The organism is Scandinavium lactucae (genome assembly GCF_033843265.1).
GTDB classification, from domain to species: Bacteria; Pseudomonadota; Gammaproteobacteria; order Enterobacterales; family Enterobacteriaceae; genus Scandinavium; species Scandinavium lactucae.
This window is the reverse complement of record NZ_JAWXRD010000002.1, coordinates 1-56,455: the sequence shown is the minus strand read 5'-3', so window position 1 is coordinate 56,455 and position 56,455 is coordinate 1. Positions and strand designations below refer to the sequence as shown.

56 protein-coding genes and 5 tRNA genes (1 of these 61 cut by a window edge) are annotated in these 56,455 nt (G+C 55.1%); 13 read left to right on the top strand and 48 right to left on the bottom strand.

The annotated features are described in order from the left end of the window. Positions 1-93: the start of a helix-turn-helix domain-containing protein gene (locus SIK69_RS02345; RefSeq protein ID WP_319626979.1), read on the bottom strand. Its footprint begins 180 nt before the window's first position; 93 of the gene's 273 nt are visible here — the first part of the coding sequence; the start codon lies at positions 91-93; its stop codon lies off the left edge, out of view. Positions 94-199: 106 nt separating this feature from the next. Here SIK69_RS02345 and SIK69_RS02340 point away from each other — a divergent pair, with 106 nt between their 5' ends. Further along, positions 200-445 carry a helix-turn-helix domain-containing protein gene (locus SIK69_RS02340; protein WP_319626915.1) on the top strand — a complete coding sequence of 82 codons (246 nt, stop codon included), beginning with the start codon at positions 200-202 and terminating at the stop codon, positions 443-445. 41 nt (positions 446-486) lie between these two features. Here the strand turns inward: SIK69_RS02340 and SIK69_RS02335 are convergent, their stop codons facing one another. The 3 genes from SIK69_RS02335 to SIK69_RS02325 are packed head-to-tail and all read right to left on the bottom strand — an operon-like array spanning position 487 to position 2,326. Next, positions 487-1,029, bottom strand: a complete 543-nt coding sequence (locus tag SIK69_RS02335) for a 1,2-dihydroxy-3-keto-5-methylthiopentene dioxygenase (RefSeq protein WP_319626916.1) — start codon at positions 1,027-1,029, stop codon at positions 487-489. Then, entirely contained in the window at positions 1,026-1,715 is a 690-nt protein-coding gene (mtnC, locus tag SIK69_RS02330; protein WP_319626917.1) for an acireductone synthase, read from the bottom strand. Before mtnC ends, SIK69_RS02335 begins: the two co-directional genes overlap by 4 nt. Beyond that, on the bottom strand, positions 1,712-2,326 hold the full coding sequence (locus SIK69_RS02325; RefSeq protein WP_319785308.1) for a methylthioribulose 1-phosphate dehydratase: 615 nt from the start codon (positions 2,324-2,326) through the stop codon (positions 1,712-1,714). The genes mtnC and SIK69_RS02325 overlap by 4 nt, the downstream gene beginning before the upstream one ends. 118 nt (positions 2,327-2,444) lie before the next feature. Between SIK69_RS02325 and SIK69_RS02320 the strand changes: the two genes are divergently transcribed. Further along, entirely contained in the window at positions 2,445-3,605 is a 1,161-nt protein-coding gene (locus tag SIK69_RS02320) for a pyridoxal phosphate-dependent aminotransferase (RefSeq protein ID WP_319626919.1), read from the top strand. On the opposite strand, the gene SIK69_RS02315 is transcribed toward SIK69_RS02320, so the two are convergent. The 3 genes from SIK69_RS02315 to dsbG form a co-directional block, all read right to left on the bottom strand. Further along, positions 3,606-4,232 carry an IbrB-like domain-containing protein gene (locus SIK69_RS02315; protein WP_319626920.1) on the bottom strand — a complete coding sequence of 209 codons (627 nt, stop codon included), beginning with the start codon at positions 4,230-4,232 and terminating at the stop codon, positions 3,606-3,608. It lies immediately after the preceding gene. Beyond that, complete coding sequence (locus tag SIK69_RS02310; RefSeq protein WP_319626921.1) at positions 4,217-5,440, bottom strand: phosphoadenosine phosphosulfate reductase; 1,224 nt, start codon at positions 5,438-5,440, stop codon at positions 4,217-4,219. The genes SIK69_RS02315 and SIK69_RS02310 overlap by 16 nt, the downstream gene beginning before the upstream one ends. A 219-nt stretch (positions 5,441-5,659) precedes the next feature. Next, complete coding sequence (gene dsbG / locus SIK69_RS02305; protein ID WP_319785307.1) at positions 5,660-6,406, bottom strand: thiol:disulfide interchange protein DsbG; 747 nt, start codon at positions 6,404-6,406, stop codon at positions 5,660-5,662. Between the two features lie 360 nt (positions 6,407-6,766). Here dsbG and ahpC point away from each other — a divergent pair, with 360 nt between their 5' ends. Next, positions 6,767-7,330: an alkyl hydroperoxide reductase subunit C gene (gene ahpC / locus SIK69_RS02300; RefSeq protein ID WP_319626923.1), complete on the top strand. Its 564-nt coding sequence runs from the start codon at positions 6,767-6,769 to the stop codon at positions 7,328-7,330. 236 nt (positions 7,331-7,566) lie between these two features. Further along, on the top strand, positions 7,567-9,132 hold the full coding sequence (ahpF, locus tag SIK69_RS02295) for an alkyl hydroperoxide reductase subunit F (RefSeq protein WP_319785306.1): 1,566 nt from the start codon (positions 7,567-7,569) through the stop codon (positions 9,130-9,132). Positions 9,133-9,194: 62 nt separating this feature from the next. Here the strand turns inward: ahpF and uspG are convergent, their stop codons facing one another. From uspG to SIK69_RS02280, 3 genes are all read right to left on the bottom strand, one after another. Further along, positions 9,195-9,623, bottom strand: a complete 429-nt coding sequence (gene uspG / locus SIK69_RS02290) for a universal stress protein UspG (protein WP_319626925.1) — start codon at positions 9,621-9,623, stop codon at positions 9,195-9,197. Positions 9,624-9,795: 172 nt separating this feature from the next. Continuing rightward, positions 9,796-10,206 (bottom strand): nucleoside diphosphate kinase regulator, encoded by a 411-nt coding sequence (gene rnk, locus SIK69_RS02285; protein WP_319626926.1) that lies wholly within the window; start codon positions 10,204-10,206, stop codon positions 9,796-9,798. A 134-nt stretch (positions 10,207-10,340) separates the two neighbouring features. Beyond that, positions 10,341-11,717 (bottom strand): GntP family permease, encoded by a 1,377-nt coding sequence (locus SIK69_RS02280; protein ID WP_319626927.1) that lies wholly within the window; start codon positions 11,715-11,717, stop codon positions 10,341-10,343. Positions 11,718-12,000: 283 nt separating this feature from the next. Between SIK69_RS02280 and SIK69_RS02275 the strand changes: the two genes are divergently transcribed. Both SIK69_RS02275 and SIK69_RS02270 read left to right on the top strand, forming a co-directional pair. Next, entirely contained in the window at positions 12,001-12,831 is an 831-nt protein-coding gene (locus SIK69_RS02275) for an alpha/beta fold hydrolase (RefSeq protein ID WP_319626928.1), read from the top strand. 87 nt (positions 12,832-12,918) lie between these two features. Beyond that, positions 12,919-13,773 (top strand): helix-turn-helix domain-containing protein, encoded by an 855-nt coding sequence (locus SIK69_RS02270; protein ID WP_319626929.1) that lies wholly within the window; start codon positions 12,919-12,921, stop codon positions 13,771-13,773. A gap of 2 nt (positions 13,774-13,775) precedes the next feature. On the opposite strand, the gene ptsP is transcribed toward SIK69_RS02270, so the two are convergent. The 7 genes from ptsP to dcuC form a co-directional block, all read right to left on the bottom strand. Next, positions 13,776-16,271 (bottom strand): phosphoenolpyruvate--protein phosphotransferase, encoded by a 2,496-nt coding sequence (ptsP, locus tag SIK69_RS02265; RefSeq protein WP_319785305.1) that lies wholly within the window; start codon positions 16,269-16,271, stop codon positions 13,776-13,778. Positions 16,272-16,293: 22 nt separating this feature from the next. Beyond that, positions 16,294-17,334, bottom strand: a complete 1,041-nt coding sequence (gene ypdE, locus SIK69_RS02260) for an aminopeptidase (protein WP_319626931.1) — start codon at positions 17,332-17,334, stop codon at positions 16,294-16,296. Further along, positions 17,334-18,419: an aminopeptidase gene (ypdF, locus tag SIK69_RS02255; RefSeq protein WP_319785304.1), complete on the bottom strand. Its 1,086-nt coding sequence runs from the start codon at positions 18,417-18,419 to the stop codon at positions 17,334-17,336. Before ypdF ends, ypdE begins: the two co-directional genes overlap by 1 nt. A 13-nt stretch (positions 18,420-18,432) precedes the next feature. After that, positions 18,433-19,683, bottom strand: coding sequence for a PTS fructose transporter subunit IIC (locus SIK69_RS02250; RefSeq protein WP_319785303.1), 1,251 nt, complete (start codon positions 19,681-19,683; stop codon positions 18,433-18,435). Positions 19,684-19,707: 24 nt separating this feature from the next. Next, positions 19,708-20,034, bottom strand: coding sequence for a PTS fructose transporter subunit IIB (locus SIK69_RS02245; protein ID WP_319785302.1), 327 nt, complete (start codon positions 20,032-20,034; stop codon positions 19,708-19,710). A gap of 231 nt (positions 20,035-20,265) precedes the next feature. Next, entirely contained in the window at positions 20,266-21,072 is an 807-nt protein-coding gene (gene rna / locus SIK69_RS02240) for a ribonuclease I (protein WP_319785300.1), read from the bottom strand. Between the two features lie 88 nt (positions 21,073-21,160). Beyond that, complete coding sequence (dcuC, locus tag SIK69_RS02235; RefSeq protein ID WP_319785299.1) at positions 21,161-22,534, bottom strand: anaerobic C4-dicarboxylate transporter DcuC; 1,374 nt, start codon at positions 22,532-22,534, stop codon at positions 21,161-21,163. Positions 22,535-22,966: 432 nt separating this feature from the next. Here dcuC and SIK69_RS02230 point away from each other — a divergent pair, with 432 nt between their 5' ends. From SIK69_RS02230 to cspE, 3 genes are all read left to right on the top strand, one after another. Then, positions 22,967-23,113: a hypothetical protein gene (locus SIK69_RS02230; RefSeq protein ID WP_319785298.1), complete on the top strand. Its 147-nt coding sequence runs from the start codon at positions 22,967-22,969 to the stop codon at positions 23,111-23,113. Between the two features lie 547 nt (positions 23,114-23,660). Continuing rightward, on the top strand, positions 23,661-24,185 hold the full coding sequence (gene pagP / locus SIK69_RS02225) for a lipid IV(A) palmitoyltransferase PagP (RefSeq protein WP_374941361.1): 525 nt from the start codon (positions 23,661-23,663) through the stop codon (positions 24,183-24,185). 191 nt (positions 24,186-24,376) lie between these two features. Beyond that, complete coding sequence (cspE, locus tag SIK69_RS02220) at positions 24,377-24,586, top strand: transcription antiterminator/RNA stability regulator CspE (RefSeq protein WP_004100146.1); 210 nt, start codon at positions 24,377-24,379, stop codon at positions 24,584-24,586. Positions 24,587-24,664: 78 nt separating this feature from the next. Here the strand turns inward: cspE and crcB are convergent, their stop codons facing one another. After that, positions 24,665-25,042: a fluoride efflux transporter CrcB gene (crcB, locus tag SIK69_RS02215; protein ID WP_319626937.1), complete on the bottom strand. Its 378-nt coding sequence runs from the start codon at positions 25,040-25,042 to the stop codon at positions 24,665-24,667. Positions 25,043-25,130: 88 nt separating this feature from the next. On the opposite strand from crcB, the gene SIK69_RS02210 reads away from it, so the two are divergent. Next, on the top strand, positions 25,131-25,919 hold the full coding sequence (locus SIK69_RS02210; RefSeq protein WP_319785297.1) for a deaminated glutathione amidase: 789 nt from the start codon (positions 25,131-25,133) through the stop codon (positions 25,917-25,919). A gap of 127 nt (positions 25,920-26,046) precedes the next feature. After that, entirely contained in the window at positions 26,047-26,250 is a 204-nt protein-coding gene (gene tatE / locus SIK69_RS02205; RefSeq protein ID WP_319626939.1) for a twin-arginine translocase subunit TatE, read from the top strand. Positions 26,251-26,378: 128 nt separating this feature from the next. Here tatE and SIK69_RS02200 read toward each other — a convergent pair whose 3' ends face one another. The 16 genes from SIK69_RS02200 to leuS form a co-directional block, all read right to left on the bottom strand. Then, positions 26,379-27,737 carry an 8-oxoguanine deaminase gene (locus tag SIK69_RS02200; protein WP_319785296.1) on the bottom strand — a complete coding sequence of 453 codons (1,359 nt, stop codon included), beginning with the start codon at positions 27,735-27,737 and terminating at the stop codon, positions 26,379-26,381. Between the two features lie 80 nt (positions 27,738-27,817). Beyond that, complete coding sequence (locus SIK69_RS02195; protein WP_319785295.1) at positions 27,818-29,206, bottom strand: uracil-xanthine permease family protein; 1,389 nt, start codon at positions 29,204-29,206, stop codon at positions 27,818-27,820. 248 nt (positions 29,207-29,454) lie between these two features. After that, positions 29,455-30,420: a lipoyl synthase gene (gene lipA / locus SIK69_RS02190; protein ID WP_319626942.1), complete on the bottom strand. Its 966-nt coding sequence runs from the start codon at positions 30,418-30,420 to the stop codon at positions 29,455-29,457. A gap of 211 nt (positions 30,421-30,631) precedes the next feature. Continuing rightward, on the bottom strand, positions 30,632-31,585 hold the full coding sequence (locus SIK69_RS02185) for a YbeF family transcriptional regulator (RefSeq protein ID WP_319626943.1): 954 nt from the start codon (positions 31,583-31,585) through the stop codon (positions 30,632-30,634). Between the two features lie 300 nt (positions 31,586-31,885). Beyond that, complete coding sequence (gene lipB / locus SIK69_RS02180; RefSeq protein WP_319785294.1) at positions 31,886-32,527, bottom strand: lipoyl(octanoyl) transferase LipB; 642 nt, start codon at positions 32,525-32,527, stop codon at positions 31,886-31,888. Between the two features lie 90 nt (positions 32,528-32,617). Beyond that, the gene (gene ybeD, locus SIK69_RS02175) at positions 32,618-32,881 is read right to left on the bottom strand and encodes a DUF493 family protein YbeD (RefSeq protein WP_097164602.1); all 264 of its coding nucleotides are present in this window, start codon (positions 32,879-32,881) and stop codon (positions 32,618-32,620) included. A gap of 107 nt (positions 32,882-32,988) precedes the next feature. After that, positions 32,989-34,188 carry a D-alanyl-D-alanine carboxypeptidase DacA gene (dacA, locus tag SIK69_RS02170; RefSeq protein ID WP_319626945.1) on the bottom strand — a complete coding sequence of 400 codons (1,200 nt, stop codon included), beginning with the start codon at positions 34,186-34,188 and terminating at the stop codon, positions 32,989-32,991. A gap of 137 nt (positions 34,189-34,325) precedes the next feature. Then, on the bottom strand, positions 34,326-35,498 hold the full coding sequence (rlpA, locus tag SIK69_RS02165) for an endolytic peptidoglycan transglycosylase RlpA (RefSeq protein WP_319785293.1): 1,173 nt from the start codon (positions 35,496-35,498) through the stop codon (positions 34,326-34,328). A 13-nt stretch (positions 35,499-35,511) separates the two neighbouring features. Next, the gene (gene mrdB / locus SIK69_RS02160) at positions 35,512-36,624 is read right to left on the bottom strand and encodes a peptidoglycan glycosyltransferase MrdB (protein WP_319626981.1); all 1,113 of its coding nucleotides are present in this window, start codon (positions 36,622-36,624) and stop codon (positions 35,512-35,514) included. Between the two features lie 2 nt (positions 36,625-36,626). Then, entirely contained in the window at positions 36,627-38,528 is a 1,902-nt protein-coding gene (gene mrdA / locus SIK69_RS02155; RefSeq protein ID WP_319626947.1) for a peptidoglycan DD-transpeptidase MrdA, read from the bottom strand. A gap of 27 nt (positions 38,529-38,555) precedes the next feature. Next, positions 38,556-39,023 (bottom strand): 23S rRNA (pseudouridine(1915)-N(3))-methyltransferase RlmH, encoded by a 468-nt coding sequence (gene rlmH / locus SIK69_RS02150; RefSeq protein WP_319626948.1) that lies wholly within the window; start codon positions 39,021-39,023, stop codon positions 38,556-38,558. 3 nt (positions 39,024-39,026) lie between these two features. Next, complete coding sequence (gene rsfS / locus SIK69_RS02145) at positions 39,027-39,344, bottom strand: ribosome silencing factor (RefSeq protein ID WP_319626949.1); 318 nt, start codon at positions 39,342-39,344, stop codon at positions 39,027-39,029. A gap of 291 nt (positions 39,345-39,635) precedes the next feature. Then, positions 39,636-40,337: a nicotinate-nucleotide adenylyltransferase gene (nadD, locus tag SIK69_RS02140; RefSeq protein WP_319785292.1), complete on the bottom strand. Its 702-nt coding sequence runs from the start codon at positions 40,335-40,337 to the stop codon at positions 39,636-39,638. Further along, the gene (gene holA / locus SIK69_RS02135; RefSeq protein WP_319626951.1) at positions 40,279-41,310 is read right to left on the bottom strand and encodes a DNA polymerase III subunit delta; all 1,032 of its coding nucleotides are present in this window, start codon (positions 41,308-41,310) and stop codon (positions 40,279-40,281) included. The genes nadD and holA overlap by 59 nt, the downstream gene beginning before the upstream one ends. Next, positions 41,310-41,897 (bottom strand): LPS assembly lipoprotein LptE, encoded by a 588-nt coding sequence (lptE, locus tag SIK69_RS02130; RefSeq protein ID WP_319626952.1) that lies wholly within the window; start codon positions 41,895-41,897, stop codon positions 41,310-41,312. Before lptE ends, holA begins: the two co-directional genes overlap by 1 nt. Positions 41,898-41,911: 14 nt before the next feature. Then, positions 41,912-44,494 carry a leucine--tRNA ligase gene (gene leuS / locus SIK69_RS02125; RefSeq protein ID WP_319626953.1) on the bottom strand — a complete coding sequence of 861 codons (2,583 nt, stop codon included), beginning with the start codon at positions 44,492-44,494 and terminating at the stop codon, positions 41,912-41,914. Between the two features lie 214 nt (positions 44,495-44,708). Here leuS and SIK69_RS02120 point away from each other — a divergent pair, with 214 nt between their 5' ends. Further along, complete coding sequence (locus SIK69_RS02120) at positions 44,709-45,191, top strand: zinc ribbon-containing protein (protein ID WP_319626954.1); 483 nt, start codon at positions 44,709-44,711, stop codon at positions 45,189-45,191. Between the two features lie 62 nt (positions 45,192-45,253). Here SIK69_RS02120 and SIK69_RS02115 read toward each other — a convergent pair whose 3' ends face one another. From SIK69_RS02115 to miaB, 9 genes are all read right to left on the bottom strand, one after another. Continuing rightward, positions 45,254-45,979, bottom strand: a complete 726-nt coding sequence (locus SIK69_RS02115) for an amino acid ABC transporter ATP-binding protein (protein ID WP_319626955.1) — start codon at positions 45,977-45,979, stop codon at positions 45,254-45,256. Next, positions 45,979-46,653: a glutamate/aspartate ABC transporter permease GltK gene (gene gltK, locus SIK69_RS02110; protein ID WP_319626956.1), complete on the bottom strand. Its 675-nt coding sequence runs from the start codon at positions 46,651-46,653 to the stop codon at positions 45,979-45,981. The genes SIK69_RS02115 and gltK overlap by 1 nt, the downstream gene beginning before the upstream one ends. Further along, positions 46,653-47,393 carry an amino acid ABC transporter permease gene (locus SIK69_RS02105; protein WP_319626957.1) on the bottom strand — a complete coding sequence of 247 codons (741 nt, stop codon included), beginning with the start codon at positions 47,391-47,393 and terminating at the stop codon, positions 46,653-46,655. The genes gltK and SIK69_RS02105 overlap by 1 nt, the downstream gene beginning before the upstream one ends. A gap of 154 nt (positions 47,394-47,547) precedes the next feature. Beyond that, positions 47,548-48,459, bottom strand: coding sequence for an amino acid ABC transporter substrate-binding protein (locus tag SIK69_RS02100; protein WP_319785291.1), 912 nt, complete (start codon positions 48,457-48,459; stop codon positions 47,548-47,550). Between the two features lie 351 nt (positions 48,460-48,810). Then, complete coding sequence (gene lnt, locus SIK69_RS02095) at positions 48,811-50,349, bottom strand: apolipoprotein N-acyltransferase (RefSeq protein WP_319785290.1); 1,539 nt, start codon at positions 50,347-50,349, stop codon at positions 48,811-48,813. Between the two features lie 22 nt (positions 50,350-50,371). Further along, on the bottom strand, positions 50,372-51,250 hold the full coding sequence (gene corC / locus SIK69_RS02090; RefSeq protein ID WP_319785289.1) for a CNNM family magnesium/cobalt transport protein CorC: 879 nt from the start codon (positions 51,248-51,250) through the stop codon (positions 50,372-50,374). Between the two features lie 101 nt (positions 51,251-51,351). Further along, positions 51,352-51,819, bottom strand: a complete 468-nt coding sequence (ybeY, locus tag SIK69_RS02085; RefSeq protein ID WP_319626961.1) for an rRNA maturation RNase YbeY — start codon at positions 51,817-51,819, stop codon at positions 51,352-51,354. Then, the gene (locus SIK69_RS02080; RefSeq protein ID WP_319626962.1) at positions 51,816-52,871 is read right to left on the bottom strand and encodes a PhoH family protein; all 1,056 of its coding nucleotides are present in this window, start codon (positions 52,869-52,871) and stop codon (positions 51,816-51,818) included. The genes ybeY and SIK69_RS02080 overlap by 4 nt, the downstream gene beginning before the upstream one ends. Positions 52,872-53,024: 153 nt before the next feature. Continuing rightward, positions 53,025-54,458 carry a tRNA (N6-isopentenyl adenosine(37)-C2)-methylthiotransferase MiaB gene (gene miaB, locus SIK69_RS02075; protein ID WP_319626963.1) on the bottom strand — a complete coding sequence of 478 codons (1,434 nt, stop codon included), beginning with the start codon at positions 54,456-54,458 and terminating at the stop codon, positions 53,025-53,027. Positions 54,459-54,600: 142 nt separating this feature from the next. On the opposite strand from miaB, the gene ubiF reads away from it, so the two are divergent. Then, positions 54,601-55,776 (top strand): 3-demethoxyubiquinol 3-hydroxylase, encoded by a 1,176-nt coding sequence (ubiF, locus tag SIK69_RS02070; protein WP_319785288.1) that lies wholly within the window; start codon positions 54,601-54,603, stop codon positions 55,774-55,776. A gap of 101 nt (positions 55,777-55,877) precedes the next feature. Here the strand turns inward: ubiF and SIK69_RS02065 are convergent. From SIK69_RS02065 to SIK69_RS02045, 5 genes are all read right to left on the bottom strand, one after another. Further along, positions 55,878-55,952, bottom strand: a tRNA-Gln gene (locus SIK69_RS02065). Between the two features lie 36 nt (positions 55,953-55,988). Then, positions 55,989-56,063 (bottom strand) — tRNA-Gln (locus SIK69_RS02060). Positions 56,064-56,103: 40 nt separating this feature from the next. After that, a tRNA-Gln gene (locus SIK69_RS02055) sits at positions 56,104-56,178 on the bottom strand. A gap of 6 nt (positions 56,179-56,184) precedes the next feature. Continuing rightward, positions 56,185-56,261, bottom strand: a tRNA-Met gene (locus SIK69_RS02050). A 26-nt stretch (positions 56,262-56,287) separates the two neighbouring features. Further along, positions 56,288-56,362, bottom strand: a tRNA-Gln gene (locus SIK69_RS02045). Positions 56,363-56,455 lie beyond the last annotated feature (93 nt).

Sequence of the window (56,455 nt, the reverse complement as noted above, 5' to 3'; positions counted from 1 at the left end):
TAGCCCAACCTCGCGAGACAAGGCGGCCAGGCTGGTTCCACGCTTCTTCAGTGCGGCGATGATATCGGCATTGTGCCAGTTCTGATGGGGCATCATGTTCTCCTTAATTGGGGTTGTTATGTATTCAATTATCCCGTTTTGGGATAAAAACACAACGAGAGGATATTCGATTTCAGGATAATTGAACGGAATCGAACTTATGGCCTCGGTCTACTCAGATGAATATCAGCGTGTCATCAATGCGCTCAAGAAAGCGCGAAAGGAAAACGGGATCACGCAGGCACAGGTCGCCGAAGCGTTGGGCAAGCCGCAGTCATTTATCGCCAAAGTCGAAAGCGGCGAACGTCGGCTGGACGTGGTCGAGTTTGTGCATTTGGCGCGGTTGGTTGGGATGGAGCCAGCGGCTGTGGTGCGTTCGTTAGCGTTGGGGAAACGTATTGTATGATGCCCTCTCCCGAGAGAGAGGGTTAGCCTGAAAGGCAGACCTTAAGCCAGCTTCGGATATCCCGCCGCAATCTCACTCCCGGTAAACTGCGCAATCCAGCCCTCGGGATTATCGAAGATGCGGATGGCAGTGAAGTTCGGTTCCGAGCCCATATCAAACCAGTGTGGCGTACCGGCGGGCACCGAAATCAGATCGTTTTTCTCGCACAGCACCTGATACACCTCATTGCCGATATGCAGGCAAAATAACCCCGCACCTTCCACGAAGAAACGCACTTCATCTTCACCGTGAGTATGCTCGTTAAGGAATTTCTCGCGCAGAGCGTCCTTCTGCGGGTTGTCGGCGCGCAGGCTGATCACATCCCAGCTCTGATAGCCTTTTTCCTGCACCAGTTTGTCGATCGCGTGCTGATAGGCGTTAATCACCGTTTCCGCGGTGGGATTGACGCCCAGATCCCGGTCGGCCTGCCAGCGTTCGAAGCGCACCCCTTTGCCGTTCAGCTGTCGCTGAATTTCGTGGCCGTCGGTGCTGTGCCAGGTCGGTTCGCTGGCGTGGGTATCAGAGAAAATAGTCAGGGCGCTCATGAGGGGATCTGCTCCGGATGAATTTTATCGAAACGAGGAACCTGATGATGGTGACTGGCCGTATCGCCGTCGCCACGAATTAACTGCACGGTACGAAACCCGGCCTGCTCGGCGGCGTCCAGCTCCTGATGAATATCGGAGAGGAACAGGATATGTCCGGCAGAGTGGCCAATCTGTTTAGCGATGGTCTGGTACGACGGCACCTCGCGCTTGGCACCCACGTGGGTGTCAAAGTATCCGCTGAACAGATGAGTAATATCACCTTCGTCGCTGTAGCCAAATAACAGTTTTTGCGCCGCAACCGAGCCGGAGGAATATACATACAGATCAATGCCTTCTGACTTCCACTTTTCGAGTGCTGGCAATACATCCGGGTAGAGATGGCCGGTGAAATCCCCATTGACGTAGCCGTCGCGCCAGATTAACCCCTGCAGCGCTTTCAGGGCGGTAGATTTGCGGTCCTCATCCATAAAGGTGAACAGCGTTTGAGTGAGCTCGGCGGGGCTGGCGTTCGGCTGGGCAATTTCCTCCCGCAGATTATCCAGAATTGATTTGACCGGGTCGGCAAACTGTTGGGCGGTGATAAACGCCGCCAGACGCTCACGCGCATAGGGAAACAACACGTTGTGGACGAAGCGAATATCGCTGGTAGTGCCTTCAATGTCGGTCACAATGGCGCGGATCATGGTTTCTCCAGTTGGCGTAAGCGCAGTTCGCATTCAAATAAAAATTCCAGCCCTTCCAGATGGCGGCGGGCTTCCGCCACGTCGCGTCCCCAGCAGGTCAGGCCGTGGCCGCGCAGTAAAAAGCCATAGCTGAGCGGGCGTTCTGTCCCGTAGTGTTCAATGCGGCGGGCGAGGCCGTCAATATCCTGGTCGTTGTCGAATACCGGTATGGCAACGCTGTCGAGATGGCTGCTCTGCCCGCGCAATGATTTTTGCATCTCATAGCCATGCAAAACCAGTTCGTTCGATTTTTCAATCCGAGACAGCACGGTGGCGTTCGCCGTGTGGACGTGCAGCACCGCTCCAGCTGCGGGGAACAGGCGATAGATCAGCGTGTGGAGGCCCGTTTCGGCAGAGGGTCTGCGCCCGGACGGTGCCTGATTGGTGGCTATCTCAACCTGTAAAAAATCGGCATGGGTCAGACTGCCTTTATCCTTACCGGATTCACTCAGCCAGCACCAGCGGTCGTCTTCCCGTATGGACATGTTGCCGCCAGTCGCGGGAGCCCAGCCTTTAATGCCTATCCAGTGACAGGCCTCGAGGAGGGCGTTAAGTTGCGGGTGTACGGTCATTTACCATTCTCCGACAGGAATATCGTTATCGTTTAGACGTCTAAGCGTCTTGATTGCCAAATACTAACATCGTGTTATAGTGGCAGCAACAACCGCATTACATTCGGGTAAAACGATCATGAGCAACAACCGTCTGATTCCGCAAAGCAAACTCCCTAATCTTGGCACCACGATCTTTACGCAGATGAGCGCGTTGGCGCAGGAGTTCCAGGCGATTAACCTGTCGCAAGGATTTCCGGATTTTGACGGTCCACGTTATTTACAGCAACGTCTGGCGCATCATGTTGCACAGGGTGCCAATCAGTATGCGCCGATGACCGGTGTCCCGGCATTACGGGAAGCGATCGCCGCGAAAACGGCGGAGCTGTACGGCCACGCGCCGGATGCCAATACCGACATCACCGTGACGGCGGGGGCGACGGAAGCACTGTATGCGGCGATCACTGCCCTGGTGCGCGAAGGTGATGAAGTTATCTGTTTTGACCCGAGCTATGACAGCTATGCGCCCGCGGTGGCGCTTTCGGGCGGCGTGCTGAAGCGTATCGCTCTGCAACCGCCGCATTTTCGCGTCGACTGGCTCGCGTTTGCGCAACTGCTGAGTGCGAAGACCCGGTTGGTGATTCTCAATACGCCGCATAACCCGTCGGCGACAGTGTGGCAGAAAAGTGATTTCGCAGCGCTGTGGCAGGCGATTGCCGGGCACGAAATTTATGTGCTGAGCGATGAAGTGTATGAGCACATCTCTTTCGCCGCCGATGGACATGCCAGCGTTCTGGCACACCCTGAACTACGCGAGCGCGCGGTAGCAGTGTCGTCATTTGGCAAAACTTTCCATATGACCGGATGGAAAGTCGGCTATTGCGTGGCTCCGGCGGAAATCAGCGTCGAACTGCGTAAAGTGCATCAGTATCTGACCTTTGCCGTTAATACCCCGGCGCAGCTTGCGCTGGCGGATATGCTGCGCAACGAGCCGCAGCATTATCGTGAGTTACCGGACTTTTACCGCGCGCGTCGCGACCTGTTTATCGACGCGCTTAGTAGCAGTCGGCTGGAAATCCTGCCCTGCGAAGGTACTTATTTCCTGCTGGCCGACTACAGCGCCATTTCCGATATGGACGATGTCAGTTTCTGCCAGTGGCTGACGAAAGAAGTGGGCGTGGCAGCCATTCCGCTGTCGGTATTCTGCGCCGATCCGTTCCCGCATAAGCTGATTCGTTTATGCTTTGCGAAGCAGGAATCGACGCTGTTAGCCGCCGCTGAAAGGCTGTGCAAACTGTAGTTATTTCACCGTCCAGGCCTGGGAGAATTGACGGTCGCTGAACATATCCAGCAGGCCGTTAATTTGCCGCAGGCGCAGGACTTCATCGCTATCCATCCCTAACTCCACCCCCATTTTCTCATCGGTCCAGCCGAGCTGGCTTAGCTCGCGCACAATCTCTGACATGGCGTTGATTTGATGACGGCCTCTGGCGCGGTTGTGGCGAATAGTTGAGGCCATACGCCCGGATACTTCATCGCTGCCACATTGCAGAACGCTGACCGGCACGTATCCCTTCAGCGTCTTTTTCAAGCTGCTTTTAGATTTCGCCAGAAGATGGCGATGGAACCCGTCGACAATCTCATACTGCTGCTGTTTTTGCTCATGTACCACGATTGGCTGGGTAAACCCATCGCTTTCCAGCGACTTCAATAGCAGCTTTTTCTCTGGCGGCGCGACGTTGTTGGGGTTGTAATCGTTCGGCGCAATCTGGTCGTGTTTGACCCACAGCACGCAGTCGACGGGCTGATCCTTAAAGGGACTCTCGCGATGCAGGGCGAGTCTGAACCTGTTAATAGCTTCAATGCGTTCCGCTTCCGGCAGAGTCGTAAGCCAGGCGCTCATCTGTTCGATCATTTGTTGTTGCATAAAATCCCCCATTCCTGGCGCTTTTTCGCCATCCGTTGGTTGTAGCGCTGATAGTGTTGTGATTTTGTCGGGCTAAACGACAGCATCCGACACCAGTAATCGTTATTTAACAGAACCTTACAGATACGCCGCCACGAGGGAATGTCTTTCGACCCGGTGTCGCTCTCTTGCGTATCAGGGATATCCTCCATACCCTGTTTTTGATACCAGCGGAGATAGACCGCGATTTTATTGCTGTAATGCGTGGCGGTCTGGGGCGGCATGGTTTCCAGCAGAAACAGCGCGTAGGATTTCCAGCTGTAACCGTCGGGTTTCACCAGCTTACGATGCCCGTAGAAGTGATTATCATGCCCGGCATAAATCCCGCCGCAATGTGCGCCACTGACGCGGGCGCACATCGTGGCCCACCGTTCGGGCTCGAGTACGTGATAGAGCCACAACCCCTGGCGCTGTTCCGGGCCAAACGGTTCGCAAATTCGCATGTAGCGCAGCGGGACACCGGCCTGATACATCATGTTATACAGCGGGTTAAAGCCGAGGCCGCTACGCGAAAACCAGGTCCAGATATCCGCCGTTTTCCAGTCGTAAAGCGGGTAGATGTACCAGGTGTGACCGCGTGGGGCCATGCTGGTCCAGGGCATATCATCAGCAAAACGCTGTTTGCGCTGGGAGGCGACGGTCAGGAAACGGGTGTAAGACTCATCCGCGCGGATACCAATGGTCACCGCCGCGGGGCGTTTGTTTGAGAACCATTCGGCAAAATCGCGAACGAATTGCTCAAAAGACATACCCTGCTGATAAAAAGAAAAGAATGCCGGATCGGTAATGGCATCTTCTGGTGGTTGGCGCACCCAGGGCGTGCCGGATTCCCAGCAGCGCCATTCTGGAGTGAACTGGGTAAGGGCATTGGGCGTAGTCAGCGGGAGGGCAACCCAATAAAACGTCTCAATGACATCGGCATATTCGACACGCATTTTTTCACAATGATCGATGGTACTGCTGAATTGTGCTTCCCAGTCGATAAATAATACGCTGAACTTTTTATGGTATTTGCGGGCTAACACTCCGGTTAAATGCAGCATAACGGTGGAATCTTTGCCGCCGGAAAACGAAACGCAAACCCGTTCAAAATTATTGAGTGTCCATGTAATGCGTTCGGTACTCGCTTCCAGAACCGATTGTTCCAGCAGGAGTTTGTAGATCGACATTGTTTTAGCCTTGATTATTCCTTTCAGGGTATAAATAAAAAATATATAAATTACGGATATAAGTAAACTAAATTGTCATATCATAAATATTCATGGTGATTATTTATTAGAGGTCAATATATATAAATTGAATATAACTGATTGGGAATGGCTCGTTAAATCATTGGGTAAAAAAGATTGGGCAAGGCGAATTGAGATGGTCTGCCTTGCCCCTGCGTATTATTTGTCGCCCATCATCGCTTTGAAATTATCGGCGTCGGGCAAACCGACCACTTGCTGCAGCTCATTATCCGCGTTGAGATAATATATTGCCGGTGTTGCATTTGCACCTAATGAATCCATAAGTTTCTGGTTGGTGTTTAATATTTCCATCTGCGCCGGAGGAACAGATGCCGGAACATTTAACGTTAATTTACCGCCCGATTGTTCGTAATCATGCCAGGTTTTCGCTGGATCCTTGCTGGCCAAAATGGCCGCCGCCGTGGCTGGACTCTCCGGTCTGATGACCCCAACCATCAGCGTGCGAAGCTGTACTTTGCCCGACTCAACCCAAGGCCGTGCCTGCTGCCAGAACTGTTTGCAGTACGGGCAGAACGGGTCGGCAAAGACGTAAATCACGCGCGGTGCCGATTTTTTACCGTCGAGGATCCAGTGCGCTTTTTCCATTTGCGACCACAGCTCACGGCCCGCTGGCGCATAGATATCCTTTTGAATCATCTGCTCGCTGACATTCGCCCCTTTTTCATCGTACATATAACCCGAAATGGCATGCTTGCCATCCGGCGTTACGTAAATAGTGACGCCCATATCCTGATATTTGCCGAGATAACCTTTCATTCCGCCCGGCGCATCGAAGGATTTGATGATGGTAATGCCTTGTTTCTCTATCGCTTTTACCGGGGCAGGCAGCTCTTCGGCATTGGCCAGCATCGGTAATAACGTCAAAAGCAGGGTGAGTTTGCGCATGGTAACTCCTTGTAAAATAAGTTTATGGCCGCAGGTGAATGGTTCAGCCTATCACAACCATAGAGAAGACCTGAGGCGTGTGCAATTGCGCTTACAAAACCTGAATGCTCTAATCGGCTCGCTAATACGACCTTTATCAAGGTTTTATAGAGCGCAACGCACAGCCAGCTTGCTGGCACTGAATACCCTCCCAGGGCTTTTTCAGGTAACGGGGCCACCTGAAAAGGTGGCCTTTTTACGTTCAGGTGCTGCCGATAAGTTTGTTAGTCAGCGCTTATTGATTTGATAAAGGAAACGCATTAGCCCGATGAGTGAAAGTTGGTTACCTTAGCTCTCAACGAAAACACGGAGGAAGTACAGATGTCTTTAATTAACACTAAAATCAAACCGTTCAAAAACCAGGCTTTCAAAAACGGCGAATTCGTAGAAGTCACTGAGAAAGACACCGAAGGTCGCTGGAGCGTGTTCTTCTTCTATCCGGCTGACTTTACTTTCGTCTGCCCGACCGAACTGGGTGACGTGGCTGACCATTACGAAGAGTTCCAGAAACTGGGCGTGGATATTTACTCCGTTTCTACCGATACCCACTTCACCCACAAAGCGTGGCACAGCAGTTCCGAAACCATCGCAAAAATCAAATATGCGATGATCGGCGACCCAACTGGCGCTCTGACCCGTAACTTCGAAAACATGCGTGAAGACGAAGGTCTGGCCGACCGCGGCACCTTCATCGTTGACCCACAGGGCATCATCCAGGCTATCGAAGTGACTGCTGAAGGCATTGGCCGTGACGCGTCTGACCTGCTGCGTAAAGTGAAAGCGGCTCAGTACGTGGCTTCCCACCCAGGCGAAGTGTGCCCGGCTAAGTGGAAAGAAGGCGACGCGACGCTGGCTCCATCCCTGGATCTGGTCGGCAAAATCTAAAATTTCCGGTGTCTTTCACGCCACAGATGCGTTGGCGTCACTTGTTCACCCCGGTCACTTACTGTTTGTAAGCTCCCGGGGGTTCACAAGCTAGCCGCCTTTTTGTGACGCGAAATACGTGGAAATTAATTCTTCGAAACGGGTGCCGTTATGCACCCGTTTCAATCCAAACACCATGATGCAAGCTGCCCGCACAAGGCCGCTCGCATGATGATGTTTTAAGAGAGGGAACAACGATGCTCGACACTAACATGAAAACCCAGCTCAAGGCCTACCTTGAGAAACTGACGAAACCTGTTGAGTTGATTGCCACGCTGGACGACAGCGCTAAATCGGCAGAAATCAAGGAACTGCTGGCGGAAATCGCCGAACTTTCACCGCAGGTGAGCTTTAAAGAAGACAACACCCTGGCGGTGCGCAAGCCGTCATTTTTGATTACTAATCCAGGCTCCAACCAGGGACCGCGCTTTGCGGGCTCTCCGCTGGGCCATGAATTTACCTCTCTGGTGCTGGCGCTGCTGTGGACCGGCGGTCATCCGTCGAAAGAAGCGCAGTCGTTGCTGGAGCAAATTCGCGATATCGACGGCGATTTTGAATTCGAAACCTATTACTCGCTCTCCTGCCACAACTGCCCGGACGTAGTGCAGGCGCTGAACCTGATGGCGGTTCTCAATCCGCGCATCAAACATACCGCGATCGACGGCGGCGTGTTCCAGAACGAAATCACCGATCGCAACGTGATGGGCGTTCCGGCGGTCTTTGTTAACGGTCAGGAGTTTGGTCAGGGTCGCATGACGCTGACGGAAATCGTGGCCAAAGTGGACACCGGCGCAGAAAAACGTGCAGCCGAAGAGCTGAATAAACGCGATGTGTATGACGTGCTGATTGTCGGCTCTGGCCCGGCGGGCGCGGCGGCGGCGGTCTATTCCGCACGCAAAGGCATTCGTACTGGCCTGATGGGCGAACGTTTTGGTGGTCAGGTTCTCGATACCGTGGACATCGAAAACTACATCTCGGTTCCTAAAACCGAAGGCCAGAAACTGGCGGGGGCGCTGAAGCAGCACGTTTCCGACTATGACGTTGACGTAATTGATTCCCAGAGTGCCAGCAAGCTGACGCCTGCGGCAGTCGAGGGCGGGCTGCATCAGATTGAAACAGCCTCCGGCGCGGTGCTGAAAGCGCGTAGCGTGATCATTGCCACCGGTGCGAAATGGCGCAATATGAACGTCCCGGGCGAGGATCAGTATCGCACCAAAGGGGTGACCTATTGCCCACACTGTGATGGCCCCCTGTTTAAAGGCAAACGCGTGGCGGTGATTGGCGGCGGTAACTCCGGTGTGGAAGCGGCCATTGACCTGGCGGGTATCGTCGAGCACGTGACCCTGCTGGAATTTGCCCCGGAAATGAAAGCCGACCAGGTCCTGCAGGATAAAGTGCGCAGCCTGAAGAACGTTGACATCATTCTTAACGCGCAGACTACTGAAGTGAAAGGCGACGGCAGCAAAGTGACCGGACTTGAGTATCGCGACCGCGTCAGCGGGGATGCACACCACGTGGCCCTGTCCGGCATTTTCGTCCAGATTGGTCTGCTGCCGAACACCACCTGGCTGGAAGGCGCGATTGAGCGCAACCGCATGGGCGAAATCATCATTGATGCCAAATGCGAAACCAGCATGAAGGGTGTGTTTGCGGCGGGCGACTGCACCACCGTGCCGTACAAACAAATTATTATCGCAACCGGCGAAGGCGCTAAAGCTTCCCTGAGTTCGTTTGATTACCTGATTCGCACCAAGACTGCATAATACAAAAAAGTAAGACGACACCTGCAATGTGAAGAGGCTACCTTTCGGTAGCCTCTTTTTTTTTAGCGAACCACCAGCACCGGCACATGCGCGTGACGGATAACGCTCGAGGCATTGGAGCCGAGCAGGTGCGTGGCAATTGACGGATTGCGCGAGCCAATCACTACCACGTCTGCGTTCAACTCTTCGGCAAGCTCATTCACCGCGTCGCGCACGCTGCCCATCACGACATGGATTTTGATTCGGGAAGGGTCGAGAGTGAAATGCTCAACCATGGTTTTCAGGCGCGCTTCCGCTTCACTGTACAGATGTTCTTCAAAGCGGCGCAGGTCGGCTGCAAAACGGGTCATGGTCAGGCTGGCAGAGCCTGGCAGGACGTGCAAAAGGTGGATGATGCCATTCTGTTGGGCGAGAAACTCCGCATGACGTACGGCCTTGTCGCTTAGCGCCATTTCAAAGACATCAACCGGCATAATAATGGTGTTGTACATATTTTTTCCCTCCTTCTTTGTATGGTTTTATATAACCATTTTCGGCGAGAAATTTGTGTCATTCACGTCGCAAATATCATCTTCGGGCGGTGAGGGAGGGTAAAGTTTTGTGGGCAGGCAAACGGAAAGAGGATGTGGGGGACATCCTCTGAACAAGACGTGTCAGACGCGTTTAGCGGTGAAATTCACCCGCAGCTTCAGGCTGGTACAGCAGTTCAAGCACTTCTAAATGCGCTTCGGTGCCGTTCGGCAGCTTCCAGTGAATGGTGTCCCCGACGCGAAGGCCAAGCAGAGCAGCACCGACCGGAGCCAGCACCGAAAGCTGGGTCGCGCTATCGGTCATTTTTGCCGGGAACACCAGGGTGCGCACGCGCTCTTCGTCGGTACTCAAATCGCGGAAACGGACCTGGCTGTTCATGCTGACAACGTTGTGCGGCATCTCCTGTGGGGAGCACATCTGCGCCCGATCCAGTTCGTCATTCAGCGCAGCGGCAACCGGTGAGGTGGCCCACTCTGGCTGTTCCAGCAGGCGGTCAATGCGTTCGGCATCGAACTCATTAATGATGATGGCGGGTCTGGTCATTGTTGACTCCGTGTTTTCCAGGTTGAAATCCAGTTGCTTGTTTCCAAAAGAAAACCCTCGTCGTACAGGACGAGGGTTTAGGGTCTGACCATCATACTGACTGTGGTCGGATCTTTGAAGTGATTCAGCTCACATTAGAAGATTAGGCTGCCAATCAGCGCGAACAGGAAGGCCAGGCCGCCGAGCAGTGTTTCCATCACCGTCCAGGTTTTCAGGGTGGTCTTCTCATCCATTTCGAGGAAGCGACCTACCAGCCAGAAACCAGAGTCGTTAACGTGGGACAGCACCGTAGCGCCACCGGCGATAGCGATCACGATAAAGCACAGGTCAAGCTGGCTGATACCGGTGGTGGCCTGCACCATCGGCGCGACCAGCGCGGCGGTGGTCGTCAGGGCCACGGTCGCGGAACCTTGCGCCACGCGCAGCGCCGTGGAAATCACGAAGGCGGCGACAATAACCGGCATCCCGGTGTCTGACAGCACGCCTGCCAGGGCATCACCAATACCGCTGGCACGCAGAACACCGCCGAACATACCACCTGCGCCAGTCACCAGAATGATGCCGCAGATCGGACCTAATGCGCCGTCGCAGATTTTTTCCAGATGCTTAAGGCTGTGCTGACGGCTGAAAACGGCCAGCGCAAAGAACACGGTGATCAGCAGCGCTACCGGGGTTTTGCCGAGCATACGCAGGAAATTCACCACTACGTCATCTTTCGCCACCCAGCCCAGCACTACCGCGGTATTGAGTCCCGTTTCGAGGAAAATCAGTACCAGCGGCATCAGCAGAATGGTCAGCACCATACCGAATGACGGCGGCTTGTGGTTGGCATCGGCTTCAACGGTGCCAAGGAAAGAGGAAGGCAGTTTGATGTCGAATTTCTTGCCCGCATATTGGCCGTACAGGTACGCGCCGAGATACCAGGTTGGCAGGGCGATAATCAGGCCGACAATCACCAGCAGACCGATGTTGGCCCCGAGCAGTTCAGCCGCCGCAACCGGGCCCGGATGGGGCGGAACCAGCGCATGCATGACCGCAAAGGCACCTGCCGCCGGGAAGGCGTATTTCAGCGTCGAGCCGCCAAACTGCTTCGCGACGCTAAAGATAATCGGCAGCATCACCACCAGACCGGCGTCGAAGAAAATCGGGAAGCCGAACAGCAGGGAGGCGACACCGAGTGCAAACGGCGCGCGATGTGCGCCAAATTTACCAATCAGCGTATCGGCCAGCACTTTTGCGCCACCGGAAACTTCCAGCAGGCGGCCAATCATTGCCCCCAGACCGACCAGCAGCGCCACGCCCGCCAGCGTACCGCCAAAACCCGTGAGCAAGGTCGGAACCACTTTATCGAAAGGTACTTTTGTCAGCAGCGCCACCACGATGCTGACCAGGGTTAAGGCTAAAAAGGCATGCACTTTGAAGCGCATGATCAAGACCAGCAGCAGGGCGACGGCCCCTGCAGCGATGCCGAGCAGCGTACCGGCTCCCAATGCGTTCGTAACTTCTGTCATCTTAATATCCTCTGTAGGGTGACAGCTAATGGGTAGTGATAGCCTGGCTAAATCCCTGCATTTATCACTGATACCGGTAACATGATACTGGTAACATAGCGGGGGTTGTAAATACGCTCCGGGACGTTTATTAACACTTTGCGACGGCCGTCAAATATCCTGAATATTTATCGATTCGAATAAAATATGTTCGATAAACGTGATGGATTTCAAATCTGGCATATCCTTGATAAGCACCGCTGCGCCTTCCGGCGTCAGCATTTTTCAAGAAACAGGAGATTCCATGAGCGGTTACGACAAATTGACCCTAAAAGATGGCAGCACGCTCTATTTCAAAGACTGGGGCAGCGGACAGCCAATTGTGTTCAGCCACGGCTGGCCATTGACGGCTGATGCGTTTGAAGACCAGATGCTGTTTCTCGGCTCGAAGGGATATCGGGTGATTGCTCATGACCGACGCGGCCATGGCCGTTCGTCCCAGACCTGGGACGGCAATAATATGGATCAATATGCGGACGATCTCGCCGAGCTGACGGCACATCTGGATTTGAAAGATGCGGTACATGTCGGGCACTCCACCGGCGGGGGCGAAGTGGCGCGGTATATTGGCCGCCACGGCACCAGCCGGGTGGCAAAGGCGGTGTTGATTAGCGCGGTGACGCCAATCATGGTGAAAACCGATTTTAATCCGAACGGCGTGCCGATCGAGGTGTTTGACAGCATCCGCGAGGGCGTGGTGAAAGACCGTGGGGCATTCTTCCACGAGCTGACGATGGCGTTTTACGGCTACAACCGCGCAGGGGCAAACATCTCGGAAGTGGTTCGCGCTGGTTTCGTTGCACAGGGCTTACAGGGCTCAATCAAATCGCTTTATGACTGTATTAAGGCGTTTTCGGAAACGGACCTGCGGGAGGATTTAGCGCGAATGACCATCCCGACGTTAGTCATTCATGGCGACGATGATCAGATTGTCCCGTTCGAGACCTGCGGCAAAGTGGCCGCTGAGGTTCTGCCGCACAGCGAGCTGAAGGTGTATCCGGGCGGCTCTCACGGGATTTGCACCACCCACAAACAGCAGATCAACGAAGATCTGCTGGCATTCCTCAAAGCGTAACTGCGATGCCCGGTACGTGATGTGCCGGGCGTACACTTCCCCCTCTAACAGGCTACACTGACGGTTTTCTCCGTTCAGGGCCTGACGATGCCGATCACTCAACTTCCTGCCGATCAGCGTTTTTTTGCCGACCTGCTCAGCGGGTTGGTGCTCAATCCCCAGCAGCTTGGTCGCGTGTGGTTTGCCAGCGCGCCGAAAACCCCGCCAGCGGGTAGCCTGTGTCTGGATTTGCCGCGCCTTGAAGTGGTATTACGCGGTGAATATGGCAATAAGCTGGAGCAGGCGCAGTGGACGTTGACCCAGGGCGAGATGCTATTTATTCCACCGCGGGCCGCCAATTTGCCCCTGTTCACCCGGTCGGCGATGGTGCTGAGCATGGTTTTTGCCCCCGCGTGGACCGGGATGGCGTTTTATGACTGCCGGAGCGGCGGCACGCCAGGCCCGCTGCGCAAGATTGAAATCGCCCATCAGCAGCGCGGAGAAGGGGAGGCAATGCTCACCGCCTTGACGCTGCTCAGCCGTTCTCCGCAGGATCAGCAGATCATTCAGCCGCTGATGCTCAGCTTTCTGCATCTGTGCCGCAAAAGCGTAACGACCCGCGCGGATGCTACCCCGACCCGGCCGCAGTTTCTCTATCAAAGCATGTGCAACTGGATCCAGGATAACTATGCGCAACCGCTGACCCGCGAAGACGTGGCGGGATTTTTCAATATCACGCCGAACCATCTGTCGCGGCTGTTCAGCCAGCAGGGCACGATGAGTTTTGTCGAGTATTTACGCTGGGTGAGGATGGCGAAGGCGCGGATGATTTTACAGAAGTCACCGCTGTCGATTGGCGATGTGGCGCTGCGCTGTGGCTTTCCCGATGGTGATTACTTTAGCCGGGTGTTCCGGCGTCAGTTTGGCCTGACGCCGGGGGAGTATCGGGCACGTTTTCAGTAAGGTTACAGGCTCAGCTCAGCATTGAGCAGTTGGTGCAGCGCTTCGGGATCGGTGGCTGCCAGCAGCGACTGGCGGAAGGTTTTGTTCACCAGCTTGCGCGCCAACTGGGAGAAGACCTTCACATGGTTAATCCCTTCGTGTTCGCCGAGGGTGAGCATGATGACCAGCTCCACGTCGCCCATTTCCGATTCCCAGTCTATCTGCGCGGGTAGCCGCGCCAGGCTGATACTTGAGTGGTGGATCCACGCCGATTTAGTGTGCGGGATTGCCACCCCAAAGCCCACCCCGGTGGTGACGATTTCTTCCCGCTGCCAGATATCTTCTTCCAGTTCGAGCGGATGCGCGGTGCGCCCGTTCACCGCCAGGTTGCCGCACAGCAGTTGAATAACCTGCTCTTTGCGATACGGCTTATCGACGAACAGAATGTTCTCCACCGCCAGCAGCGGGCGTGCGTCCTCTTCGGGGGTAAAGGTGCGCAGCAGGGTTTCTATCTCTTCCGGGCTGCGGCAGTCGCAGGCTTTGTCGGCCAGCGCCCGACAGGCACGACTGTCGAGCTGGCGCAGCTGGCTTTTCACCGCCGGAATGCGCGGCCCGCTCATACTTAGTTCGTCCAGTTCCAGGCCGAGCAGCAGCGGCAGATAACGCGTTTCGCCACCCAGCTCACCGCAGATCCCCACCCATTTCCCATGCCGATGGGCAACGGTGACAATTTGGCGCAGCATGCGTAAAAAGGATGGGGTGACCGGATTGTACAGCGGCGACACGCGCGGGTTATTGCGATCGACGGCGTATAAATACTGGGTCATGTCATTGGAGCCGACGCTGAAGAAATCCACTTCGTCGCAGAAGTGATCAATGATGTAGCACACAGACGGGACTTCCACCATGATGCCCAGCGGCAGGGACGCAGCAAAGCGCGCACCTTCCGCCTGCAGTTCGGCTTTGACCTGCTGCAGTTCGTTCTTCACCCACAGGATCTGGTCGAGGCTGTGGACCATCGGGATCATCAGCCGGGCCTGACCCACCGCGCCTGCACGCAAAATCGCTCTAAGCTGCGTGCGGAACAACCCGGCAAATTCCGGGTAAATGCGCACCGCGCGATAGCCGAGGAACGGATTTTCTTCCTGCGGAATATTCAGGTAGCTCAGCGGTTTATCGCCGCCGATATCCATGGTACGGAAAATAACCGGTTTATCCCCTGCCGCCAGCAGCGCCTGTTGGTAGGTTTCAAACTGCTCCTGTTCATCGGGCGGTGCGCTCCGGTCCATATACAGCATTTCACTGCGGAACAGACCGATGCCTTCCGCACCGTGGCTGAACGCGGCGGGGGCTTCGAGCGCGCTGCCGATATTCGCCGCCACTTCCAGCCGCTGCCCGTCACGTGAGAATGCAGTCTGGGCCGCATCGCGGGTCTGACAGGCGATGCGCTGATCGGCCAGTTCGCGGGCCAGTGCATAGTAACCGCGGACCGCTTCATTCGGCTCCAGCACCAGCACGCCGCACTGTCCGTCGAGGATTGCCGGTGTGTGTTCCAGTGCGCTGAGGTCGGCCACGCTCAACCCGTTCAGCACCGGCACCGAGGCGGCGCGGGCGAGGATCAGCGTGTGCGACGTGGGGCCGGTTTTCTCCAGTATCATGCCTTTCAGCTGGCTCAGGTCGAGGCTTAAGAACTGGCTCGGGGTGAGATCGTCGGCGACCAGAATCGACGGCCGACTCAGGCGCAGCACTTCCTGATTGCGATACTGCGGCCAGACGATGTGCAGCAGGCGCTCGCTAATATCGCGAATATCGCTGGCGCGTTCGCGCAGATAATCGCTGCTGGAAGCCCGCAGTTTTTCGCAGATGGCTTCCATATTGTCGACGATTGCCGCCGCCAGACCCTGTTTTTCATCACGCATGATGCGGCGAATATTGCTGGCAAACTCGTCATCCTGGATCAGTGACAGATGCGCGCTGAGAATGGTTTTGCTCTCGCCGCCGAGCAGCCGCAGCTGCTGATTGAGATTGTCGGCCAGCTCTGCCAGACCGTACTCCAGACGGGTCATGTCTTCGGGGCTGGCAGGGAGGGTGCGATAGCGGTCCAGGCTGTCGCTGCGCCACAGGGTAATGCCCCCGCAGCCGATGCCGGTCGCCAGAATATTGCCTGTCAGCAGATGCGGATGCAGCCGTGAGAGCGAGCGGGGCAGGGGATGGGCGGTCGGCGACGCCGCCGCAGGCAGCTCGCTGTCGCTGTCGATAAAGTGATGCTGGAGATAGCTTTCCAGCGCCCGCCGCGCCGCTTCGGCATCGTTACCGCTGATTTGGAGCGAACAACTGTCGTTAAACAGCGTGCCGGTACTCACCAGCGCCAGCGAGCTTTTGGCATCAGCGTGGGTATTCAGGCGGTGGTTGATAAAGCGGATATCGCTTTGCCACGCGCTGCATTGCTCTTTCAGCGCCCAGGCAGGGCGCGCGTGTAGGCCATTGGGCAGCGGGCACAGAAAATCAAGCGTCAGCATAACGGTTCCTGTAAGCACAAAATCAGCATCTGAAATCCGTCAGATGAGAAACGGTTTTGGCATTCATGTCATGAAGCAGGGCCACCAGCAGCTGGTGGGTGAGACTGATATCGCCTGCGTCGGCAATCGAGGCCGCGCAGTGTCCATGCCGGGTCGGTGGGCCGAGGACCACGGTCGGGATCCCGGTGCCGCTCAGGTGTACCGCCCCGCCGTCGGTGCCGCCGTTGCTGAACATGTCCCGTTGCAGGGAAATGGCGTGGCGAGCGGCGGTATCTTCCACCCAGGCGGTCAGGCGTGGTGGGGCGATCAGCGTTTTGTCATACATCACCAGCATCGGGCCTTCGCCAATCTGACGATGGTTGTCACAGCCGTAATCAAAATTTTTGCCCCAGCAGGCGGTGTCCAGCACCAGCGCCAGATCCGGGTTAAGCTTGCGGGTAGCGGTTTGCCCCCCGCGCAGCCCAACCTCTTCGCTGGAGCTGGCTACCAGCCAGACTTCGGCGTTGAGTGGGGTTTGATGCAGTTCGCGCAAAAGGCTGATGAGCAGATAACAACCGAGCCTGTCGTCGAAGGCTTTGCCCATCAGCCGATGATGGGGCAGTTCGCAAAACGGGGTGGCGAACGTTACGCGATCGCCCGGTTCCACCCCGACTTCGGCGACTTCATCGGCGCTGCAGGCCCCGATATCGACCCGCAGTTTTGCCACTTCATTGCCCTGCCGCTCGCCGTCGAGCAGGCCGTTAATTTTGACGCCGTGGCGGGTGGTTATCCGCACAGGCTGTAGCTCGCGGGCGGTCATCCGCACGTTGCCAATCGGGATAACGTCGATGGCACCTTCGCGCGAAATGCTGCGTACCATAAAGCCCACTTCATCCATATGTGCGCAAACCATCACCTTCGGGCCTGTACTTTCATTCAGGCGAATAAGCACCGAACCGAGGCCGTCAAACTGCACCTCTTTGCCCAGGGCGTCGGCTTCACGCAGCAGAATTTCCCGCACTTCCTGTTCGGAGGCTGCGATGGCATCGGCTTCGCTGAGCGCTTTCAGTAACGCAATATCCATCACGCCTCCCCCGTCATCAGCAGCGTTTTCGGGGTCTGGTATAGCACCTCGGCACCGCTGTCGGTCACCAGCACCACATCCTCGATGCGTACGCCGCCTTCACCCTCAAGATAAATGCCCGGCTCCACCGTCAGCAGCATGCCGGGGCGTAACAGGGTGGTGTCGGTCGGGGAGAAGCGCGGGTTTTCATGTACATCGATGCCGATAGCGTGTCCGGTGTTATGCCCAAAGTTCGGCCCGTAACCGGCACGGCTGATATGCTCTCTGGCGGCGGCATCAACCGTTTGACAGGCCATGCCCGGCCGCACGGCAGCAATGGCCGCCAGTTGTGCCTCCAGCACGGTCTGATACACCGCATACAGCGGCGACATTTCAGGATGGGCAAAACGTCCCGCGACCAAGAAGGTGCGGGTCATATCAGAACAATATCCCTGGTATTGGGCACCAAAATCGAGCGTCACCAGTTCGCCTGCGATGATGACTTTTTCCGACGCTTTGCCGTGAGGCAGCGCGCCGCGAGGGCCACTGGCGACAATCGTATCGAACGAGGGTTTCTCTGCCCCCTGTTGTTTCATGAACCACTCCAGCTCGGCGGCGACTTCACGTTCCCGCATTCCGGGCTGGATAAAACGGCGGATATGGTCGGCGGTGGCGTCGGCAATGCGACAGGCTTCACGAATAAGCCGGATTTCGTCAGCGGTTTTCACCTGGCGCAACGCGTCGAGCGACACGCTGACCAGCGACGGATGCAGCGCCTTCTGCCAATCGCAGCCGGTTTGCCAGCTCACGTGCTCACCTTCAAAGCCGAGGCGTTGCAGGCCTTCTTCCTGCGCAATCTGATTCACGATGCCGGGCATGTCGCGTCCTGCTTCCAGCCGATGCAGTTGATATCCGTGGGTACGGGCCGCCACATCACTGTAATAACGGAAATCTACCAGAATATGGGCGTGCTGCCGGGTGATCAGCACGTAGCCCGAACTGCTGGAGAAACCCAGATGCGGGAGCTTGTTTGGCTTAGATGAGATAAGCATCGCGTCTATTCGCTGGTGCGTCATCCACTCACGTATTGCCGTCAGCACTGCCATAGCCGTATTCCTCTTACAGGGTGTCGATTGCCAGCTTGCCGCGTTTATGCAGGCCGTTGCGGATAAGCACCACCAGCAGCGCGGTGATCAGCGCCCCGACGGCAATACTCAGCATGTAGGCCCCCAGATTGGTCACCAGTGGCCAGGCCCAGATAGCGGATTCCGGGAACCACTGCACGGCTCCCAGCGCGGTGGCGGTCATCGCCCCGGCAATGGCACCCGTCATGTAGGCAGGCAGGGTCGCTATCGGATTTTCCAGCAGGAACGGGATAGCCCCTTCGCTGATGCCCATAAAGGCGAGGAACATCGCGGTTTTGCCCTGCGGATAGAGCTGCGGGCTGAACAGGCGTTTGCCGGTCAGACGATGGTCAATCAGCGTCGCCAGCCCCAGGCCAATCGGCGGAATAACAATCGCCACCGCGCGAGGGGTGATAGCCAGCACATGGTCGGTGGTAAAGCCCAGTGCCACAAAACCCGCCGCTTTATTGATAGGCCCGCCGAGGTCAATCGCCGTCGCTGCGGCCATGCCTATCGCATACATCATTGACCCGGCCTGGCCTGCCGCCAGCAGCAGCGTGCGCATCCCGGCGTTCAGCCAGCCGCCTATCGGGGTGATGACGTAATACATCGCCAGCATGACAAACAGGGCAGAGAGAATTGGGATCAGGAAGGTGCTTTTGAACGCCAGCAGATACTGAGGCATCGCGATTTTAGCGTTCAGCCATTTCACCAGATACCCGGCAGCAATGGCGATAATCAGCGCCCCGATGAAGGTGGAGGGCACCGGTTTAGTTGCCAGCCAGCTCAGTTTCTCCGGGTCAAAGTTCAACACCAACGTGGGCTGCGTGGCGACCAGACCACCGATAAAGCCCGCCGGGAAAGCCAGTTTGCCACCGATGGAGTTGGCGACGAAGGCCGAGAACATCGGGATGGCAAAGCTGAACAGCAGCCCGCCAAAGGATTCGGTCAGATAGCCGAACTTAAGTACCGACAGATTAAAACCGGTGAATTTGCCCGAGTTCAGCGCATCCATGATCCCCATATCCGGCGGGATCTCCAGCCAGACATAGGCAATCAGCTGTGAAATGGCGAGGATCACCCCGCCCATGATAAGGGTTGGCACCATGCGGGAAATCCCCGACATGATGTGCTGTGGCAGTTCTTTCCAGAAGGCGGAACCTGATTCTACAGGCGCGGTGTTCAGCGCAATGGCCTCGCCATCTGGCGAAGCGGGACGAATGGCGCTACGTTTTTTTATTGCCATTTCACACACCCTTGCGGTTGAGGATTACGGTTGTTCGGCAGCGATCAGTTCTTCAATCTCTTTCAGGGTGCCTGCCGCATTTTTAATGGCGTCCTGAAGGGTGATTTCATACACGTCGCGGGTTTCAAAGCGTTCGTTATCTTCTGGTGTGATGGCGATGGCGTGGATGATGATATCGGCGCTGGCAATATCCTGCGCGGTCAGTCGGTTCTGGATACCATCGGCCCCCTGGGTTTCAATTTTGACCTCGTAACCGGCTTCGGTGGCGGCATCTTCCAGCGCCTGCGCAGCCATAAAGGTGTGAGCCAGCCCCATTGGACAGGCACACAGTGCAATCAATTTTTTCGCCATGATGAACTCCTTGAGTGAACGTCGGGGTTGATTATGCTCAGAGCTTTCTGGCTTCCGTTACCGGATAAAAAATGCATTTACTGGACTTTTGATGCACTGATAAGGAAGTGTGATGCGCATCCGTTTATAAGAAAAACGCATGGCGCGTTGCAAAGAAGGGCGGGAGGACAACAAGGGGAAAAGGCTGAGGGTGATTCAGGCCGGGGCCACGTGGGTGGCCCGGCGGTGAATTTAGTTTCCGGCTTTATCGATAACGAACTGCGACCCACAGTTACCCGGGTGCGGCTGCGGCAGGAGTGAGCCTTCCGCCAGCGGGGCATTAATGGCGTTGGCTTTAATTGCAATCTGCATTTCGGTCAGATAGGCGGGGTTACCGTTACAGGTTAACTTGAACGCTTTTACGCCTTGTTTGCCGTAGCTTTTGGCGACCACGTCGTTAAAGGCGCTGCGGCTGACGGTTTTGCCGTAGTTTTCGGCCAGGAAGGTGCCTAACGCACTCTGTTTGATTTCACCGTTGAGGCGCACCATGGTGCCGAAATAGGCGTCTGGATCGAAACCAAAGCACACCCCGTGCTTGGCATATTCATAACGTTCCAGGCATGACTTGCCGCCGCTGCCAGGCATTACGTTGTTGAGCTTATTGGCCATTTCCAGCGACAGCCCGGTTTCGGCGGCCGCGCATTTCTGGCTGCCGCGCACTTCAGGCATATTAGGGATGGGGCGTGTTGCGCAGCCGAAGCGCATCCAGCGGCGGTTATCCACGCCGCGTGCGGCGATAGATTTTGGCAGGCTGGGCCACAGGCCGTGAACCGTCAGATAGCTGGTTTTGTCCTGCACCTCTTTCTGCAACCGGCACTCGTCAGGTTCGTTCCGATTACGTTCCTGCATACTCTGGCAAAAGCCGGTTTGCCATGAGAGCGCCAGCACATAGCTGTCGAAATCGCCGTATTGGCTCGCGTTGAGTGGGTCGGCGTATGCGAGAGGGGTGCCCAGCATCCACGCGGCGGCGCAGACGGCGGCTATATCCTTCCTGAACATGGTTTTTCCTGATTTCGGGATGAAAGATTTCAGAAACATTAAAGCACAAAAAAGGCGCTTTCAGACGCCTTTTCATCACTGTGCGTTATTAATGCACAACCCCGACAGGGACCATTAACTCGGTAGCGATAATCACCACGACCAGGCCCACCAGCACCGGAATCGAGGTACGCTTAACCACTTCAAACGGCGAAATTTTGGCCATCCCGGAGACGGCAACCACCACGCCGGAGACCGGCGAAATGGTGCGTCCAAGGTTTGACGCTTGCAGCATTGGAATCGACAGGTACGCCGGGTTGATGCCGGAGCTGTGTGCCAGTTTCGGGATCATCTCGACGAACGCGTAGAACGGCGCGTTACCGGAGCCGGTGGTCATCGCCGCCAGCATGGTCAGCACGACCAACACCAGCATCAGGATGATGCTTGCCGAGCCGAACGAGGTCGCGATGGAAATCAGGCTATCGATGAAGCCGATGGTGCTCAGGCCCTGGGCGAAGACGCCCGCCGCAACCAGCAGCATGACCACGCTTGCGAAAGCATCCGCCATGCCGCGATACGCCACTTCCAGACCGGAAAAGACCTTTTGGGTGTTAAAGCCGCGGAAGAATTCCAGAATCGCCGCCACCAGCATACAGATAACCAGAATGGTGATGATGTGCAGTTCTGGGCCCCATTTACCGTCAAAAATCAGCACGCCGATAATCGGGGTAAACGGCAGAATGGCGTAGAACGACGGCGCGTTGGTGGTGATTTCGCTGACGTCGAGCATCTCGTGGGAGATGTTCTCTTTTTTATCGAGATAGCGCTGCCAGAAGAAATGCGCCACCGCCATGCAGACAATCGCCGCGATGGAAATCGGCAGGGTGGTTTTAAAGGCAAAGTCGATCAGTGGCATCTCTGCCGCTTTTGCCGCCAGCACTACGTCGCCGGAGGTTGGAGAGAGGATAATTGCCGCCGGAGAGGCACAGATAGCAGCGGCTGCGCCACGGCTGATCCCCACGTTGACCATGACCGGGAACAGGGTGCCCATCAGTAATACGCCCAGCCCGGTAGCAGAAGAGACCGCCAGCGACATCAGGCATGCCACAAAGTAAGCGGCAATCATCAGAATGTACGGCGAATTGATGAAGCGCAGCGGTTTGGAAGTCAGTTTGACCACCATGTCATTCGCGCCGATGTGGGTCATGTAGGCGGCAAAACCGCACAGCATCATGATCATCATGCCCAGGTCGCCGCCACGACTCATCAGCAGAATTTTAATGTATTCGACGATGTCAGTCGCGGAGTAGCCGGTGCTGCTGGCGCTGGCCGGCAGGATTTTGTGGCCCATCAGGGCGCTGGCGATCAGCAGTACCAGGCCGCCTACGAACAGCACGCCCGTCGCGGAATAGCCTTTGATGATATAGCGGGCGACGCCCACAATGACGACCACTCCGATAAGGAGCTCAAACAACGTTAGCATGATGGTTTCCTGTTACTGCTGCCCAAAGAAAGTGCTTATAAAAAATAGAAGTAGGGGAATGTGCCCAATAAACGGCCAAACCTTACTGACGGAAATCAATAAATCGGCAACCACAACCCGTCGACACGTCAAAATAAACACCGCTATCACATTATATCTATTTATTTGGTGAATGTTTCGGATTCTGATGACGCGAAAATGAAACGTAAAATTGAATGGCATTAGCCTGGCGTACATCCCAAGACGCGTGCTCTGGCGGGTTGGTGCCGGAGCTTCAGTCCCTGGTGAGTACGCTGGTGGGCGGCGAAAACGTAGAGCAGACCATTGAAGGGGGCGAATGTGATTCGATAAAGGTCCGCCATCCGCGGGATTGAGGCGATAACGCTGACCAACTGCGCCCAGTTACCGGAGCTCACTGCGACGGGGAATCTGGTGAGGCTGGGCGAGCTGGTCGAGGGGCGTATCAGCGAAGGGCCGCCGATGCAGCCGCGCGTGGGGCAGAAAGTGACCTTGCCGCAAGGGGGGCACTCTCAAGGTCAGGGCAATGCGAATATCTGGAACGCGCTACTGCCAAGTTAAAAATAGTCCTGTCGGTGACCCTGATGATTATTTTTGTTCTGCTGTGGCTGATATTTAAACGTATATCTGTTCTGTTGCTGCTCATGGGCATATTGCCTGGTGGCATCTGGTTATTGTGGCTGCTGGGTATACTTGTTGGTGGCGAGTGCCGTCGGATGTCTTTCCCAGAAAGGCATGAATAACACTCTACTGTTAAGGGTTATTCATAATGGCAACCATGTTGCTGGTGTGCCCTTATGTGATGACTGAGGTGACTATAATGGCCGTATTGATCACCCCCCGTTTGCTCTCGATGCTGGTCATTCCCGCAGTGTGTCAATTATTCCCGCAGTCAAAGTAAGAATAATCCTGGCGGTTTCATATATGTTGAACATAAACCGCGCCTGAAAAGGTGTTGTTTTCCTACAGGCAGAAAGGATTAATCCGCTATCGTTAAGGTTATATTAATTTTACGCTTGTTATTCTGTGCAGGTACGAACGACAAGTGGTTATTTTTGTGTCTAAATTAATTAAATTCTTAGTGCTTGCAGGGATATTATCCAGCCAACTGCTGTTTGCCTCTTTCGCAAAGGCCACTATCAGCGCCAGCGTCAGCGACGCTTTTTCCACGCTCGGCGATAATATTGCCCAGACGTGGTCTTCTCCGGCGCATTACGATCTGTACGTTCCGGCGATTACCTGGCATGCGCGTTTCGATTATGATAAGGAAAAGACGGACAAATACAACGAGCGCCCGTGGGGGGCGGGTTTTGGACAGTCACGTTGGGATGACAAAGGGAACTGGCACGGCCTGTATCTGATGGCATTCAAGGACTCCTTCAATAAATGGGAGCCTATCGGCGGCTACGGCTGGGAGAAAACCTGGCGTCCGCTGGCCGATGATAAGTTCCATTTAGGCCTCGGTTATACCGTTGGGGCAACGGCGCGGGATAACTGGAACTATATCCCCATCCCCGTGGTGTTACCCCTGGCGTCCATCGGATATGGGCCTGCGACGTTCCAGATGACTTACATTCCAGGCACTTATAACAACGGTAACGTCTACTTTGCGTGGATGCGCTTCCAGTTTTAATGGGCAAAAGATGTGATTTCTGGCTGCGAGCCTGAAGTCGTGCGTAAAAACAACGACTAACTCTCAGTCTCGGTAAAATTTAGCGATTTTTATCACTTTTTCGCTATCTAGGACTGGACAAAAGTCACCACAATTGCTGTACTGTTAGCCGACACAGCATTTGTGTCCATTTTCATGTAAAGGTAATATTGATGTCTAAGATTAAAGGTAACGTTAAGTGGTTTAATGAGTCCAAGGGCTTTGGTTTCATTACTCCGGAAGATGGCAGCAAAGATGTATTCGTACACTTCTCTGCAATCCAGTCCAACGGTTTCAAAACTCTGGCTGAAGGTCAGCGTGTAGAGTTCGAAATCACTAACGGTGCCAAAGGCCCATCTGCTGCAAACGTAATGCCTATCTAAGCATTTCGACAGTAGAATATAAAAACCCGTCACTGACGGGTTTTTTTTTGCCTGTTTTTCAGTGGCTAATGCTTCGCATCAGCGGGCCGCTGAAAAAATCCACATCGCCGCCGCCGTCATCGCAAACGATCCCAACAGGTTGACCGCCATGTTCAGCAGCGCCCAGCCGAATCGCCCATCCTGCAATAAAAACACCACTTCGGCCGAAAACGTCGAGAAAGTGGTTAATCCGCCGCAGAAACCGGTGGTGATAAGCAGCTTCCACATCGGGTCAATGTGGGTCATCCGATTGAACCACGCCAGGCCGGCACCGATAATAAACGCGCCGAGCAGGTTTGCCGTCAATGTTCCGACAGGAATGGCATGATGCAGTGGGTTCAGACGCATACCGAGCAGCCAGCGCAACACGCTGCCGGTTCCTCCCCCAATAAAAACGGCTAAAAGGATTTGTAACACCGCCAATTCCTGCTATTTGATTACGTTAGGGTTCTATCTTAGCGCCGGGCTGGGTTAATGGCTACGGCAAGACATTGAGGAAAATGTTATGCGTGTTGCTGCCGGACAATTTGTCGTCACACCTGACTGGCCCACCAATGCCGGTACCTGTGTTTTGTTGATGCAGCAGTCAGCGCAGCAGCAGGCATCGCTGTTGGTGCTGCCTGAGGCGCTGTTAGCCCGGGATGATAATGACCCGGATATGTCGGTAAAGTCGGCTCAGGGGCTGGATGGTGGCTTTTTAAGGCTGCTGCTGGATGAAAGCCGACGAAATGCGATGACCACCGTACTGACCGTTCACGTCCCGACTCGCGAAGGTCGTGCCGCAAATACGCTGGTGGCGTTGCGTGGCGGGGAAATCATTGCCCAGTATCAGAAACTGCATCTGTATGATGCATTTAATATTCAGGAGTCAAAACGGGTCGATGCCGGAAAGGTGCTCCCGCCGCTGATTGAGGTGGACGGGATGAAGGTTGGGCTGATGACCTGTTACGATTTACGCTTCCCGGAAATGGCGCTGGCGCAGGCGCTTCAGGGTGCCGAGGTTTTAGTCTTACCGACCGCCTGGGTCCGCGGTCCGCTGAAAGAGCACCACTGGGCGACGCTGTTGGCAGCCCGCTCGCTGGATACGACATGCTATATCGTGGCGGCCGGGGAGTGCGGGAACAAGAATATCGGCCAGAGTCGAATTGTCGATCCGCTGGGCGTTACCCTGGCCGGGGCGGGAGGCACGCAGCAGCTGATTTATGCCGACGTCAGTCGCGCGATATTGCAGCAGATCCGTGCGCAGTTGCCGGTACTTAACAACCGCCGCTTTGCGCCACCGCAAATAATGTGATGTTTTTTTAATCAGTGCTTGATTCACCTTGTTACAGATTGCTATTGTGTGCCCTCGCTAAATGACCGTTAATTAGCTACGGTTTTGTTGGCGCGTTTTGTAGCCTGTTTTAATCAAGAAGGTATCTATGGGTGAGATTAGTATTACCAAGCTGCTGGTGGTTGCCGCACTGATTGTTCTGGTGTTCGGCACCAAGAAATTGCGTACGCTGGGCGGAGACCTGGGTTCAGCAATTAAAGGCTTTAAGAAAGCCATGAACGACGACGATACGACGGCCAAGAATACGGCAGAAGACGACGTCCCGGCAGAAAAACTCTCTCATAAAGAGTAACGTCGCAGTCAGAAACGACGTGCTGCACGCGTATTTCGGGCAGGTCATTTCATCGACGCCAACGAGTTAGCCAGAGAGGCCACAACAGATTCCGTTGCGGCCTCTTGTCATTTTTACCGCTTTTTTCCTCAGAAAGTTGCAACCAACTGTTTCGCCGCTTCGCGATGTAAAACCTTCAGTCGCTCGCAGTCCAGCCCGCAAATTTCACCGTCAACCACCCGCCACTCACCGCCGACCATCACTCTGTCAGCACGTTCAGCCCCGCAGAGGATCAACGCCGAGAGCGGATCGTGGCTGCCACTAAAGCGTAGATCGTCCAGACGGAACAGCGCCAGATCGGCCTGTTTGCCCACCCGGATCTCGCCCAGATCGTGACGGCCCAATAAACGCGCCGAGCCCTGCGTCGCCCAGCTCATTACTTTTTGCGGCGTGATACGTTTGGCCCCATAACGCAGACGCTGTAGATAGAGCGCCTGACGGGTTTCGAACATCAGGCTTGAGGCATCGTTGGACGCTGAGCCATCGACGCCCAGCCCGATTATCGCCCCTGCCTCTTCCAGTTCCAGCGTCGGACAAATCCCGGATGCCAGCCGCATGTTTGACACCGGGCAGTGGCAAATCCCCACGCCTGCCGCGCCAAGGCGGCGAATTTCGTCGGCGTTAAAATGAATGCCGTGAGCCAGCCACGTCCTGTCGCTTAGCCAACCCACTTTTTCCAGATAATCGACGGTGCGCAACCCGAAACGTTCAAGGCAGAATGCTTCTTCATCCAGCGTTTCCGCCAGATGGGTATGCAAGCGTACGTCGTGCGCGGCAGCCAGTCGCGCGCTCTCCTGCATAATCTCTTCGGTTACTGAAAACGGGGAGCAGGGCGCAAGCGCAATTTGAATCCACGCCCCCTCACCGCGCTGATGATAACGCCGAATCAGCCGCTGGCTGTCCTCCAGAATGGCCTCACCTGACTGCACCGTTTGCTGTGGCGGCAAGCCGCCGTCCTGTTCGCCAAGGCTCATCGAACCACGGGTCAGCATCGCGCGCATCCCGAGGCTGTTCACAACCTCAACCTGCACATCAATCGCATTTTCCATGCCTTCCGGGAACAGATAGTGATGGTCGCTGGTGGTAGTGCAACCGGAAAGCAGCAGCTCCGCCATCGCGACCTGGCTTGCCAGCTTTAGCGCCTCGGGGGTGAGCTTCGCCCACACCGGATACAGCGTTTTCAGCCACGGGAACAGCGGCTCATTGACCACGGGTGCCCATGCCCGGGTCAACGTCTGGTAAAAATGGTGATGGGTATTGATAAGACCCGGTAATACCACATGATCGCGTGCGTCGAAGTTTGTGTCGCAGGGAATGGACGGGGTAACGCCCGCCGCCAGCACTTCGCTGATTTTGCCTGCTTCTATGACAATGCCACCCCGGGCATCAACGCCGTCCGGGGTGAAAATGGCCTGCGGGTTTTTGATCCAAATACGGCTAGCGCACATCGCTAACTCCTCCGGTTGGTGAATGAGAGAGTCAGCTCAGTTATGCCCTGTCTGCTGATCCAGGGGCGCATCATGCGCGGTTATTTTTCGATGGCGGGAGTTTCAATGACAGGTTTTGCGGCCACCTCATCGCTGTCGGTACGCTCAGCGGGCAGCACCAGATTGAGCAATATTGCCATTAAGCCACCGCTGGCGATGGCCGAACCCAACAGGCTCTTGCAAACCGCAGGCAGATGACTCAGAAACTCAGGCTCTGCCTCTATACCCAGACCGATACCAAATGAGACCGCGATGATCAGCATGTCCCGGCGGGTCAAGGGGGATTGGGTCATGATGCGGATCCCGGCGGCCAGTACGCTGCCAAACATCACCAGCGTCGCACCGCCCAGCACCGGAGCGGGGATCTGCTGCACGATGGCACCAAAGACAGGAAACAGTCCCAGCAGCGCCAACAGGACACCAATCCAGATGCCCACGTGACGGCTGGCCACGCCGGTCATTTGGATCACGCCATTATTTTGCGCAAAGGTAGTGCTCGGCAGGGCAGAAAACATGGCGGCCAGGATGCAGCTCACGCCATCGGCGAGAATACCGCCCTTCAGGCGTGCCACGTAGCGCTCGCCTTCAATCGGCTGACGTGACAACAGGCAGTTGGCGGTAAGGTCGCCCACCGCTTCCAGAATGCTGATCAGCGAGATCAGCGCCAGGGGTAAAAAGAGGCTGTAGTCAAAATTGAAACCAAAGCGGAAAGGCTGTGGCACCGCTATCCACGCCTGATTAAATGGCTGCCAGCTCAGCTTCCCGCTACACCACGCCGCGATACAGCCGATGGCAATCCCAAGGATCACCGCGCTCAATCGCAGCCAGCGGCTGCGGGCCCGGCTGAACAGTACAATGGTGCCGAGCGTCAACAGGCCGAGCAGCAAATTGCCCGGTGCGCCGAAATCTTTCACGTTATGCCCGCCGCCCCAATCGGTGATGCTGACTTTGATCAGGCTGATCCCGATCAGGCATACCACGGTGCCACTGACCAGCGGGGTGATGACCCGGCGTAATTGCCCGAGAAAACGACTGACCACCATCGGAATAAACGCCGCCACAAACGTCAGGCCGAAAATCATGGCCATGATTTGTTCCGGCCCACCGCCCTTGCTTTTGACGCTAAACCCGGCGGCAAGCAGCACGCTCAGAAAGGCAAAGCTGGTGCCCTGCAGGCAAATCATGCCCGCACCGATGCCAAAGAAACGCCGTGCCTGCAAGAATGTCCCCACACCAGAGACAATCAGCGACATGCTAATGAGCCATGGTAGGTAAGCATTCAGGCCTAAAACTGAGCTGACAATCAGCGGCGGGGTAATAATCCCGACCAGACTCGCCAGCACGTGCTGGAGCGCGGTTAAAAACGCCGGAAGCGGGGCGGGCTTCTCTTCCAGCCCGTAAATCAGTGAGTCAGGTGTATGTTCAGACATGGGGCTACTCCTTCAATTCTGGATGAAGAAGGTAATGCATGAAACGATCCACAAATTCAGAGGGAGGCAAAAAAGACAGTCCAGGGCTGATGACGCTGATTTAACGTAGGAAAGACAAAAGCGAAGGGTGAGTCAAAAGTTTCACTGAGGCAATTTTGCACCGCGATGGTGCTGAAAGGGTCACATCCTGCGCCAAAATAAAAAGGCCGCAGCGAATACGCGGCGGCCTCTGTCTGATGCGGCAAAGATTACTTAACTTCGAGACCTTTAGCCTGCAGATCGGCATGATAAGAAGAACGGACGAAAGGACCACAGGCCGCGTGGGTGAAGCCCATCGCCAGTGCTTCCGCTTTCATCTCTTCAAACTCGTCAGGGCTTACGTAGCGCTGAACCGGCAGGTGGTGACGGCTTGGCTGCAGATACTGTCCCAGGGTCAGCATGGTCACACCGTGGCGGCGCAGGTCACGCATCACTTCAACGATTTCAGCGTTGGTTTCTCCCAGGCCAACCATCAAACCAGACTTGGTCGGAATGTCCGGGTGCGCTTCTTTAAAACGCTCCAGCAGTTTCAATGACCAGTTGTAGTCAGCACCTGGACGAACCTGACGATAAATACGCGGTACGTTTTCCAGGTTGTGGTTGAACACGTCTGGCGGCGTCGCGGTAAGAATTTCCAGAGCGCGATCCATACGGCCACGGAAATCCGGAACCAGCGTTTCGATTTTAATTGTTGGGCTCTTTTCGCGGATTGCGTCGATGCAATCGGCAAAATGTTGTGCCCCACCGTCGCGCAGGTCATCGCGGTCAACGGAGGTGATAACCACATAACGCAGTGCCATATCAGCGATGGTTTGTGCCAGCTTCTGCGGCTCGTTGGCGTCCGGTGCAACTGGGCGACCGTGGGCCACGTCGCAGAATGGGCAACGACGGGTGCAGATAGCACCGAGGATCATAAAGGTCGCTGTGCCGTGGTTGAAACATTCCGCGAGGTTAGGGCAGGAGGCTTCTTCGCACACCGAGTGCAGGCCATTTTTACGCATGGCTGCCTTAATTCCCTGAATGCGGGTGGAGTCAGCCGGAAGTTTGATTTTCATCCATTCCGGTTTTCTCAGTAGCGCTTCGCGCTCGATAGCCACGTTTTTGACCGGGATAAGGGCCATTTTATCGGCGTCGCGGTACTTAACACCGCGTTCCATCACAATGGGTTTACTCATAGCGTGCGTGTTCCAGTTGCGAGTAACGAAGGAAAGCGTTTCAATTCAAGGGAATGTTGTAATTATCAACTATTTTTGAATCTGATGGCTGGCAGTATATCATCAATCAGGGGGATAAAGCAGCCTGCCAACCCGGCAAATTGTAAACCATTTGTTGCTTTATGTGCTTTGTGCAGCATAAAACAGCAGAAAAGAACGGTTTTTTGAACGCCTAGAATGCCTGGCGAATGGCGGTGATCACACTTTGCAACACCGGGTCGCGCATGCTGAGTTTATTGTAATGCAATGAAAAATCGACTGATTCATCTCGCAACGGGACAAAATCGACCACCTGTAATGGCCAGCAGCGGGCAAACAGTCTAAAGAAGCGCGCGGGCATTAAGCCGACCAGGTCGCTACTGCCGATCAGGGCAGCAATCGTCACAAGGTTGTAACTGCTGAAGCTAATCTGCCTTTCCGGGAACATCTCATTCACGCGTTTACGCAGATCGGTATGCGCCGCCCCTTCCATCATCAGTAGCGTGAATTCGTACTGACTGAGTGTTTCTTGCATATGCGAGGTTTTAAACACCGGATGCTCTGCACGTGCCACCATCATTATCCGGTCGCTGTAGAGCACGTGATGGCTTAACGCTCGGGTACTGTACACGCTGCTGTCGATAACCAAATCGGTCTGGAATTGGCTGAGCTGAAGGCCGACATCGGTGACCGGAATATTGCGCAGCAGCAGTTGGGGGAATTTGTCTTTAATGGTCTGGTAGATGGTCGGCATGACCAGTGCGCCTACGGTCGGAGATGTCGCAATCGTTATGGTCCGCTGTTTGTCATAGCTGCCGGTCAAATCAAGTGCGCCAAGAATGGATTCCAGGCCCTGGCTGATGTACTCATGCAGATGAGTGGCATAGGCGGTGGGGGTGACGCCTTGTCCTTTGCGGATGAAAAGTGGATCAGGAAATATAGTGCGCAGCTTCTGAATAGATTGGCTAATAGCGGAGGGGGTGAGATTCAGAATTTTCGCTGCATTAACGATGCCTTTGTGTACATATACGGCCTCGAAAATCGTCAGTAAATTGAGATCGATATTTCGCAATGTTCGGAAGATTTGCGGGGTATCACTCTCCAGGCGAGGATTTATTCGGCTTTCCGGCTTTTCGTTATATTCCACACTTGTACTCCGTATTCATTCACAATATGAATGATAGTTGAAAAAATATTTATTGTTATTATGTTTGAGAGGCGATCGTATGCGGAGACAGGATTTATTTCATGTTGAACAATGCGTTATCTCTTGAACTGCGGAGCCGTCTCGTCTTTTTAGTGGTGTGTTAACGTAAAATTTTGTTGGCGGCGAAGTCACTTCTCCACCAGGCGCAGAAAAAATATAGAAAGATGTGAATAATGTAAAGGAAAACCAGGCAAAAGGACCTGGGACCCGACAAAATATCAGGTCCGGATGTATAATATATTAAGCAGTAATATATTCATGAGGGGGATTGTTTAGCAGGGCTAAAAAATGTGAAACCAGCACTGGAGAAATATTTTCGGGTTGGGCATCAGATACCCAGTGCTGCATTTGAGTCATTTCCATCCCCGCATAACCGCAAGGGTTAATCCGTAAAAACGGTGATAAATCCATGGCAACATTGAGCGCCAGGCCATGGAAAGAGCAGCCTTTTCGGATTCGCAACCCGAGCGAACAAATTTTCCGTTCACCGACATATACCCCTGGCGCATCGGCGCGGGGGTGGGCTTCAATCCCGAATTCAGCCAGCGTATTGACCACTGTCTGCTCCAGCAGCGTGACCAGTTCGCGCACCCCAAGTTTACGGCGCTTCAAATCTAACAGCACGTACATCACCTGTTGCCCCGGTCCGTGATAGGTCACCTGGCCGCCGCGATCGCTTTGAATCACCGGAATATCACCGGGAACCAGCACATGTTCTGCTTTTCCGGCCTGACCCTGGGTAAAGACGGGCTGATGCTCTACCAGCCAGATTTCATCCGGAGTGGTTTCATCACGGTGGTCAGTAAAGTCATGCATCGCCTGTGAAACAGGCTGGTAGGGCTGTACGCCTAGCTGGCGGACGAGGAGGGTGTTCAGATCCAAAACGACATCTCCGCGGAACGGGAAAACAGGGGCGAAGAGTATATCACAGAGCAGGGAAGGAGTTGCCCGGAGCACTCCGGGCAAACGGGATTACAGCACCATACGAACGATTTCGATGTTACCTAGTTCTTCATACAGGGTTTCGACCTGCTCGATGTGGGTCGCATTGATGGTGATAGATACCGAGTGGTAGTTGCCTTTGCTGCTTGGTTTTACCTGCGGAGAGTAATCACCTGGCGCATGGCGCTGCACCACTTCCACCACCTGGTCAACCAGCTCAGGCTTCGCCAGACCCATCACCTTGTAGGTAAATGAAGTAGGGAATTCAAGCAGTTCGTTAAGTTTGGTTTTCATGTCAGCTCCGGTGGTTTAAAAAGAACTGCTCCCGCGCAGGGCACGGGAGCAGTTATTGTCATGCGTAGTATATGGGGATGGAAATCACACTTTCAAGTGTGTAATTTTTAACCAAACCAGTGGTGGAACATTAATTTAATGTAATCAATGATCTTACCGAAGAAGTTACCTTCTGGAATTTCCTGCAACACCACCAGTGGACGCTGTTCGATGGTTTTACCGTCGAGCTGGAAGTTAATGGTGCCGACCACCTGGTTTTTCTGCAGCGGGGCATGCAGTTCAACGTTGTTCAGGGTATAGCTGGCTTTCAGGTCTTTCATACGACCGCGTGGGATGGTCAGATACACGTCTTTATCCACGCCCAGCGATGCACGATCGGTGTCGCCGAACCAGGCTGGTTCAGAGGCAAACTCTTTACCTGCTTTCAGTGGGTTCACGGTTTCGAAGAAGCGGAAGCCCCAGGTCAGCAGTTTCTTGCTTTCGGTTTCACGCCCTTTATAGGTCCGGCCGCCCATCACCGCAGAGATCAGACGCATCTGGCCTTCGGTAGCTGACGCAACCAGGTTATAACCCGCTTTGTCAGTGTGACCGGTTTTAATGCCATCCACGTTCAGGCTGTTGTCCCACAGCAGACCGTTACGGTTCATCTGACGGATGCCGTTGAAAGTGAACTCTTTCTCTTTGTAGATGGTGTATTCGTTCGGCACATCACGGATCAGCGCCTGGCCAATCATCGCCATATCACGCGCTGAGCTGTACTGGCCGTCTGCATCCAGGCCATGAACGGTCTGGAAGTGGGAGTTTTTCAGACCCAGGGCGCTGACGTAGCTGTTCATCAGGCCAACGAAGGCATCCTGGCTGCCGGCGACGTAGTCGGCCATTGCCACACAGGCATCGTTCCCGGACTGCAGGTTAATTCCGCGAATCAGCTGGGAAACAGGAACCTGCATACCTGGCTTCAGGAACATCAGCGATGAACCTTTGAACACCGGGTTGCCGGTTGCCCATGCGTCGGTGCCAACGGTGACCAGATCGGATTCTTTAAATTTGCCTGCTTTCATCGCCTGGCCGATGACATAGCTGGTCATCATTTTGGTCAGACTCGCCGGGTCACGGCGTTGGTCAGCGTTCTGCTCGGCCAGGACTTTACCTGAGTTATAGTCGATCAGAATGTAGGATTCCGCGTCAATTTGCGGAACGCCAGGGATCATGGTTTTGATGTTCAGGTCATCAGCGTGGGCAGCGGAGGTCAGTGCTGCGACGGACAATGCCGTGATGAGTAAGCGAGCAGAAAAAGAGGTCTTCATGGTCAGAACAACGACATCCGTGATGGAGTTAAAAAAGTGCCTAACTATAGCAAATGCGCTGGGAGCAGGCATCCTGCAATGCGTATGATATTGTTAACGGTTTTAACATACGCACTGCGTTCGGATGCCCGGTCTTGTTAGTTGGCGTGAGTAATAAATGACTGTAACTGCGCTTCGCTTTGCAGGCGCTGTTGTACTGTTCCGGCTTCGGATTTGCTGCTAAACGGCCCTAACTGAATACGCCAGACGGCTCCGTTTTGCGTCACCCGGCCCGGGACAGAAAATTGTTGGCTCAGACGCTGTTGATACTGCTGCGCACGAGCCTGATCGCTGACGGCACCGACCTGAACCACATAGCTACCGCTAGTCGCCGCAGAGGCGGCAGCAGGTGCGGTTGCCGGAGCAACGCTACCCTGCGTGGATCCAGGAGCCGTAACGGGCGCACTCTGTGTTGCGACCGGTTGCACGGCTGCAGTTTGCGGGGCGGCTGATTGAACGGCTGCCGCCGCGACCACAGGCGTTGCCGCCGGGGCGCTGCTTTCCAGCACGCCATTGTTCAGCGGGGTCGGTGCGCCCAGGAAGCCACTGCTGCTGACTGGCGCACCGGTGTTATCTTCCGGTTTCAGCGTGTCATTACTGATCGCGCGCACGTCGCTTTGCGGGGTTGTGTCCTGCGGAGCAGAGGACACGCTGCCCATTCCGCCGTTCAAATCAGGGCGAGCCGGTAGGGCGTATGTTTGTTTGGCAATGGTGGTACAGGCGGTACCTGGCCCGGACATTGTCCCGTCCTGCGCGACAATAATCGGGTCGATTCGCACCTTGGTGTTGTTCGAGGTATTCAGGCGATCGGCGGCAGCACGGGAAAGCGAAATCACGCGATCGTTGCCATACGGGCCGCGATCGTTGATGCGCACAATCAACATCCGACCGTTTGCCAGGTTGGTGATGCGGGCATAGCTCGGAACCGGCAGCGTTGGATGCGCGGCGGTGAGTTGCATCGGATCAAAAGGTTCGCCCGAAGCGGTCAGGTTACTCCCCGGTTCGGCATCGTAAATCGCCGCGAGTCCCGCCTGGCTGAAGTTCGACGGATCCTGGACGATTTTGTAATTTTTGCCGTCACGCTGATAGTCCTGATTTACCGACGGATTCGGGATTTCAAAGCGCGGATCGGCACCGCTTATTTCCACGGTAGGGCCATTACAGACCGCCGGTTTCGGTGCGGTGACGGTTTGCTGCTGTTGCCCATCGTCACTTGTACATGCCGCCAGTAAGCTAGCGGCGATGCAGATCCCAAGCCATTGTTTACGCATCAGTGCGCACCCCTTATACGCTTTTCGACAACATTTTTCTGTGGGTGTGTATCGACATAACGATACCAAACCCGGCCATCAGTACGATCAGGGCAGAGCCCCCATAGCTGACCAGCGGTAGTGGAACACCAACCACCGGTAAGATGCCACTCACCATACCAATATTTACGAAGACATAAACGAATAAAATCAACATTAAGCCACCTGCCATCACGCGGCCAAAGCTGGTTTGCGCCTGAGCGGCAATCCACAGACCACGCATGATCAGCAGCACATACAGGGCGAGCAATACCAGGAAGCCAATCAGGCCTAGCTCTTCTGCCAGTACCGCGAAGATAAAGTCAGTGTGGCGTTCAGGCAGGAATTCGAGCTGTGACTGGGTACCATGCAGCCAGCCTTTGCCGCGTAACCCTCCAGAGCCGATAGCGATTTTAGACTGAATAATATGATAGCCCGCGCCGAGTGGATCGGTTTCCGGGTCGAGCAGCATCATCACGCGCTGACGTTGATAATCATGCATCAGGAAGAACCACAGAATCGGGATAAATGCCGCGACGAGCACGACGGCCACGCCAATCAGACGCCAGCTAAGCCCTGCCAGGAACAGCACGAACAGGCCGGAGAGGGCGATAAGAATCGAGGTGCCGAGGTCAGGCTGTGCCGCGACCAACAGCGTCGGCAGGAAAATCAGCACCAGCGCGATGCCAGTGTTTTTCAGCGTCGGCGGGCATACGTCACGGTTGATAAAGCGCGCCACCATCAGCGGAACCGCAATTTTCGCAATCTCCGACGGCTGGAAACGCACCACGCCTAAGTCCAGCCAGCGCTGCGCACCTTTAGAAATTGCGCCAAAGGCATCGACGGCAACCAGCAGGATGATACAGAAGATATACAGCCACGGTGCCCAACCCTCGTATACCCGAGGCGGGATCTGCGCCATCACCACCATAATCACCACGCCCATCGCAATCTGGCCGATTTTACGTTCCATCATGCCGATGTCCTGACCGCTGGCGCTCCAGATAACCAGCGCACTGTAGGTCAGCAGTGCCAGAAGAATCAGTAGCATCGTCGGGTCAAGGTGGATTTTATCCCACAGCGATTTCTTGTTCGGATTATCCGTCATTGTCATTGGTCCTCCGCGGCTGCGGCTGCCGGATTTTCTGCCGGCAGTACGGTGTTGTTATCACCGAGCATAATGTGATCGAGAATTTGACGCATGAGTGTCCCGACCGCCGGGCCTGCGCCGCCGTTTTCGAGGATCATCGCCACCGCCACTTTCGGATTGTCATACGGCGCAAACGCCGTCATCAGCTTGTGGTCACGCAGACGTTCAGCAATGCGGTGCGCGTTATAGGTTTCGTTCGCTTTCAGACCAAATACCTGCGCGGTACCGGATTTGGCGGCGACTTTATACGGCGCGCCAGCAAAGTATTTATGCGCCGTCCCGTTTGGACGGTTGGCGACGCCGTACATCCCGTCTTTGGCAATTTCCCAGAAACCGGAATGCACGTCGCCCACCGGCGCTTCGTGCGGCTGTTCCCACGGAACCTGCTTGCCTTCTTCGGCGGTGCTCATCAGCAGGTGGGGGACTTTGACGACACCATCGTTAATCAGGATCATTAGCGCCTTGCTCATCTGAATTGGCGTTGCAGTCCAGTAGCCCTGGCCGATACCGACCGGAATCGTATCACCCTGATACCACGGCTTTTTAAAGCGCTTGAGCTTCCAGTCGCGGGTCGGCATGTTGCCGGAACGCTCTTCGGACAGATCGATACCGGTATAGTGACCGTAGCCAAACTTGCCCATCCACTCGGAAAGGCGGTCAATACCCATGTCATAGGCAACCTGATAGAAGAAGGTATCCGCCGATTCTTCCAGCGCTTTGGTGACGTTCAGATGACCGTGACCCCATTTTTTCCAGTCACGATAGCGCTTGTCCGAGCCCGGTAATTGCCACCAGCCTGGGTCAAACAGACCGGTATTGCGGGTGATCACCCCCGCCGTCAGCGCGGACACGGCCACGTACGGTTTCACCGTCGAGGCCGGAGGATAAACCCCCTGGGTGGCGCGGTTCACCAGCGGCGTATTGGGGTCAGTCAGCAGCGAGGAGTAATCCTTGCTGGAGATGCCGTCGACAAACAAGTTCGGGTCATAGCTAGGCATTGAGACCAGGGCCAGGATCCCACCGGAGCGCGGGTCGGTGACCACCACTGCCGCACGGCTGCCTGCCAGCAGGGTTTCGATATACTGCTGTAGCTGCAGGTCCAGCGTCAGATGAATGTCGTGCCCGGCCGTCGGCGGGACTTCCTTCAGCTGGCGAATGACGCGACCACGGTTGTTAACTTCCACTTCTTCATAACCGGTTTGACCGTGCAACACATCTTCGTAATAGCGCTCAATCCCCAGCTTGCCGATATCGTGTGTCGCGGCATAGTTGGCGAGCTTGCCCTCTTTATCGAGACGGTCGACGTCTTTATCGTTAATTTTCGAGACGTAACCGATGACGTGCGTCAGCGCGGAGCCGTAAGGATAGTAGCGGCGTTTATAGCCTTTAACTTCCACACCCGGGAAACGGTACTGGTTCACCGCGAAACGGGCGACCTGAACTTCAGTCAGATTGACTTTGACCGGGATGGAGGTGAAACGGTGAGAGCGGGAGCGCTCTTTCTTGAAATTGGCGATGTCATCATCGGTAAGGTCGACAACGTTACGCAGATCGTTCAGCGTCTGCTGGAGGTTATCGACTTTCTCGGGCATCAATTCGAGCTGATAGATTGTCCGGTTCAACGCCAGCGGTGTGCCGTTGCGGTCATAGATGATGCCGCGACTTGGCGCAATCGGCACCAGCTTGATGCGGTTTTCGTTGGAGCGGGTCTGGTAGTCGGTAAAACGAACAATCTGTAGATTATAGAGGTTAGCAACCAGCACGCCGCTGAGCACTAAAATGCCCAGAAAAGCGACCACCGCCCGGCGCACAAACAGCGCGGACTCAGCCGTGTAGTCGCGAAAAGAATTCTGTAATTTCATCCGCTGCTTAATCTAACCTGGTCATCATTACTCGCGGTGGTAAGGGTGGTTGGTGGTAATGCTCCACGCCCGGTAAAGGCTTTCAGCTACCAACACCCGCACTAACGGGTGAGGAAGCGTGAGCGAAGAGAGAGACCAACTTTGTTCAGCGGCCGCTTTACAGGCGGGAGATAGACCCTCCGGGCCACCTACCAACAGGCTGACGTCACGGCCATCCTGTTTCCAACGCTCTAGCTCGTGGGCCAACTGCGGGGTATCCCACGGCTTACCCGGGATATCCAGCGTGACAATACGGTTTTTGCCAGCGGCAGCCAGCATCAGTTCACCTTCTTTCTCAAGAATACGTTTGATATCCGCATTCTTGCCGCGCTTACCGGCCGGAATTTCTACCAGTTCGAACGGCATATCTTTGGGAAAGCGGCGCAGGTATTCCGTGAAACCGGTCTGAACCCAGTCCGGCATTTTGGTTCCTACGGCAATGAGCTGCAGCTTCACGCATTAACCCCAGAGCTTTTCCAGTTCATACAGGCGACGACTCTCTTCCTGCATAACGTGGACAATAACATCACCTAAATCAACCACCACCCAGTCGGCAACGTTTTCGCCTTCCACGCCCAAAGGATACAGACCCGCAGCGCGAGATTCCTGGACAACGTGGTCAGCAATGGACATGACGTGACGGGTGGAGGTACCGGTGCAAATGATCATGCAGTCGGTGATACTGGATTTGCCGTGAACATCGATCGAAACGATGTCCTGGCCCTTAAGATCGTCGATTTTGTCGATAACAAAATCCTGGAGCGTTTTACCCTGCAAGTTTCCCCCTGGTCAGGTGAAGATGAAAATGTTGAACAGCCCGTAAGTATACCTGAAACCAGGACGAAGTCGGACAAATGTCGCCAGCCGGACGGCACCGGCGGGGTATCATCCCACCCAATGGCCATGATTGCATCGCCATTTTTGTAAAACAATTTCTGTAAATCAGTGTGGTGGGACAAGTCTGGCTGCGGAGAATAGCAGCCTGTCAGGGTGTGTCAATGGTCTGAGGGAGCGTTCGGTGAGAAAATGAGGCGTTCCCGGAATTTACGCCCCGTTCCCTTCGGAAGTTTACCGATAAAGCCCGTGTTGGCTGATATAGCTCAGCACGGCCTGCGGCAGCATTTCTGCGCAGGATTCACCCTGTTGCAGCCGTTCGCGTATCAGCGTGGCGGAAATGTTGAACCAGGGGGTTTCGGCGATATAGATTTTTCCGGCAGGAGAGTGGTGTAAATCATCAGCGCTGTTCGTCAGGTGACGTTCCAGCCACTGCTGATGGGCTTCTTCTTTCATAGCCATCGGATAGCCAGGACGGCGGCATACCAACAGGTGCGCATTATCCAGAATGCTTTCGTAGTCATGCCATGACGGGAAATTGATCAGCGAATCCTGACCAATAATAAACGCCAACGGTTGCTGGGGGCCCTGCTCCTGCCGCCAGTCACGCAGCGTTTCGGAAGTGTAAGATCGGGTGTCCCGGCGCAGTTCACGCTCATCGAGTTCAAACAGCGGTTTGTCGGCGATAGCCAGTTCAAGCATTTGCGTGCGCTGAGCCGGGGTGGCTTCCGGTTGAGGCCGATGTGGCGGAACGTTATTCGGCATAATAATGACCTTTGACAGGCCAATCAGGTTCGCCAGAATTTCGACCGGTTTGAGGTGGCCGTAATGCACGGGATCAAACGTGCCGCCGTAGAGAGCCTTTAACGCCGTCATATCATCCTTCGAAAAAAACGTCGGGCAGGTTTTTGTGACATAGCAGCAGCGACAGCGCATCGAGTTCAGCCCAAACCGATTGGCCGTAATCCTGCTTGAGCGTCAGCTCAGTACGTGCCAACAACGACACGGCATGACGTAGCTGTTCGGGGCTCAGACGGTTCAGCGCTTCGGTAAACAACGGACGCCGATTTTGCCAGACACGATGTTTATCAAACAGCGCGCGCAGCGGTGTGGAAACTGACTGACGCTTCATGTTGACCAGCAGGAGCAGTTCGCGTTGCAGGGTACGCAGAAGAATGACCGGCTCGCTGCCCTCCTGACGAAGCTGCTGCAGGATATGCAGGGCGCGTTTGCTTTTCCCGGCTAACAGCGCATCCAGCCAGTGAAACGGCGTGAAGTGCGCGGCATCGTTTACCGCCTGTTCAACACGCGGCAGCGTCAGTTTACCGTCCGGCCACAGCAGCGACAGGCGTTCGAGCGCCTGTGCCAGCGCCAGCAGATTGCCTTCATAGCAGTAGCAGAGTAGTTGGCTGGCGGCATCATCGAGCTGCAAATTATGCTGTTTCGCACGTGCAGCCAGCCAACGTGGGAGCTGTGCCTGTTCCGGCGTCTGGCAGGAAACCTGTGCAGAACGATCGGAGAGGGCGCTGTACCACGCGGCGTTTTCCTGGGCTTTGGTCAGTTTGTTGCCGCGCACGATCAATAACAAATCGTCGTGGAGCAGCGCAACCAGCGCCGCGAGTTGTTCGTTGATTGCGGCGTTAGGACCGTTGTCCGGCAGGACTAACATCAGCGTCTGCCGGGTGGCAAACAGGCTGCGTTCCTGGCTCAGTGAGAACAACGCGTTCCAGTCGGTGCTGGTGTCAATCGACACGGTATGGTGTTCATCAAAGCCCTGAGTAGCCGCCGCATGGCGGATGGCATCCTGGCTTTCCTGAAGCAGAAGAGGGTCATTACCGAGGAGCAGATACGCCGCGCGCAGCCCTTCAGAGAGCTGCGCGCGGAGTTGTTCTGGGTACAACCGAATCATCAGTTATCCAGCGTCGTAGAGACGCGAGTCCCGGCTGGGGCTGCGGTCGCATCTGCCGCAGGCTGCTCGTCCTCTTTAGTAGCTTCGGTATCCGCCACTTTGACGCTTGGCAGCTTACGGATCAGCTGTTGAGCGGCCTTGTCGTACATTTCCTGAATGATGAGGTCCTGCTCGGCATCTTTCGCCAGCGCCTTCTGCGAGTTATCGAAGTACGAACGATAAACCTTGGTGCTGATTGGATAGATGTCGTGGCCTGGGATCAGCACGCTGGCACTGACGTTCATCACCATCTGGTATTCCGCCGTTTTACCGTCCTGGAATACGGATGCGGTGTCTTTAGCAACCGACGCGCCGCCCAGACGCAGGGACGGAACGTCCTGGCGTAATGAGCTGGCCTCAACAATCTCAATCCCATTCAGACGCAGCTGGTTACGCACCGCGCGACTCAGCGGGCCGTTAGGATCGCTTGAGATGAATATCATTTTTTTCATGTTATCCGGAACCTGCGTAGTACTACGCAGATGCCAGCCACAACCGGCGGTGACAAGCACCGCCAGAGATACCAATAACGTTGTCAGAAATCGCACGCTTCCTCCCGCGCTTAGCCAACGACCAGGTTCAGCAGTTTGCCCGGAACGTAAATGACTTTACGTACGGTAACGCCTTCCAGATATTTTGCGACCAGATGTTCCTGGCCTGCACGCTCACGAACCTGTTCTTCGGTTGCATCCACCGGCACAGTGACTTTGCCGCGAACTTTACCGTTAACCTGTACCACGACCAGGGTGGTGTTTTCCACCATCGCTTTCTCGTCGGCAACCGGCCAAGGTGCGTTGTCCACATCACCTTCGCCACCCAGTACCTGCCACAGCGTGAAGCTGATGTGTGGAGTGAACGGGTTCAGCATACGCACCACTGACTGCAGCGCTTCCTGCAGCAGAGCGCGATCCTGCTCGCTTTCAGTCGGGGCTTTCGCCAGCTTGTTCATCAGTTCCATAATCGCCGCAATGGCGGTGTTGAAGGTCTGACGACGGCCGATATCATCGGTCACTTTGGCGATAGTTTTATGCACGTCACGACGTAGCGCCTGTTGATCTTCGCTCAGCGCATCAACGTCCAGCGCCGCAACCGGGCCCTTGGCGGTGTGCTCGTAAACCAGTTTCCACACGCGTTTCAGGAAGCGGTTAGCGCCTTCGACGCCAGATTCCTGCCACTCGAGGGTCATGTCAGCCGGAGAGGCGAACATCATGAACAGACGTACGGTGTCTGCGCCATAGCGTTCAACCATTTCCTGCGGGTCGATGCCGTTGTTCTTGGACTTGGACATCTTGCTCATGCCGGTATACACCAGCTCGTGTCCATCCGGGTCCGTCGCTTTCACGATACGGCCTTTCTCGTCACGCTCAACGATAGCGTCTTTTGGTGATACCCAGTTACGTTCGCCGTTTGCACCTACGTAATAGAAGGCGTCTGCCAGGACCATACCCTGACACAGCAGCTGTTTAGCCGGCTCATCAGAGTTCACCATGCCCGCATCACGCATCAGTTTGTGGAAGAAGCGGAAGTACAGCAGGTGCATGATCGCATGTTCAATCCCGCCGATATAAATATCGACCGGCAGCCAGTAGTTCGCTGCGTCGGAATCGAGCATCCCTTCCTGATAGTCAGGGCAGGTGTAGCGCGCGTAGTACCAGGAAGACTCCATAAAGGTGTCAAAGGTGTCAGTTTCACGCAGCGCAGGTTGACCGTTAACGGTGGTTTTTGCCCACTCAGGATCGGCTTTGATTGGGCTGGTGATCCCGTCCATGACCACGTCTTCCGGCAGAATAACCGGCAGCTGATCTTCAGGGGTCGGCATCACGGTGCCGTCTTCCAGCGTCACCATTGGGATTGGCGCTCCCCAGTAACGCTGACGGGAAACGCCCCAGTCGCGCAGACGGAAGTTCACTTTGCGCTCGCCGACGCCCAGTGCCGCGAGCTTATCGGCGATAGCGTTGAAGCCCTCTTCGAAGCTCAGACCGCTGAACTCACCAGAGTTGAACAGGGTGCCTTTTTCAGTCAACGCCTGAGCGGACAGATCCGGTTCGGAACCGTCAGCGTTCAGAATCACAGGCTTGATGGTCAGGCCATATTTGCTGGCAAACTCGTAGTCGCGCTGGTCGTGACCCGGAACGGCCATGACGGCACCTGTGCCGTATTCCATCAGCACGAAGTTGGCAGCCCAAACCGGGATAGCTTCGCCGGTCAGTGGGTGAATCGCTTTGAAGCCGGTGTCGACGCCTTTCTTCTCCATGGTCGCCATTTCTGCTTCTGCGACTTTGGTGTTGCGGCATTCGTCAACGAAAGCAGCCAGCGCCGGATTGGTGGCTGCAGCCTGCTGTGCCAGCGGGTGACCCGCGGCCACGGCCAGATAGGTCGCACCCATGAAAGTGTCGGGACGCGTGGTGTAGACGGTCAGCTTGTCAGCGTAATCGGCGACGTCAAAGGTGATTTCCACCCCTTCAGAACGGCCAATCCAGTTGCGCTGCATGGTTTTCACCGTGTCAGGCCACTGATCCATTTTATCCAGATCGTTCAGCAGTTCGTCGGCGTAAGCCGTGATTTTGATAAACCACTGTGGGATCTCTTTGCGCTCAACTTTGGTATCGCAGCGCCAGCAGCAGCCGTCGATAACCTGCTCGTTCGCCAGAACGGTCTGGTCATTCGGACACCAGTTAACGGCGGAGGTCTTCTTGTACACCAGACCTTTTTTATACAGCTCGGTGAAGAATTTCTGCTCCCAGCGGTAATATTCCGGGGTGCAGGTCGCCAGTTCGCGGCTCCAGTCATAACCGAAGCCCAGCATTTTGAGCTGGTTTTTCATGTAGGCGATGTTGTCGTAGGTCCACGGGGCAGGCGCGGTGTTGTTTTTCACCGCCGCACCTTCAGCCGGCAGGCCAAACGCATCCCAGCCGATAGGCTGCAGCACGTTTTTGCCCAGCATCCGCTGGTAACGGGCAATCACATCACCAATGGTGTAGTTACGCACGTGGCCCATGTGTAGTCGGCCAGAAGGATAGGGAAGCATCGACAGGCAGTAGTATTTCTCTTTGCTGTTGTCTTCAGTCACTTCAAATGTGCGCTTTTCGTCCCAGTGTTGCTGGACTTTCGATTCTATCTCTTCCGGGCGGTATTGCTCTTGCATGGCAGCCAGTGGTCCTGTTTTCAATACAGCTACAAACGTAGCCAATGGATGTGGTCATTCAGATCCGCATAGCATAGCCCAAACGGGCACGTCAAAACAGCCTTTCGCACACTCCTGACTGGCGTTTATTTACCGTCTCTGTGGCTAACCTGACAAAGCTATCAGGAAATAAGGTCTATCATTAGAGGACGTTAACCGCCCGGGAGATGAAACAATGAACAAGGTTGCTCAATATTATCGTGAACTGGTGACGACGCTAACGGAACGTCTGCGTAACGGAGAGCGCGATATTGACGCGCTGGTCGAGCAGGCTCGGGAGCGCGTCAGCCAGACCGGGGAGTTAACCCGAACCGAAGTGGACGAGCTGACAAGAGCGGTGCGCCGTGACCTTGAGGAGTTCGCCATCAGCTATGGGGAAAGCCAGGACGAGCTAAAAGACAGCGTGTTTATGCGGGTGATAAAGGAAAGTATCTGGCAGGAACTGGCGGATATCACCGATAAAACGCAGCTCGAATGGCGAGAGGTGTTTCAGGACTTGAATCATCACGGCGTGTATCACAGCGGGGAAGTGGTGGGGCTGGGGAATCTGGTGTGCGAAAAATGCCATTTCCATCTGGCGGTCTATTCACCTGACGTGCTGCCATTGTGCCCGAAATGTGGCCATGACCAGTTTCAGCGTAAGGCGTTTGAACCGTAATCAAATACCACGGTGTTGTTGGCCCGGTCAGCGTCAGCGCCGCCGGGCAGTTAACCTTAAAATCAGTGCAGGATTTTCGCGAGGAAATCTTTCGCGCGGTCTGACTTCGGATTATTGAAGAAGTCGTCTTTGTCGGAATCTTCGACGATTTTGCCTTCATCCATAAAGATAACGCGGTTCGCCACTTTGCGGGCAAAGCCCATTTCGTGGGTGACCACCATCATCGTCATTCCTTCGTGCGCCAGCTCAACCATGACGTCTAACACTTCGTTGATCATTTCCGGATCGAGTGCCGAGGTCGGTTCGTCAAACAGCATTGCCACCGGATCCATACACAGCGCACGGGCGATCGCCACACGCTGCTGCTGACCGCCGGAAAGCTGGGCCGGGAACTTATCCGCATGGGCAGAAAGGCCGACACGTTCCAGCAGTTTCAGGCCTTTGGTTCGCGCGGCGGTTTTATCGCGCTTGAGCACTTTGACCTGTGCCAGCGTCAGGTTTTCAATAATCGACAGATGCGGGAACAGCTCAAAATGCTGGAACACCATGCCGACGTTCGAACGCAGTTTGGCGAGATCCGTCTTCTTATTATTCACCTGAGTGCCGTTGACCAGAATTTCACCTTTCTGCACCGGTTCCAGGCCATTAACGGTTTTGATAAGCGTGGATTTACCGGAACCCGATGGGCCGCAAACCACCACGACTTCGCCTTTTTTCACTTCCGTGGAGCAGTCGGTGAGCACCTGAAAGTGACCATACCATTTCGAAACATTTTTCAGGGAAATCATTACACGGTCCTTTTCTTCAAATAGGTGACCAACAGCGAGGCGCTTAAACTGATAACAAAGTAGACGGCTCCTGCGAACAGGATCATCTCAACCTGGGTTCCGTCACGCTCACCGATGGTCGATGCGGTACGGAAGAAATCGGCGAGGCTCAGAACGTACACCAGCGAGGTATCCTGGAACAGGACAATCCCCTGGGTCAGCAGCAGCGGCACCATTGCCCGGAACGCCTGCGGCAAAATGATCAGTTTCATCGATTGCCAGTGGGTCATCCCCAACGCCAGTGCGGCATTACCTTGCCCACGCGAAACGCTCTGAATACCTGCGCGGATAATTTCAGAATAATAGGCGGCCTCGAACATTGAGAATGCCACCATCGCGGAAATCAGACGGATATCGGCCTTCGGCGACAGCCCGAGTACCTGCTGTAAAAAGCCCGGCACAATCAGGTAGAACCATAGCAGCACCATCACCAGTGGAATGGAACGGAACACGTTCACGTAGGCCGTGGCAAACCACGCCAGCGGCTTGAACGTTGACAGGCGCATCACCGCCAACAGCGTGCCCCAGACAATCCCGATGATGATCGCGGTAACGGTGATTTTCAGGGTAATGACCAGACCTGCCAGCAGGTAGGGCATCGAAGGAACGATGGAACTCCAGTCAAACTCGTACATTATTTGCCTCCCATATTGCCCGGCAGGCGAACCTTACGTTCAACCAGATTCATCACCAGCATAATAATCGCGTTAATCAGGACATAGGCCAGAGTGATGGCAGTGAAGGATTCCCAGGCATGCGCCGAGTAGTCCAGCAGTTTCCCGGCCTGCGCCGCCATATCCACCAGACCGATAGTCGAGGCGATGGCTGAGTTTTTCACCAGGTTCATCATTTCGGAGGTCATTGGCGGCACGATCACGCGGTACGCATTTGGCAGCAGCACATATCGATAGGTTTGTGGCAGCGTCAGGCCCATTGCCAGCCCGGCGTTTTTCTGTCCGCGCGGCAGCGACTGAATCGCGGCGCGCACCTGCTCGCAGACGCGGGCAGCGGTAAACAGGCCCAGACACATCATTGAAGAGACAAAAAATTGAATGTTGGGATCAAGTTCAGACTTAAACCACATGCCGAGGTTTTCCGGCAGTAGCTCCGGGATAACCAAATACCAGGTAAAGAACTGAACGATCAGCGGAACGTTGCGGAACAGTTCAACGTACAGCGTCCCGATTCCGGAGAGGATTCGGTTGGGTACGGTACGCAGAATGCCGAACAGCGAGCCGACGAGGAAAGCGATAATCCAGGCCGTGACAGACAGCGCCACGGTGACCTGAAATCCGCTCCACAACCAGCCAAGATAGGTGGTGTTGCCGAACGGGGCTTGTTGCAGAAAAATACCCCAGTTCCAGTCGATTGACATAAATGGACTCCGAAAAAAAAGGGTAGCAGCGCTACCCTCGAAGATTGGTGAGAAGCTCTTTTCGCGCTGAATGGGGAACGACCACTCCGCGTATAGTCTGTCCATGCTTCCCGACAATCGAGAGGGCAGGCGGACCCGCCCATCGTTGTTTTAATTAGTTAAGTGCTTTGTCATTCGGTTCTTTGAACAGGGTCTTCATGTCGTCAGACAGTTCGAAGTTCATGTTCAGATTCTTCGGTGGGATTGGGTTCTTGAACCATTTTTCGAACCACTTCGCTGCTTCACCGGAGGTCTGCGCCTGGGCAATGGTGTCATCCATCAGCTTCTTGAACTGCGGATCGTCTTTACGCAGCATACAGCCGTACGCTTCTTTAGACTGCGGCGTGCCGAGGATTTCCCAGTTGTCAGGTTTCTTCGCTTTCGCACGTTCGCCTGCCAACAACGCATCATCCATCATGAACGCCACCGCGCGGCCGCTTTCCAGAGTACGGAAGGAGTCGCCGTGGTCTTTAGCACTGATGATGCGCATGTCCATTTTCTTGTCATCGTTCAGTTTGTGCAGCAGCACTTCAGAGGTGGTACCGGAGGTTACGACCACCGCTTTGCCTTTCAGATCGGCGAAGTCTTTGATTGGGCCGCCTTTCTTGACCAGCAGACGGGTGCCGACCACAAAGATGGTGTCAGAGAACGCAGCCTGTTTCTGACGCTCAAGGTTATTGGTGGTCGAACCACACTCGAAGTCAAAGGTGCCGTTCTGCAACAGTGGGATACGGTTTTGGGAGGTAATCGGGATCAGCTTCACCTGCAGGTCAGGTTTGTTGAGCTTCTTCTTAATAGCATCAACGATAGCGTTGGAATAGTCCTGTGAGTAGCCGACCACTTTCTGCTGGTTGTCGTAGTATGAGAACGGTACAGATGATTCACGATGGCCGACCACAATCACGCCATTTTTGGCGATTTTGTCCAGCGTGCTTTTGCCTGCTGCTGGCGCTGCATCATCGGCATGTGCTAGCCCGGCAGACATTCCCATCACCAGCATTGCTGCGGCCAGTTTACGTAATTGCATATCCAACTCCTTCCTTATCGTGGCGTCAGTGACGCGCAGATACCCATGTGAGTGTTGTGTTGTTATAGCCTGCCACTTGTGTGTGCAGTGTTAAGCCAGTTTGTTAACATTTAGTTTGGCTTAATGTAAAGATTTTGCTGCGATATTGTTTGTTTTTGCGATGTGCGCCGCACCGTTTTAAGGCAAAAATGCTCCATTGCACCGAAAGGGTGCTACCGCTGAGCGTTATTGGTGCGACTGGGTTGCACTAAGGCAAATCACGCAGTTCTCTGAATTAACAAAGCAATTGGCGTGCCAGAAATGAGGGAGAGATACCCTCTCCGTGAAGGAGAGGGCAGGGTGAGGGGAAAACTAGCGACGACGCTGACGAAGGCTCATCACCAGAGCGCCAAAACCGAACAGCGCGGTGAGGATCCACAGTGGCCAGTTGCCGAAACGCGCATAAGGCGTCAGACCGGAGGTTGGCGTTACCGTGGTGGTCAGCACCTCGCGGGTAAATTGCGGGATCATCGCCTGCACGTCGCCGTGCGGATTAATCACGGCGGTAATCCCATTGTTGGTGCTACGCAGCAGCGGGCGTGCCAGTTCCAGAGCACGCATCCGCGCCATCTGGAAGTGCTGCCACGGGCCAATCGATTTACCGAACCACGCATCGTTAGAGATGGTCAGCAGGAAATCGGTGTCCGGGCGAAAATTATCACGCACCTGCTCGCCGAGAATAACCTCGTAGCAAATCGCTGGGGTCAGTTTCAGACCATGTGCTGAGAGCTGAGGCTGGACGTACGGCCCACGGCTAAACGACGACATCGGCAGGTCAAAGAACGGTGCCAGCGGACGCAAAATCGACTCCAGCGGCACAAACTCACCAAACGGCACCAGATGGTTCTTGTTGTATCGATCGGTAGAGTGGTAGCTGTACGGGTTATCTTTGCCGAGCGTAATGATGGTGTTATAGGTGTCGTAACGGTTTTTGGCGTTAAGACGCGAATCGACTACCCCGGTTATTAACGAGCTGTTTTTGGCGCGCAGCATATCGTCCATCATGCTGAGCAGGCGCTGCTGATTGATTTCGAGATCCGGAATGGCGGATTCTGGCCAAATGATGAGCTGTGATTTGCCCATCACTTTCTCGGTCGCATTGAGATAAATCTGCAGCGTGTTAATCAGCTCTTTTTCATCCCACTTCAGCGACTGAGGAATATTGCCCTGTACCAGCGACACCTCAGTGGTGCGGTCGGGTAGCAACTGATACCACTGGATATAGCGCAGCGGGAAAGGCAGGGCGAAAAGCACCACCGCCACGACCAGCGGACGCCAGTTGCGGGTCATTAACGCCAGCGCCAGCAGGCCGCTAACCATCATCAGCAGGAAGTTAATGGTCTCCACGCCCATCACCGGCGCGAGGCCTTTCAGCGGGCCGTCAATCTGGCTGTAGCCGAACTGCAACCACGGAAAACCGGTCAACACCCAGCCGCGCAGGAACTCGGTGATTTGCCACACTGCGGGTGCTGCAATCGCCACGCGGATCCAGGTCGCTTTCGGCCATAGTCGCGAGAGCACCCCGGCGAACAACCCGGTATACAGCGACAGATATGCCGCGAGCAATACCACCAGGAAAACGTTCACCGGGCCTGGCATACCGCCAAACTGCGCGATGCTGACGTACACCCAGTTGATGCCCGAACCAAACAGGCCCAGACCCCAGAAGTAACCAATCCAGGCGCTTTGCAGCGGACGACGGTTGAGGGTTAATCCTTGCAGCCCTATCAGCGACACCATCGCCGCAGGCCAGAAATCATAAGGTGAAAAAGCCAGCGTTCCGCAGGCACCAAAGAGTAGCGCCAGCAGCAGGCGAATGCGCTGGCGTTCAATCAGAGAGGCAAATGCCATTTAGCGTTGTCGTCCCGTAAAATTAGTCTTCCAGATTGGGCTGTGGCGCATCTTCCGGAAGTTTGACGTGTACCTGGATGATACGTCTGCTGTCAGCCATCGCAACTTTGAACTGGTAACCATCAATGGCAATGGATTCACCGCGTGCAGGCAGGTGCCCGAACGCCTGCATCACCAGGCCGCCGATAGTATCAACTTCGTCGTCGCTAAAGTGCGTGCCGTAGGCTTCGTTGAAATCTTCAATCGAGGCGAGGGCGCGAACGGTCCAGGTGTGACGGCTCAGTTGACGGAAATCGATGTCGTCTTCTTCATCGTATTCGTCTTCAATTTCGCCGACGATAAGTTCGAGGATGTCTTCGATGGTCACCAGACCCGAGACGCCGCCAAATTCGTCAATCACAATCGCCATGTGGTAGCGCTGAGAGCGGAACTCTTTCAGCATACGGTCAACCCGCTTGCTTTCCGGCACCACCACCGCCTGGCGTAACACTTTATCCATGCTGAAAGCCTCAGAATCGCTGCGCATAAACGGCAGCAGATCCTTGGCCATCAGAATCCCTTCGATGTGATCTTTGTCTTCGCTGATCACCGGAAAACGCGAGTGGGCGGACTCGATAATGACATCGAGACATTCGTCCAGGCTCTGGCTGCGTTTCAGGGTAATCATTTGAGAACGGGGGATCATGATGTCGCGGACGCGTTGGTCTGCAATATCCATAACCCCTTCGAGCATGTCGCGCGTATCTTCGTCGATAAGGTCGTTTTGCCCGGAATCACGGATCAGCGCCAGCAGTTCATCGCGGTTTTTAGGTTCGCCGTGGAACAGTTGGCTCAGTAAGAGGGAAAAGAATCCCTTTTTGCTGTTTAAGGTGTCGTTACTGTGTGAGTTGTCGTCGCTCATGGCGTCGTGTGGGGTCTCATGTTAAATAAATCTTCCCGTCTGGCGTAAACACAGCATCAGACGGCATAAAATGCCAGCGCGGCGGCTAGCCGCCGCACAGGTTACTCTTTCTCGGCAATGTACGGATCATCATAGTTCAGAGCAAGCATTATCTCCGTTTCCAGACTTTCCATCTCTTCCGCTTCTTCGTCTTCAATATGGTCATAGCCGAGCAGATGCAGACTGCCGTGGATAACCATATGGGCCCAGTGGGCCTCGAGCGGTTTACCCTGTTCTTCGGCTTCGCGCTCAACCACCTGACGGCAGATAATGAGGTCACCGAGCAGCGGCATTTCCATGCCCGGTGGTGCCTCGAACGGGAAGGAGAGGACGTTGGTCGACTTGTCTTTTCCGCGATAGGTCAGATTCAGCTCGTGGCTTTCCGCTTCATCAACCAAGCGGATAGTCACCTCAGACTCGGCCTGAAACGCCGGGATGGTGGCATCCAGCCAGCGCTGAAACTGTGCTTCCTGCGGCAGACCGTTTTCGTCTTCCGTTGCGACCTGTAAATCCAGAATAACCGAACTCATTTATGCTCTTGCTCCTGCGTTGCCAGCGCTTCGCGTTTGCGCTCGGCGGCCTGCTCGGCTTTACGTTTTTGTTCTGCTTCTTCCCACGCCTCATAGGCGTTAACGATGCGGGCCACTACCGGATGGCGCACTACGTCTTCGCTATGGAAGAAGTTGAAGCTGATTTCGTCTACTTCCGCCAGCACTTCGACGGCATGGCGTAGACCCGATTTGACATTTCGCGGCAGGTCAATCTGGGTCACGTCCCCGGTGATCACCGCCTTTGAGTTAAAGCCGATACGGGTCAGGAACATCTTCATCTGCTCGATGGTGGTGTTCTGACTTTCGTCCAGAATGATGAACGCGTCGTTCAGCGTACGACCGCGCATGTAGGCTAACGGCGCAACTTCAATCACGTTGCGCTCAATCAGTTTCTCGACCTTTTCGAAGCCGAGCATTTCAAACAGCGCGTCATACAGTGGACGCAGATACGGGTCAACTTTCTGGCTTAAATCGCCGGGCAGGAAGCCCAGTTTCTCACCGGCTTCAACTGCCGGACGAGTCAGCAGAATACGGCGAATTTCCTGACGCTCCAGCGCATCAACCGCGGCTGCAACCGCGAGGTAAGTTTTACCGGTCCCGGCAGGGCCCACACCAAAGGTGATGTCATGGTCGAGGATATTGGCGATGTACTGCGCCTGGTTCGGGGTGCGTGGTTTGATAACGCCGCGCTTGGTCTTGATATTGATAGCTTTACCGTAGTCCGGCACGCTATCGGCGGTTTGCTCCAGCACCCGGGCTTCTTTAATAGCCAAGTGAATCTGTTCCGGGTCGATGTCCTGCGTCTGACCGCGCATAGGTGCCGTATCGACATACAGGCTGCGCAGGATATCCGCGGCGGCGTTCACGCAGATAGCGCGTCCGGTGAGTTTGAAGTGGTTATCGCGGCGGTTGATTTCGATCCCCAGTCGTCGCTCAAGATGTTTGATATTGTCATCAAACGGACCGCAGAGGCTCAGCAGACGATCGTTGTCCGCAGGCTCGAGGGTGATTTCACGGGTTTCTGTATTCAAGCTGTTCCTCTTTTACCTGGTGCCACGGCGGGCGTTTTTGTAGATGTACAAAGGAAATTATTCGCGCATGCGATTAAAGGTGCAAGCATTGCAATCGATGTGGGGGCAGGGCGAGGAAATGCAAGGGCCTGCCCGCAGGGGCAGGCCACGGGATCATGGCTGGAAAGTTCCCACGCCGAGATCGTTTTCTTTGCGAGTGCGGGCAATCACTGATTCCGGTGATTCGACTACGCGCAGGCCCATCTCCGCTTCGGTGCGAACAACTTTGCCACGCAGGGAGTTGGTATACACATCGGTGATTTCTACATCGACGAATTTACCGACCATATCCGGCATCCCTTCGAAGTTGACCACGCGGTTATTTTCCGTGCGCCCTGTCAGCTCCATCAGGCTCTTACGCGATGTGCCTTCGACCAAAATACGCTGGACGGTGCCGACCATACGGCGGCTCCAGGCCATTGCCTGCTGGTTGAGGCGCTCCTGCAAAATATACAGCCGCTGTTTCTTATCTTCTTCCGAAACGTCATCAACCATATCCGCCGCCGGTGTCCCAGGACGTGCGGAGAAGATAAAGCTGTAGCTGACGTCCATATTGACGTCGGCAATCAGCTTCATGGTCTTCTCGAAGTCCTCGTTGGTTTCCCCCGGGAAGCCGACGATGAAGTCGGAGCTGATTTGAATATCCGGGCGCGCTTCGCGCAGCTTACGAATAGTGGCTTTATATTCCAGCGCGGTATGGGTGCGACCCATCAGGTTCAGCACGCGGTCAGACCCGCTCTGCACCGGCAGATGCAGGAAGCTCACCAGTTCTGGTGTATCGCGATAGACGTCGATAATGTCATCGGTGAACTCGATAGGGTGGCTGGTGGTGAAGCGAATGCGGTCGACGCCGTCAATGGCCGCAACCAAACGCAGCAATTCAGCAAACGAACCGGTGGTGCCGTCGTAGTTTTCGCCGCGCCAGGCGTTTACGTTCTGGCCGAGCAGGTGAATCTCACGCACGCCCTGAGCGGCCAACTGTGCGATTTCAAATAGGATATCATCACAAGGACGGCTGACTTCTTCGCCACGGGTGTAGGGCACGACGCAGTAGGTGCAGTATTTGTTGCAGCCTTCCATGATCGACACAAACGCGGTCGGGCCATCGGCACGCGGCTCCGGCAGGCGGTCGAATTTTTCAATTTCCGGGAAGCTGACATCGATAATCGGTTTACGGCGATCGCGCATACCGCGAATGGTATTAATCATTTCCGGCAGGCGGTGCAGGGTCTGTGGGCCAAAAATGATATCAACATAGTGCGCACGCTGGCGGATCAGTTTGCCTTCCTGAGACGCGACGCAGCCGCCGATGCCAATGATCACATCCGGGCGTTTCGCTTTGATGAGCTTCCAGCGACCCAACTGATGGAACACTTTCTCCTGCGCCTTCTCACGAATCGAGCAGGTGTTCAGCAGCAGTACATCGGCTTCTTCCGCGTTATCGGTCAGTTGATAGCCGTGGGTGGCATCCAGCAGATCGGCCATCTTTGATGAATCGTATTCGTTCATCTGACAGCCCCAGGTTTTAATATGGAGTTTTTTTGTCATCGACTTAGCTTTGCTCATGCTCAGGGAACGCAGGGCGCGTATTGTAATGCTTTGCAGCGAGTGTGACCAGTATGACCGACGCTGCGCCCAAAGGACAAAAAATCCGGTAAACTTAAGGGAATGAGGTTTAAGGAAACGAGCCATGAGCAATCAACATACTGATGTCGCCATTGTCGGTGGCGGAATGGTCGGCGCAGCGCTGGCCCTGGGCCTGGCACAGCAGGGATTCAGCGTGACCGTGATTGAGCAATCCACGCCGCCTGCATTTGATGCGGCGAGCCCGCCGGATGTGCGGATCTCGGCCATAAGTGCCTCGTCGGTGGGCCTGTTGCGCGGGCTGGGCGTGTGGGATGCCATTCATGCCATGCGCACCCACCGTTATCGCCAACTGGAAACCTGGGAATGGGAAAGCGCGCACGTGGTGTTTAACGCCTCGGAGCTTAAGCTGCCCGAACTCGGTTACATGGTGGAGAATAACGTGCTGCAACTCGCGTTGTGGCAGGCGCTGGAGGCGCATGACAAGGTCACGCTGTGTGTGCCTTCCTCGCTGGAAACGATGCTGCATGGTACGGACGGTTACCAGTTGAGCTTTACCGATGGCCGCGAAATGCAGGCCAAGCTGGTGATAGGTGCCGATGGCGCAAATTCTCAGGTGCGGCAGATGGCCGGGATTGGCATTCACGCCTGGCAATATCCCCAGTCCTGCATGTTGATTACCGTCGAGTGCGAAGCGGAACCGGGGGACAGTACCTGGCAGCAGTTTACGCCGAACGGGCCGCGTGCCTTTTTACCGCTGTTTGAACACTGGGCCTCGCTGGTGTGGTATGACACCCCGGCCCGTATTCGTCAGCTACAGTCGCTGTCGTTAGAACAACTGCAGCAAGAGATTATGCGGACCTTTCCGTCGCGCCTGGGCCACGTTAAACCGGTTGCCGCCGGGGCATTTCCGCTGACACGCCGCCATGCGTTGCGCTACGTTCAGCCTGGACTTGCGTTAGTGGGGGATGCCGCCCATACCATTCATCCGTTGGCCGGGCAGGGCGTTAATTTGGGATATCGTGACGTCGATGCTCTGCTGGACGTGCTGATTAATGCCCGTAGCCACGGCGAAGATTGGGCGAGTCTGCCGGTGCTCAAGCGCTACCAGACTCGCAGAATGGCGGATAACTATTTAATGCAATCTGGCATGGATCTGTTCTATGCCAGCTTCAGCAACGATCTCGCCCCGCTGAGAATGCTGCGCAATATCGGCCTGATGGCCGCCGAGCGTGCAGGCCGGCTCAAACGTCAGGCGCTGAAGTATGCGTTAGGGTTGTAACGTATCAGGCCATCGAGAATCGCGGTGGCCTGTTTAATTAACAGGCACTCCTGAAAGACAAAAACAAAAAAGCCCGCCGAAGCGAGCTTTTTTGTTTTATGTGGCTGGGGTACGAGGATTCGAACCTCGGAATGCTGGTATCAGAAACCAGAGCCTTACCGCTTGGCGATACCCCAACAGATTTTTTGATGCTGACGATGAGACTGAAAAAGTGGCTGGGGTGCAGGGATTCGAACCCCGGAATGCTGGTATCAGAAACCAGTGCCTTACCGCTTGGCGACACCCCATCAGGTGTTCTTTTCAGTTTTGGTTCATCGTTTACTAAATTGGCTGGGGTGCAGGGATTCGAACCCCGGTATGCTGGTATCAGAAACCAGAGCCTTACCGCTTGGCGACACCCCAAGAATTTGGTGGCTACGACGGGATTCGAACCTGTGACCCCATCATTATGAGTGATGTGCTCTAACCAACTGAGCTACGTAGCCTGAATTGTGTTTTGCCAGTGCCTGACTGGCTGGGGTACCTGGATTCGAACCAGGGAATGCCGGTATCAAAAACCGGTGCCTTACCGCTTGGCGATACCCCAAATGACTCACGCGAAAAAAACGCTTAGTCAGGGAAAAATGGCTGGGGTACCTGGATTCGAACCAGGGAATGCCGGTATCAAAAACCGGTGCCT

Coding starts and splice junctions, on each gene's coding strand:
- SIK69_RS02340 (WP_319626915.1), top strand. CDS start 200: ATGGCCTCGGTCTACTCAGATGAATATCAGCGTGTCATCAATGCGCTC.
- SIK69_RS02335 (WP_319626916.1), bottom strand. CDS start 1,029: ATGAGCGCCCTGACTATTTTCTCTGATACCCACGCCAGCGAACCGACC.
- mtnC (WP_319626917.1), bottom strand. CDS start 1,715: ATGATCCGCGCCATTGTGACCGACATTGAAGGCACTACCAGCGATATT.
- SIK69_RS02325 (WP_319785308.1), bottom strand. CDS start 2,326: ATGACCGTACACCCGCAACTTAACGCCCTCCTCGAGGCCTGTCACTGG.
- SIK69_RS02320 (WP_319626919.1), top strand. CDS start 2,445: ATGAGCAACAACCGTCTGATTCCGCAAAGCAAACTCCCTAATCTTGGC.
- SIK69_RS02315 (WP_319626920.1), bottom strand. CDS start 4,232: ATGCAACAACAAATGATCGAACAGATGAGCGCCTGGCTTACGACTCTG.
- SIK69_RS02310 (WP_319626921.1), bottom strand. CDS start 5,440: ATGTCGATCTACAAACTCCTGCTGGAACAATCGGTTCTGGAAGCGAGT.
- dsbG (WP_319785307.1), bottom strand. CDS start 6,406: ATGCGCAAACTCACCCTGCTTTTGACGTTATTACCGATGCTGGCCAAT.
- ahpC (WP_319626923.1), top strand. CDS start 6,767: ATGTCTTTAATTAACACTAAAATCAAACCGTTCAAAAACCAGGCTTTC.
- ahpF (WP_319785306.1), top strand. CDS start 7,567: ATGCTCGACACTAACATGAAAACCCAGCTCAAGGCCTACCTTGAGAAA.
- uspG (WP_319626925.1), bottom strand. CDS start 9,623: ATGTACAACACCATTATTATGCCGGTTGATGTCTTTGAAATGGCGCTA.
- rnk (WP_319626926.1), bottom strand. CDS start 10,206: ATGACCAGACCCGCCATCATCATTAATGAGTTCGATGCCGAACGCATT.
- SIK69_RS02280 (WP_319626927.1), bottom strand. CDS start 11,717: ATGACAGAAGTTACGAACGCATTGGGAGCCGGTACGCTGCTCGGCATC.
- SIK69_RS02275 (WP_319626928.1), top strand. CDS start 12,001: ATGAGCGGTTACGACAAATTGACCCTAAAAGATGGCAGCACGCTCTAT.
- SIK69_RS02270 (WP_319626929.1), top strand. CDS start 12,919: ATGCCGATCACTCAACTTCCTGCCGATCAGCGTTTTTTTGCCGACCTG.
- ptsP (WP_319785305.1), bottom strand. CDS start 16,271: ATGCTGACGCTTGATTTTCTGTGCCCGCTGCCCAATGGCCTACACGCG.
- ypdE (WP_319626931.1), bottom strand. CDS start 17,334: ATGGATATTGCGTTACTGAAAGCGCTCAGCGAAGCCGATGCCATCGCA.
- ypdF (WP_319785304.1), bottom strand. CDS start 18,419: ATGGCAGTGCTGACGGCAATACGTGAGTGGATGACGCACCAGCGAATA.
- SIK69_RS02250 (WP_319785303.1), bottom strand. CDS start 19,683: ATGGCAATAAAAAAACGTAGCGCCATTCGTCCCGCTTCGCCAGATGGC.
- SIK69_RS02245 (WP_319785302.1), bottom strand. CDS start 20,034: ATGGCGAAAAAATTGATTGCACTGTGTGCCTGTCCAATGGGGCTGGCT.
- rna (WP_319785300.1), bottom strand. CDS start 21,072: ATGTTCAGGAAGGATATAGCCGCCGTCTGCGCCGCCGCGTGGATGCTG.
- dcuC (WP_319785299.1), bottom strand. CDS start 22,534: ATGCTAACGTTGTTTGAGCTCCTTATCGGAGTGGTCGTCATTGTGGGC.
- cspE (WP_004100146.1), top strand. CDS start 24,377: ATGTCTAAGATTAAAGGTAACGTTAAGTGGTTTAATGAGTCCAAGGGC.
- SIK69_RS02210 (WP_319785297.1), top strand. CDS start 25,131: ATGCGTGTTGCTGCCGGACAATTTGTCGTCACACCTGACTGGCCCACC.
- tatE (WP_319626939.1), top strand. CDS start 26,047: ATGGGTGAGATTAGTATTACCAAGCTGCTGGTGGTTGCCGCACTGATT.
- SIK69_RS02200 (WP_319785296.1), bottom strand. CDS start 27,737: ATGTGCGCTAGCCGTATTTGGATCAAAAACCCGCAGGCCATTTTCACC.
- SIK69_RS02195 (WP_319785295.1), bottom strand. CDS start 29,206: ATGTCTGAACATACACCTGACTCACTGATTTACGGGCTGGAAGAGAAG.
- lipA (WP_319626942.1), bottom strand. CDS start 30,420: ATGAGTAAACCCATTGTGATGGAACGCGGTGTTAAGTACCGCGACGCC.
- ybeD (WP_097164602.1), bottom strand. CDS start 32,881: ATGAAAACCAAACTTAACGAACTGCTTGAATTCCCTACTTCATTTACC.
- dacA (WP_319626945.1), bottom strand. CDS start 34,188: ATGAAGACCTCTTTTTCTGCTCGCTTACTCATCACGGCATTGTCCGTC.
- rlpA (WP_319785293.1), bottom strand. CDS start 35,498: ATGCGTAAACAATGGCTTGGGATCTGCATCGCCGCTAGCTTACTGGCG.
- mrdB (WP_319626981.1), bottom strand. CDS start 36,624: ATGACGGATAATCCGAACAAGAAATCGCTGTGGGATAAAATCCACCTT.
- mrdA (WP_319626947.1), bottom strand. CDS start 38,528: ATGAAATTACAGAATTCTTTTCGCGACTACACGGCTGAGTCCGCGCTG.
- nadD (WP_319785292.1), bottom strand. CDS start 40,337: ATGCGCTGTCGCTGCTGCTATGTCACAAAAACCTGCCCGACGTTTTTT.
- holA (WP_319626951.1), bottom strand. CDS start 41,310: ATGATTCGGTTGTACCCAGAACAACTCCGCGCGCAGCTCTCTGAAGGG.
- leuS (WP_319626953.1), bottom strand. CDS start 44,494: ATGCAAGAGCAATACCGCCCGGAAGAGATAGAATCGAAAGTCCAGCAA.
- SIK69_RS02120 (WP_319626954.1), top strand. CDS start 44,709: ATGAACAAGGTTGCTCAATATTATCGTGAACTGGTGACGACGCTAACG.
- SIK69_RS02115 (WP_319626955.1), bottom strand. CDS start 45,979: ATGATTTCCCTGAAAAATGTTTCGAAATGGTATGGTCACTTTCAGGTG.
- gltK (WP_319626956.1), bottom strand. CDS start 46,653: ATGTACGAGTTTGACTGGAGTTCCATCGTTCCTTCGATGCCCTACCTG.
- SIK69_RS02105 (WP_319626957.1), bottom strand. CDS start 47,393: ATGTCAATCGACTGGAACTGGGGTATTTTTCTGCAACAAGCCCCGTTC.
- SIK69_RS02100 (WP_319785291.1), bottom strand. CDS start 48,459: ATGCAATTACGTAAACTGGCCGCAGCAATGCTGGTGATGGGAATGTCT.
- lnt (WP_319785290.1), bottom strand. CDS start 50,349: ATGGCATTTGCCTCTCTGATTGAACGCCAGCGCATTCGCCTGCTGCTG.
- corC (WP_319785289.1), bottom strand. CDS start 51,250: ATGAGCGACGACAACTCACACAGTAACGACACCTTAAACAGCAAAAAG.
- ybeY (WP_319626961.1), bottom strand. CDS start 51,819: ATGAGTTCGGTTATTCTGGATTTACAGGTCGCAACGGAAGACGAAAAC.
- miaB (WP_319626963.1), bottom strand. CDS start 54,458: ATGACAAAAAAACTCCATATTAAAACCTGGGGCTGTCAGATGAACGAA.
- ubiF (WP_319785288.1), top strand. CDS start 54,601: ATGAGCAATCAACATACTGATGTCGCCATTGTCGGTGGCGGAATGGTC.